At 31.8% G+C, this 57,671-nt stretch carries 57 protein-coding genes (2 of these 57 running past the window's edge); 37 read left to right on the top strand and 20 right to left on the bottom strand.

Annotation, left to right across the window (positions count from 1 at the left end; genetic code table 11):
- Together ACXQH5_RS03320 and ACXQH5_RS03315 are read left to right on the top strand one after the other, a co-directional pair.
- On the top strand, positions 1-1,049 hold the 3' portion of the coding sequence (locus tag ACXQH5_RS03320; RefSeq protein ID WP_001288103.1) for an SLC13 family permease. Its footprint begins 505 nt before the window's first position; only the last 1,049 of its 1,554 coding nucleotides appear in the window; its start codon lies off the left edge, out of view; its stop codon occupies positions 1,047-1,049.
- 85 nt (positions 1,050-1,134) lie between these two features.
- On the top strand, positions 1,135-2,508 hold the full coding sequence (locus ACXQH5_RS03315; protein WP_000952025.1) for a cryptochrome/photolyase family protein: 1,374 nt from the start codon (positions 1,135-1,137) through the stop codon (positions 2,506-2,508).
- A 71-nt stretch (positions 2,509-2,579) separates the two neighbouring features.
- Here ACXQH5_RS03315 and ACXQH5_RS03310 read toward each other — a convergent pair whose 3' ends face one another.
- The 3 genes from ACXQH5_RS03310 to ACXQH5_RS03300 form a co-directional block, all read right to left on the bottom strand.
- A complete protein-coding gene (locus tag ACXQH5_RS03310; RefSeq protein ID WP_162852426.1) occupies positions 2,580-2,840 on the bottom strand; it encodes a hypothetical protein in 261 nt (86 codons plus the stop codon).
- A gap of 20 nt (positions 2,841-2,860) precedes the next feature.
- A complete protein-coding gene (locus tag ACXQH5_RS03305) occupies positions 2,861-3,478 on the bottom strand; it encodes a DUF1361 domain-containing protein (RefSeq protein ID WP_001088755.1) in 618 nt (205 codons plus the stop codon).
- 186 nt (positions 3,479-3,664) lie between these two features.
- Positions 3,665-4,087 carry a PPC domain-containing DNA-binding protein gene (locus tag ACXQH5_RS03300; protein ID WP_000776011.1) on the bottom strand — a complete coding sequence of 141 codons (423 nt, stop codon included), beginning with the start codon at positions 4,085-4,087 and terminating at the stop codon, positions 3,665-3,667.
- Between the two features lie 209 nt (positions 4,088-4,296).
- Here ACXQH5_RS03300 and norA point away from each other — a divergent pair, with 209 nt between their 5' ends.
- The 10 genes from norA (at position 4,297) to csbB (ending at position 16,005) form a co-directional block, all read left to right on the top strand.
- A complete protein-coding gene (gene norA, locus ACXQH5_RS03295) occupies positions 4,297-5,463 on the top strand; it encodes a multidrug efflux MFS transporter NorA (protein ID WP_001041332.1) in 1,167 nt (388 codons plus the stop codon).
- 292 nt (positions 5,464-5,755) lie between these two features.
- Positions 5,756-6,208 carry a hypothetical protein gene (locus ACXQH5_RS03290; protein WP_000216726.1) on the top strand — a complete coding sequence of 151 codons (453 nt, stop codon included), beginning with the start codon at positions 5,756-5,758 and terminating at the stop codon, positions 6,206-6,208.
- Between the two features lie 173 nt (positions 6,209-6,381).
- On the top strand, positions 6,382-6,864 hold the full coding sequence (gene ybaK, locus ACXQH5_RS03285) for a Cys-tRNA(Pro) deacylase (protein ID WP_001107241.1): 483 nt from the start codon (positions 6,382-6,384) through the stop codon (positions 6,862-6,864).
- 248 nt (positions 6,865-7,112) lie between these two features.
- On the top strand, positions 7,113-7,877 hold the full coding sequence (locus ACXQH5_RS03280) for a DeoR/GlpR family DNA-binding transcription regulator (RefSeq protein WP_000972699.1): 765 nt from the start codon (positions 7,113-7,115) through the stop codon (positions 7,875-7,877).
- Positions 7,874-8,794: a 1-phosphofructokinase gene (gene pfkB, locus ACXQH5_RS03275; protein WP_000640740.1), complete on the top strand. Its 921-nt coding sequence runs from the start codon at positions 7,874-7,876 to the stop codon at positions 8,792-8,794. The genes ACXQH5_RS03280 and pfkB overlap by 4 nt, the downstream gene beginning before the upstream one ends.
- A 5-nt stretch (positions 8,795-8,799) precedes the next feature.
- Complete coding sequence (locus ACXQH5_RS03270) at positions 8,800-10,770, top strand: PTS fructose transporter subunit IIABC (protein WP_001266557.1); 1,971 nt, start codon at positions 8,800-8,802, stop codon at positions 10,768-10,770.
- A gap of 307 nt (positions 10,771-11,077) precedes the next feature.
- Entirely contained in the window at positions 11,078-12,259 is a 1,182-nt protein-coding gene (gene nagA, locus ACXQH5_RS03265) for an N-acetylglucosamine-6-phosphate deacetylase (RefSeq protein ID WP_001292256.1), read from the top strand.
- 220 nt (positions 12,260-12,479) lie between these two features.
- On the top strand, positions 12,480-13,829 hold the full coding sequence (locus tag ACXQH5_RS03260; RefSeq protein WP_000450258.1) for a hemolysin family protein: 1,350 nt from the start codon (positions 12,480-12,482) through the stop codon (positions 13,827-13,829).
- A gap of 221 nt (positions 13,830-14,050) precedes the next feature.
- On the top strand, positions 14,051-14,890 hold the full coding sequence (locus ACXQH5_RS03255; protein WP_000931233.1) for an aldo/keto reductase: 840 nt from the start codon (positions 14,051-14,053) through the stop codon (positions 14,888-14,890).
- A 131-nt stretch (positions 14,891-15,021) separates the two neighbouring features.
- Positions 15,022-16,005 (top strand): lipoteichoic acid-specific glycosylation protein CsbB, encoded by a 984-nt coding sequence (csbB, locus tag ACXQH5_RS03250; RefSeq protein WP_000702774.1) that lies wholly within the window; start codon positions 15,022-15,024, stop codon positions 16,003-16,005.
- Between the two features lie 72 nt (positions 16,006-16,077).
- On the opposite strand, the gene saeS is transcribed toward csbB, so the two are convergent.
- The 8 genes from saeS to queC all read right to left on the bottom strand — a co-directional run bounded on the left by saeS (position 16,078) and on the right by queC (position 21,818).
- Positions 16,078-17,133 carry a two-component system sensor histidine kinase SaeS gene (gene saeS / locus ACXQH5_RS03245; RefSeq protein ID WP_000244415.1) on the bottom strand — a complete coding sequence of 352 codons (1,056 nt, stop codon included), beginning with the start codon at positions 17,131-17,133 and terminating at the stop codon, positions 16,078-16,080.
- Entirely contained in the window at positions 17,133-17,819 is a 687-nt protein-coding gene (saeR, locus tag ACXQH5_RS03240) for a response regulator transcription factor SaeR (protein WP_000149344.1), read from the bottom strand. Before saeR ends, saeS begins: the two co-directional genes overlap by 1 nt.
- Entirely contained in the window at positions 17,794-18,267 is a 474-nt protein-coding gene (locus ACXQH5_RS03235) for a DoxX family membrane protein (RefSeq protein WP_057504528.1), read from the bottom strand. Before ACXQH5_RS03235 ends, saeR begins: the two co-directional genes overlap by 26 nt.
- A gap of 341 nt (positions 18,268-18,608) precedes the next feature.
- Entirely contained in the window at positions 18,609-19,049 is a 441-nt protein-coding gene (locus ACXQH5_RS03230; protein WP_001093553.1) for a DM13 domain-containing protein, read from the bottom strand.
- Positions 19,050-19,328: 279 nt separating this feature from the next.
- A complete protein-coding gene (locus ACXQH5_RS03225) occupies positions 19,329-19,913 on the bottom strand; it encodes a hypothetical protein (RefSeq protein WP_000637683.1) in 585 nt (194 codons plus the stop codon).
- Positions 19,914-20,011: 98 nt separating this feature from the next.
- On the bottom strand, positions 20,012-20,725 hold the full coding sequence (gene queE / locus ACXQH5_RS03220) for a 7-carboxy-7-deazaguanine synthase QueE (protein WP_001062976.1): 714 nt from the start codon (positions 20,723-20,725) through the stop codon (positions 20,012-20,014).
- A gap of 3 nt (positions 20,726-20,728) precedes the next feature.
- Positions 20,729-21,148, bottom strand: coding sequence for a 6-carboxytetrahydropterin synthase QueD (gene queD / locus ACXQH5_RS03215; protein WP_000941336.1), 420 nt, complete (start codon positions 21,146-21,148; stop codon positions 20,729-20,731).
- Position 21,149: 1 nt separating this feature from the next.
- Positions 21,150-21,818: a 7-cyano-7-deazaguanine synthase QueC gene (gene queC / locus ACXQH5_RS03210; protein WP_000446724.1), complete on the bottom strand. Its 669-nt coding sequence runs from the start codon at positions 21,816-21,818 to the stop codon at positions 21,150-21,152.
- A 350-nt stretch (positions 21,819-22,168) separates the two neighbouring features.
- Between queC and ACXQH5_RS03205 the strand changes: the two genes are divergently transcribed.
- The 13 genes from ACXQH5_RS03205 (at position 22,169) to ACXQH5_RS03145 (ending at position 37,638) form a co-directional block, all read left to right on the top strand.
- Entirely contained in the window at positions 22,169-22,762 is a 594-nt protein-coding gene (locus ACXQH5_RS03205) for an anthranilate synthase component II (protein WP_000604508.1), read from the top strand.
- The gene (locus ACXQH5_RS03200; RefSeq protein ID WP_001217800.1) at positions 22,746-23,897 is read left to right on the top strand and encodes a chorismate-binding protein; all 1,152 of its coding nucleotides are present in this window, start codon (positions 22,746-22,748) and stop codon (positions 23,895-23,897) included. The genes ACXQH5_RS03205 and ACXQH5_RS03200 overlap by 17 nt, the downstream gene beginning before the upstream one ends.
- A complete protein-coding gene (locus tag ACXQH5_RS03195; RefSeq protein ID WP_001175779.1) occupies positions 23,897-24,505 on the top strand; it encodes an aminotransferase class IV in 609 nt (202 codons plus the stop codon). The genes ACXQH5_RS03200 and ACXQH5_RS03195 overlap by 1 nt, the downstream gene beginning before the upstream one ends.
- A gap of 65 nt (positions 24,506-24,570) precedes the next feature.
- A complete protein-coding gene (locus ACXQH5_RS03190; RefSeq protein WP_014363392.1) occupies positions 24,571-24,777 on the top strand; it encodes a hypothetical protein in 207 nt (68 codons plus the stop codon).
- 96 nt (positions 24,778-24,873) lie between these two features.
- On the top strand, positions 24,874-25,584 hold the full coding sequence (locus ACXQH5_RS03185; protein WP_000708692.1) for a 5-oxoprolinase subunit B family protein: 711 nt from the start codon (positions 24,874-24,876) through the stop codon (positions 25,582-25,584).
- The gene (locus tag ACXQH5_RS03180; RefSeq protein WP_000022323.1) at positions 25,568-26,572 is read left to right on the top strand and encodes a 5-oxoprolinase subunit C family protein; all 1,005 of its coding nucleotides are present in this window, start codon (positions 25,568-25,570) and stop codon (positions 26,570-26,572) included. The genes ACXQH5_RS03185 and ACXQH5_RS03180 overlap by 17 nt, the downstream gene beginning before the upstream one ends.
- Before the next feature lie 473 nt (positions 26,573-27,045).
- A complete protein-coding gene (gene ltaS, locus ACXQH5_RS03175; protein ID WP_000098285.1) occupies positions 27,046-28,986 on the top strand; it encodes a polyglycerol-phosphate lipoteichoic acid synthase LtaS in 1,941 nt (646 codons plus the stop codon).
- Between the two features lie 270 nt (positions 28,987-29,256).
- Complete coding sequence (locus ACXQH5_RS03170; RefSeq protein WP_000525113.1) at positions 29,257-31,140, top strand: ABC-F family ATP-binding cassette domain-containing protein; 1,884 nt, start codon at positions 29,257-29,259, stop codon at positions 31,138-31,140.
- 11 nt (positions 31,141-31,151) lie between these two features.
- Positions 31,152-32,933: a DNA helicase RecQ gene (gene recQ, locus ACXQH5_RS03165; RefSeq protein WP_000983680.1), complete on the top strand. Its 1,782-nt coding sequence runs from the start codon at positions 31,152-31,154 to the stop codon at positions 32,931-32,933.
- A 221-nt stretch (positions 32,934-33,154) separates the two neighbouring features.
- Positions 33,155-34,132 (top strand): ABC transporter ATP-binding protein, encoded by a 978-nt coding sequence (locus ACXQH5_RS03160; protein ID WP_458066464.1) that lies wholly within the window; start codon positions 33,155-33,157, stop codon positions 34,130-34,132.
- Positions 34,125-35,639: an ABC transporter permease/substrate-binding protein gene (locus ACXQH5_RS03155; RefSeq protein WP_000180997.1), complete on the top strand. Its 1,515-nt coding sequence runs from the start codon at positions 34,125-34,127 to the stop codon at positions 35,637-35,639. The genes ACXQH5_RS03160 and ACXQH5_RS03155 overlap by 8 nt, the downstream gene beginning before the upstream one ends.
- A 239-nt stretch (positions 35,640-35,878) precedes the next feature.
- Positions 35,879-36,937, top strand: a complete 1,059-nt coding sequence (gene hisC / locus ACXQH5_RS03150) for a histidinol-phosphate transaminase (RefSeq protein WP_000663039.1) — start codon at positions 35,879-35,881, stop codon at positions 36,935-36,937.
- Between the two features lie 158 nt (positions 36,938-37,095).
- Positions 37,096-37,638 (top strand): 5' nucleotidase, NT5C type, encoded by a 543-nt coding sequence (locus tag ACXQH5_RS03145; RefSeq protein ID WP_000197262.1) that lies wholly within the window; start codon positions 37,096-37,098, stop codon positions 37,636-37,638.
- Between the two features lie 607 nt (positions 37,639-38,245).
- Here ACXQH5_RS03145 and ACXQH5_RS03140 read toward each other — a convergent pair.
- Positions 38,246-39,163 carry a diacylglycerol/lipid kinase family protein gene (locus ACXQH5_RS03140; RefSeq protein WP_000429011.1) on the bottom strand — a complete coding sequence of 306 codons (918 nt, stop codon included), beginning with the start codon at positions 39,161-39,163 and terminating at the stop codon, positions 38,246-38,248.
- Between the two features lie 92 nt (positions 39,164-39,255).
- Between ACXQH5_RS03140 and ACXQH5_RS03135 the strand changes: the two genes are divergently transcribed.
- Positions 39,256-39,357: a hypothetical protein gene (locus ACXQH5_RS03135; RefSeq protein ID WP_031760357.1), complete on the top strand. Its 102-nt coding sequence runs from the start codon at positions 39,256-39,258 to the stop codon at positions 39,355-39,357.
- A 77-nt stretch (positions 39,358-39,434) separates the two neighbouring features.
- Here ACXQH5_RS03135 and ACXQH5_RS03130 read toward each other — a convergent pair whose 3' ends face one another.
- The 4 genes from ACXQH5_RS03130 to ACXQH5_RS03115 form a co-directional block, all read right to left on the bottom strand.
- Positions 39,435-40,940: a peptide MFS transporter gene (locus tag ACXQH5_RS03130; RefSeq protein ID WP_000193751.1), complete on the bottom strand. Its 1,506-nt coding sequence runs from the start codon at positions 40,938-40,940 to the stop codon at positions 39,435-39,437.
- A 61-nt stretch (positions 40,941-41,001) separates the two neighbouring features.
- On the bottom strand, positions 41,002-41,250 hold the full coding sequence (locus ACXQH5_RS03125; RefSeq protein WP_071665613.1) for a hypothetical protein: 249 nt from the start codon (positions 41,248-41,250) through the stop codon (positions 41,002-41,004).
- A gap of 29 nt (positions 41,251-41,279) precedes the next feature.
- Positions 41,280-41,780 (bottom strand): preQ(1) synthase, encoded by a 501-nt coding sequence (gene queF, locus ACXQH5_RS03120; RefSeq protein ID WP_000930014.1) that lies wholly within the window; start codon positions 41,778-41,780, stop codon positions 41,280-41,282.
- Positions 41,781-41,799: 19 nt separating this feature from the next.
- On the bottom strand, positions 41,800-42,666 hold the full coding sequence (locus ACXQH5_RS03115; protein WP_001068497.1) for a DMT family transporter: 867 nt from the start codon (positions 42,664-42,666) through the stop codon (positions 41,800-41,802).
- Positions 42,667-43,466: 800 nt separating this feature from the next.
- Between ACXQH5_RS03115 and nrdI the strand changes: the two genes are divergently transcribed.
- From nrdI to ACXQH5_RS03075, 8 genes are all read left to right on the top strand, one after another.
- A complete protein-coding gene (nrdI, locus tag ACXQH5_RS03110; RefSeq protein ID WP_000692521.1) occupies positions 43,467-43,865 on the top strand; it encodes a class Ib ribonucleoside-diphosphate reductase assembly flavoprotein NrdI in 399 nt (132 codons plus the stop codon).
- Positions 43,828-45,933 (top strand): class 1b ribonucleoside-diphosphate reductase subunit alpha, encoded by a 2,106-nt coding sequence (gene nrdE, locus ACXQH5_RS03105; protein WP_000855509.1) that lies wholly within the window; start codon positions 43,828-43,830, stop codon positions 45,931-45,933. The genes nrdI and nrdE overlap by 38 nt, the downstream gene beginning before the upstream one ends.
- A 117-nt stretch (positions 45,934-46,050) precedes the next feature.
- A complete protein-coding gene (gene nrdF, locus ACXQH5_RS03100) occupies positions 46,051-47,022 on the top strand; it encodes a class 1b ribonucleoside-diphosphate reductase subunit beta (RefSeq protein ID WP_000562498.1) in 972 nt (323 codons plus the stop codon).
- Positions 47,023-47,521: 499 nt separating this feature from the next.
- Complete coding sequence (locus ACXQH5_RS03095; protein ID WP_000499195.1) at positions 47,522-47,677, top strand: hypothetical protein; 156 nt, start codon at positions 47,522-47,524, stop codon at positions 47,675-47,677.
- Between the two features lie 38 nt (positions 47,678-47,715).
- Positions 47,716-48,687, top strand: coding sequence for an ABC transporter permease (locus ACXQH5_RS03090; protein WP_000876317.1), 972 nt, complete (start codon positions 47,716-47,718; stop codon positions 48,685-48,687).
- Positions 48,674-49,630, top strand: a complete 957-nt coding sequence (locus ACXQH5_RS03085) for an iron chelate uptake ABC transporter family permease subunit (RefSeq protein WP_001245572.1) — start codon at positions 48,674-48,676, stop codon at positions 49,628-49,630. The genes ACXQH5_RS03090 and ACXQH5_RS03085 overlap by 14 nt, the downstream gene beginning before the upstream one ends.
- Positions 49,627-50,388, top strand: a complete 762-nt coding sequence (locus ACXQH5_RS03080; protein WP_000616873.1) for an iron ABC transporter ATP-binding protein — start codon at positions 49,627-49,629, stop codon at positions 50,386-50,388. Before ACXQH5_RS03085 ends, ACXQH5_RS03080 begins: the two co-directional genes overlap by 4 nt.
- Positions 50,389-50,506: 118 nt before the next feature.
- Positions 50,507-51,535 (top strand): ferrated catecholamine ABC transporter substrate-binding lipoprotein SstD, encoded by a 1,029-nt coding sequence (locus ACXQH5_RS03075; RefSeq protein ID WP_000754461.1) that lies wholly within the window; start codon positions 50,507-50,509, stop codon positions 51,533-51,535.
- A 316-nt stretch (positions 51,536-51,851) separates the two neighbouring features.
- On the opposite strand, the gene ACXQH5_RS03070 is transcribed toward ACXQH5_RS03075, so the two are convergent.
- From ACXQH5_RS03070 to ACXQH5_RS03060, 3 genes are all read right to left on the bottom strand, one after another.
- Positions 51,852-52,166: a CHY zinc finger protein gene (locus tag ACXQH5_RS03070; RefSeq protein WP_001127269.1), complete on the bottom strand. Its 315-nt coding sequence runs from the start codon at positions 52,164-52,166 to the stop codon at positions 51,852-51,854.
- A gap of 17 nt (positions 52,167-52,183) precedes the next feature.
- Positions 52,184-53,107: a UDP-N-acetylmuramate dehydrogenase gene (gene murB / locus ACXQH5_RS03065; RefSeq protein ID WP_000608440.1), complete on the bottom strand. Its 924-nt coding sequence runs from the start codon at positions 53,105-53,107 to the stop codon at positions 52,184-52,186.
- A gap of 126 nt (positions 53,108-53,233) precedes the next feature.
- Positions 53,234-53,752: a GrpB family protein gene (locus tag ACXQH5_RS03060; protein WP_000287196.1), complete on the bottom strand. Its 519-nt coding sequence runs from the start codon at positions 53,750-53,752 to the stop codon at positions 53,234-53,236.
- Between the two features lie 119 nt (positions 53,753-53,871).
- On the opposite strand from ACXQH5_RS03060, the gene ACXQH5_RS03055 reads away from it, so the two are divergent.
- From ACXQH5_RS03055 to ACXQH5_RS03045, 3 genes are all read left to right on the top strand, one after another.
- Entirely contained in the window at positions 53,872-54,750 is an 879-nt protein-coding gene (locus tag ACXQH5_RS03055; protein WP_057504522.1) for an EMYY motif lipoprotein, read from the top strand.
- Positions 54,751-54,903: 153 nt separating this feature from the next.
- Positions 54,904-55,224 carry a bacillithiol system redox-active protein YtxJ gene (gene ytxJ, locus ACXQH5_RS03050; RefSeq protein WP_000985614.1) on the top strand — a complete coding sequence of 107 codons (321 nt, stop codon included), beginning with the start codon at positions 54,904-54,906 and terminating at the stop codon, positions 55,222-55,224.
- 424 nt (positions 55,225-55,648) lie between these two features.
- The gene (locus tag ACXQH5_RS03045) at positions 55,649-56,773 is read left to right on the top strand and encodes a glycerate kinase (protein ID WP_000866749.1); all 1,125 of its coding nucleotides are present in this window, start codon (positions 55,649-55,651) and stop codon (positions 56,771-56,773) included.
- 188 nt (positions 56,774-56,961) lie between these two features.
- Here ACXQH5_RS03045 and pepT read toward each other — a convergent pair whose 3' ends face one another.
- Positions 56,962-57,671 carry the 3' portion of a peptidase T gene (gene pepT / locus ACXQH5_RS03040; RefSeq protein WP_000795812.1) on the bottom strand. Its footprint extends 517 nt past the window's final position, so only the last 710 of its 1,227 coding nucleotides appear in the window; the start codon falls outside the window, past its right edge; it ends in the stop codon at positions 56,962-56,964.

Here is a 57,671-nt window from a genome sequence, read left to right as displayed (position 1 = left end):
TAGTTATTGGAGCAATTATTGTTTCAATTGTACTTGCATTTTTCGTTCCTTCTGCAACAGCTAGAGCAGGGGCAGTTGTACCAATCTTGCTGGGTATGATTGCAGCATTTAAAGTTTCTAAAGATAGCAAGTTAGCGTCTTTATTAATAATTACTTCAGTACAAGCTGTGTCAATTTGGAATATTGGTATCAAAACGGCGGCAGCACAAAATATCGTAGCGATTAATTTTATAAACCATCAATTAGGATTTGATGTTTCATGGGGCGAGTGGTTCTTATATGCAGCGCCTTGGTCCATAGTTATGTCTATAGCTTTATATTTCATCATGATTAAAGTGATGCCTCCAGAAATTAATACTATAGAGGGTGGCAAAGATTTAATAAAAGAAGAATTGCATAAACTTGGCCCCGTTAGCGCGCGTGAATGGCGATTAATTGTTATATCGATGTTATTATTACTGTTTTGGTCAACTGAAAAAGTATTACATCCGATTGACTCTGCATCTATTACTATTATTGCTTTAGGTGTTATGTTAATGCCGAAACTTGGTGTCATGACATGGAAACATGTTGAAAATAAAATACCATGGGGAACAATTATCGTGTTTGGTGTAGGTATTTCACTAGGTAACGTTCTTTTGAAAACAGGTGCAGCTCAATGGTTAAGTGATCAAACTTTTGGTGTTTTAGGTTTAAAACATTTACCTATTATCGCGACAATTGCACTTATCACGCTTTTTAATATATTGATTCATTTGGGCTTTGCGAGTGCAACAAGTTTATCATCAGCGTTAATACCTGTTTTTATTTCGCTAACCTCTACGTTACACTTAGGAGACCAGTCTATAGGATTTGTTTTAATTCAACAATTTGTTATTAGTTTTGGTTTCTTATTACCTGTTAGTGCACCTCAAAATATGTTGGCTTATGGCACTGGTACTTTTACAGTTAAAGATTTCTTGAAGGCAGGTATACCATTGACAATTGTAGGGTATATTCTAGTGATAGTTTTTAGTATGACTTATTGGAAATGGTTAGGTTTGCTTTAATTTAAAATATAAATAAGAATCTAGGTTATTTTAAAGTGACAAAAAGCTTAATAAAATAAAAAGATAATTGAAGGGTGTTTTGTTTATGGCAATTGCTGTGTTATTAAATCGAATGTTTCGAATAGAACACAATCCATTATTTGAATATATTTATCAACAAAAAGAAGACATTGATGCATGTTATTTTATCATTCCGGAAGAGGACATGTCTTCAGCTTCTGATTTGAAAGCACAGTTTTATCGCGGTACTTTGCAGCGCTTTTACCAATCGTTGCACGCAGAAAAGCTCACACCTTATGTCATGTCTTATGACGATATCATTTCATTTTGTAAAGAAAACAATATCTCTGAAGTAGTGATTGCAGGTGATATTATGAGTTATCACCTTGAAGAATATGATATTTTACATCAACGCTCTTTATTCAATGATGCACGTATTGCCGTTACTTTGATACGTGGGAATCATTACTTTAAAGCGAGTAAAACAATGAATCAACAAGGGGAGCCATACAAAGTTTTTACTAGTTTTTATAAAAAATGGCGACCTTACTTGAGGCATAGAGACGTATATCACTATGATTTAAAATCATTCGAAGACTTCGTCATTGCATCACCTGATGATTTAGTGTTTGATGACATAGCATTTGGATCCTCACAAATAATTGAACAGAATAAATGGCAACATTTTTTAGATCAAGATATACAGAATTACGAAAGCGGAAGAGACTATTTACCTGAAGTGTTAACAAGTCAGCTAAGTGTTGCTTTAGCATATGGCTTATTAGATATTATTGAAATTTTCAATGATTTGTTATCACGATATGAAGAAGATGAGGCAAACTATGAAGCATTTATACGTGAACTCATTTTTAGAGAATTTTATTATGTGTTAATGACACAGTATCCAGAAACCTCATACCAAGCTTTCAAACCTAAATATCGACAGATAAAATGGTCGCAAAATGAAGCGGATTTTAATGCATGGTGCGAAGGGCAAACAGGATTTCCAATCATTGATGCAGCAATAATGGAATTGACACAAACTGGTTTTATGCATAATCGAATGAGAATGGTTGTGTCGCAATTTTTAACTAAAGATTTATTTATAGATTGGACTTGGGGAGAGGATTTCTTCAGAAAGTATCTTATAGATTATGATGCAGCATCAAATATTCATGGATGGCAATGGTCTGCTTCTACAGGTACGGATGCAGTGCCGTATTTTAGAATGTTTAATCCAATAAGACAGAGTGAACGCTTTGATGTTAAAGCTTTGTATATCAAAACATATATTCCGATTTTTAATCAAATTGATGCTAAATATTTGCATGATACACATCGAAATGAATCTGAATTATTTAAACAAGGGATTGAGTTAGGTCGTCATTATCCAAGACAAATGGTAGATCATCAAGAAAAGAGATCTCAAGTTTTAGCGACATTTAAAGCATTAGACTAATTGATGTTCCAACTAAAATAAAACAAGCTAACTAAGACATGTTTTGCCATAGTTAGCTTGTTTAAATTGTTCTATCTGAATATGTCAGTAAACATAGTGAAATATAGCAAGACATATTCCAAAAATGTAATGATATAAATATACTTTAGTCTTATTTTTATATGTTGAGGAACATCCCATTTAGGATATTGTCGTTCGAAATAAATCATTTGTTGAACAAAAACGCCTATACCTAGCGGAAATAACATCAGCAGAATACTTCTTATGTAACTTAAACCAATATCATGCCATAGGTGTCCAATAATCATTTGAAGAACGATGATTGATATCATAAAAACGGTTATATCTAAAGTCACTTTTTCAATCTAACTCCTTTTCCGAATAATAAAATAGCTGCTTGCATCATAACCATAAAGCATACAAATATTGCTGTGTCGATTGTTAAACTTTTTAGAATGTGATTTAAGACGCGTATAGGTTCATTAAAGAAGTATACGGAATGTAAGCGTAAGAAACGCCCGATATAAATGCCGAAGCCATTTAAAAACATAAGAATTACAACAATTATTCTATTAAGCCATGGATGAGAAGTAAGCGTTAAAATTTCAAAATAGATTAAAATCATTACATAAATTGCTAAAAAGACACCTAACAGTAAATAAGTAAAGTACTTCCATTCAAATAAGTTAAGCCCTGCATAAAAGTTAAATTGAAATTGGTTTAGATGAATTAAATCAGTTACCATATAAAATGTGTTAGGTAAAAGTAATACAAATATAAAGCTATATATGACGAAGAGCGGCCATTCATATTTTTTATTGGGTTTAAATAAACGCAAAAGTAGGCTTAGCTCAAAAGGTATATATGCTAAAAATAAATTTAATGTCATAAATTGATATATTTTATTCTCAAATAGTGACGCAATAAATAATACTAAAAAGTAAATTCTAGCGATGTATCGTGAATTCATAAATGATATACACTACTTTCTAATGAAAAAAGTTATTCATATTAATGTGGTAATTATAATTACATTCAAAACTTTATTTAAAGGTTTATTTACTATAGAAATGTCTAAACCAAAGTGCGAATGCATTTATAATTAAACACTTATGATAACGTTTGAGTTGATGTGTTTCAACTAAAAAGTAATGTGTTATTGTGGATCAAGTAAATTTAAACCAACTGCATCGTTGAATGAACGTTGAATGTCCAAATCAGTTACAGTAAGCACAATTTCAGCTGTAGCAGAAACAATAGCTTTTGATAAATGTCCGCTATATGTTTGATATGATTGCGTACCAAATGTTGCATGTAAATGTGCAAAATGTCCATTATCTAGACGAGAAATATTGCCTAATAAGCTCGTCAATTCCAGTGGCTCAGTAATATGTTTTTCTTCATATTGTTTCGTTGTTAAATTGAAAAATTTTAAAACGACATCATCACATGCACCAATGCCGCTGACAGATGTAAATGTTAAGTCTTGGTCATCTGCAAAGTTTGTTATACATTCAACGATATCTTCTCCTTTTTCTAACACTAGTAGTATAGTATGATTACTTTTTTGCAATTTCATATGATCAATCCCCTTTATTTTAATATGTCATTAATTATACAATTAAATGGAAAATAGTGATAATTACAAAGAAAAAAATATTGTCAAATGTAGCAATATTGTAATACAATATAGAAACTTTTTACGAATATTTAGCATGAATTGCAATCTGTCGTGGAAAAGAAAAATAACAGCTTTAAGAGTGACAAGTAGAAAAAAGAGGTGAGCAAATGAATAAACAGATTTTGGTTTTATATTTTAATATTTTCTTAATTTTTTTAGGTATCGGTCTAGTGATACCAGTCTTACCTGTTTATTTAAAAGATTTGGGGTTAACTGGTAGTGATTTAGGATTATTAGTTGCTGCTTTCGCCTTATCTCAAATGATTATATCGCCATTCGGTGGTACGTTAGCTGATAAATTAGGAAAGAAATTAATTATATGTATAGGATTAATTTTGTTTTCAGTGTCAGAATTTATGTTTGCAGTTGGCCACAATTTTTCGGTATTGATGTTATCGAGAGTGATTGGTGGTATGAGTGCTGGTATGGTAATGCCTGGTGTGACAGGTTTGATTGCAGATGTTTCACCAAGCCATCAAAAAGCAAAAAACTTTGGCTACATGTCAGCGATTATCAATTCTGGATTCATTTTAGGACCAGGGATTGGTGGATTTATGGCAGAAGTTTCACATCGTATGCCATTTTACTTTGCAGGAGCATTAGGTGTTCTAGCATTTATAATGTCAATTGTATTGATTCATGACCCTAAAAAAGTTTCGACAAATGGATTCCAAAAGTTGGAGCCCCAATTATTAACAAAAATTAATTGGAAAGTCTTTATTACGCCAGCAATTTTAACGCTCGTCTTAGCGTTCGGTTTATCTGCATTTGAAACATTGTATTCACTATACACAGCTGACAAGGTAAATTATTCACCTAAAGATATTTCGATTGCTATTACAGGTGGCGGTATATTTGGGGCACTTTTCCAAATCTATTTCTTCGATAAATTTATGAAGTATTTCTCAGAGTTAACATTTATAGCTTGGTCATTATTATATTCAGTTGTTGTCTTAATATTATTAGTTTTTGCTAATGGCTATTGGTCAATAATGTTAATCAGTTTTGTTGTCTTCATAGGTTTCGATATGATACGACCAGCCATTACAAATTATTTTTCTAATATTGCTGGAGAAAGGCAAGGCTTTGCAGGCGGATTGAACTCGACATTCACTAGTATGGGTAATTTCATAGGTCCTTTAATCGCAGGTGCGTTATTTGATGTACACATTGAAGCACCAATTTATATGGCTATAGGTGTTTCATTAGCAGGTGTTGTTATTGTTTTAATTGAAAAGCAACATAGAGCAAAATTGAAAGAACAAAATATGTAGCATAAGTATTTTGGTGTATATTGATATAAAGTAAAGCGTAATATTATGAATGATTAGCATCGTTTTTCTTATGAATTTTATTAAGAAAATTCGATGCTTTACATTTAAAAAGATTCGATTGACTAAATGTTTTACTCTTTATATTTAAATGTTATATGTAACAAAAAATGATTTTGAGTAATAAACATGTTACAAATATTACATTCTTTTTAAATTGCAATCCACATACCTAATTCATTAACGTTAATGTGTTAAGATGATAAAAAATGAGTAAGGAAATGTGGGTAAGGGGATGACAGTAAAAAATTTATTTTTAGGCTTTGTTGCTGTAATATTAACCGTTTGTTTAATTGGTTTATTAATATTAGCAACAAATGAAGATGCGCTTGCTAAGGTACATAAAACGATTAATACGCTTAACGCGATAAATGTATCAACTGAAGATACTTATAAAAAGAAAATGGATATTCTCAATATTCATACTGCTAAAGCATCTGAAGTGAATGAAAATGTGAAAAAGCAAAATCATTTTAAGCATCGTGTGAATGCAAATAAATCAAATTCTTTTAACGAACAAGAGTGCCAAGTTATTGCTGATCGTTATGCAGATAAGCATATCAACGATAATTATGCTTTAGAAAGAATTTCTAAGACAAATCATGGATATAATTATGTTTATTCCAATGATAATTCAACTAGTAAGCAACATGTAAGTATTTCAAATAAAGGCATAATAACGAAATAATAGATGGAACAGTGTATTCTAATTGGATATACTGTTTTTATTTTGCAATATTTTAATTTAAAAAGCTGAAATCAACTTATAAAATGATGTAAATGTTATGTCAAAATCAACCAATCTGTAATGTATTTTAAAATGTTAATATAGTTCTGAAGAAGTATAAATGAGGTGTTGAAATGGCTAAAAATAAGAAAACTAACGCGATGCGTATGCTTGATCGTGCAAAAATTAAATACGAAGTTCATAGCTTTGAGGTACCAGAAGAACATTTATCTGGCCAAGAAGTCGCAGAACTCATACAAGCAAATGTTAAAACAGTATTTAAAACACTTGTTCTAGAAAATACAAAACATGAACATTTTGTATTTGTTATCCCAGTAAGTGAAACTTTAGATATGAAAAAGGCAGCTGCTTTAGTTGGAGAGAAGAAATTGCAACTTATGCCTTTAGATAATTTAAAAAATGTAACGGGATACATTCGTGGTGGGTGTTCACCTGTTGGTATGAAAACATTGTTTCCAACAGTCGTTGACAAATCCTGTGAAAATTATAGTCATATCAGTGTGAGTGGTGGGCTTCGAACAATGCAAATCACGATAGCTGTTGAGGATTTGATTACAATAACTAAAGGCAAAATTGGAGCAGTTATCCATGAATGATTAATAACAACAAAAAGTATGGGGCAAGATTAGGAGTGTGACAGAGATGAAATTTTTATAAAATTCATTTCTGCCACACTCTTTTTGATTGAATTAGCATTTTACGATCATAAACAATCATGATAATTGAGTATTTGAACATAAAAATGTAATTTTATCGTCACAATTTGATTGTTTGTGATTGTTTTTGGTAATTTATGATTGAAAAGTGAAAGCGTACTCATTATAATACAAAGTGAGATGGGGTGATGATGATAATTACAGAAAAAAGACACGAGTTAATATTAGAAGAACTTTCGCACAAAGATTTTTTGACTTTACAAGAATTAATAGATCGAACTGGATGCAGTGCTTCAACAATACGAAGAGATTTATCTAAACTACAACAATTAGGGAAATTACAACGTGTGCATGGTGGTGCAATGTTAAAAGAAAATCGTATGGTTGAGGCGAATTTAACTGAAAAATTAGCAACTAATCTCGATGAAAAGAAAATGATTGCTAAAATAGCAGCTAATCAAATCAACGATAATGAATGCTTGTTTATCGATGCTGGTTCATCTACATTGGAGCTAATTAAATATATTCAAGCGAAAGATATCATTGTGGTAACCAATGGTTTAACACATGTAGAAGCTTTACTTAAAAAAGGTATTAAAACAATTATGCTAGGTGGTCAAGTTAAAGAAAATACACTTGCTACGATTGGTTCAAGTGCCATGGAGATATTAAGACGATATTGTTTCGATAAAGCTTTTATCGGGATGAATGGATTAGATATTGAACTTGGATTAACTACTCCCGATGAGCAAGAGGCATTAGTTAAACAAACAGCAATGTCATTAGCCAATCAATCATTTGTACTTATAGATCATTCTAAGTTTAATAAAGTATATTTTGCTCGTGTACCTTTGCTAGAAAGTACGACAATCATCACATCTGAAAAAGCATTAAATCAAGAATCGTTAAAAGAATACCAACAAAAGTATCACTTTATAGGAGGGACTTTATGATTTATACAGTGACTTTCAATCCTTCAATTGACTATGTCATTTTTACGAATGATTTTAAAATTGATGGTTTGAACAGAGCAACAGCAACATATAAATTCGCTGGGGGAAAAGGTATTAATGTCTCACGTGTTTTAAAGACATTGGATGTTGAGTCAACTGCTTTGGGATTTGCAGGTGGATTTCCTGGGAAATTCATTATAGATACATTAAATAATAGTGCAATTCAATCGAATTTTATTGAAGTTGATGAAGATACACGTATTAATGTGAAATTAAAAACAGGACAAGAAACAGAAATCAATGCACCGGGTCCTCATATAACGTCAACACAATTTGAACAACTGTTACAACAAATTAAAAATACAACAAGCGAAGATATAGTTATTGTTGCTGGAAGTGTACCAAGTAGTATTCCAAGTGATGCATATGCGCAAATTGCACAAATTACAGCACAGACAGGTGCTAAATTAGTAGTCGACGCTGAAAAAGAATTGGCTGAAAGCGTTTTACCATATCATCCACTATTTATTAAACCTAATAAAGATGAATTAGAAGTGATGTTTAATACAACAGTGAACTCAGACGCAGATGTTATTAAATATGGTCGTTTGTTAGTTGATAAAGGTGCGCAATCTGTTATTGTCTCACTTGGCGGTGATGGTGCTATTTATATTGATAAAGAAATCAGTATTAAAGCAGTTAATCCACAAGGGAAAGTGGTTAATACAGTTGGCTCTGGTGATAGTACAGTTGCAGGCATGGTGGCTGGAATTGCTTCAGGTTTAACGATTGAAAAAGCATTCCAACAAGCAGTCGCATGCGGTACTGCCACGGCATTTGATGAGGACTTAGCAACACGGGACGCTATAGAAAAAATAAAATCACAAGTTACGATTAGCGTACTTGATGGGGAGTGAAAATAATGAGAGTAACAGAGTTATTAACAAAAGATACAATAGCAATGGATTTAATGGCAAATGACAAAAATGGTGTTATTGATGAGTTAGTAAATCAATTAGACAAAGCAGGTAAATTAAGTGATGTCGCGTCATTTAAAGAAGCGATTCACAATCGAGAATCACAAAGTACGACTGGTATCGGCGAAGGTATTGCTATTCCACATGCGAAAGTAGCCGCAGTTAAGTCTCCAGCTATCGCATTCGGTAAATCTAAAGAAGGTGTCGATTACCAAAGTTTAGATATGCAACCAGCTCATTTATTCTTTATGATTGCAGCGCCAGAAGGTGGTGCCCAAACACATTTAGATGCTTTAGCTAAACTATCTGGTATTTTAATGGATGAAAATGTACGTGAAAAATTATTACATGCATCGTCTCCAGAAGAAGTGTTAGCAATTATCGATCATGCTGATGATGAAGCGACAAAAGAAGAAGAGGCAGAAGCTGAAGCTGAAGCACAACAAGTTGCTGCTGTAGAAGCAAATCAAGACACTAATGGATCAAACGAGCCATATGTATTAGCTGTAACTGCTTGTCCAACAGGTATTGCACACACATATATGGCGCGTGATGCATTGAAAAAGCAAGCGGATAAAATGGGCATTAAAATTAAAGTTGAAACGAACGGTTCAAGTGGTATTAAAAACCATTTAACGGAACAAGATATTAAAAATGCAACAGGTATCATTGTTGCTGCTGATGTTCATGTTGAGACGGATCGCTTCGATGGTAAAAATGTCGTAGAAGTACCAGTAGCAGATGGTATTAAACGCCCAGAAGAATTAATTAATAAAGCATTAGATACAAGTCGTAAACCTTTTGTTGCCCGTGATGGTCAAAGAAAAGGTAACTCAAATGACAGTCAAGAAAAATTAAGCCCAGGTAAAGCTTTCTATAAACACTTAATGAACGGTGTTTCTAACATGTTACCACTTGTAATATCTGGTGGTATTTTAATGGCAATTGTATTTTTATTTGGAGCAAATTCATTTAATCCAAAAAGCTCAGAGTACAATGCGTTTGCAGAGCAGCTTTGGAACATTGGTAGTAAAAGTGCATTCGCGTTAATCATTCCAATTTTATCTGGATTTATTGCACGTAGTATTGCGGATAAACCTGGATTCGCTTCAGGTCTTGTAGGTGGTATGTTAGCAATTTCAGGTGGTTCAGGATTTATTGGTGGTATTATTGCAGGTTTCTTAGCAGGTTACTTAACACAAGGTGTTAAAGCGATGACACGTAAGTTACCACAAGCATTAGAGGGATTAAAGCCGACATTAATTTATCCACTATTAACAGTGACAGCTACAGGCTTATTGATGATTTATGTCTTTAATCCACCAGCATCTTGGTTAAATCATTTGTTATTAGATGGATTAAACAATTTATCAGGTTCTAATATTGTATTATTAGGTTTAGTTATTGGCGCTATGATGGCGATTGATATGGGCGGTCCATTCAACAAAGCGGCATATGTTTTTGCAACAGGTGCGTTGATTGAAGGTAATGCAGCACCAATTACAGCTGCAATGATTGGTGGTATGATTCCACCGTTAGCAATTGCGACAGCGATGTTAATTTTCAGACGTAAATTTACAAAAGAACAACGTGGTTCAATTATCCCTAACTATGTGATGGGTATGTCGTTTATTACAGAAGGTGCGATTCCATTTGCAGCTGCCGATCCATTACGTGTTATTCCTTCAATGATGATTGGTTCAGGTATAGGTGGCGCAATTGCTTTAGGCTTAGGTTCTCGAATTACTGCGCCACACGGTGGTATTATTGTAATTGTTGGTACTGATGGTGCACACTTACTTCAAACTCTTATTGCACTTCTAGTTGGTACCTTAGTTTCAGCATTAATTTATGGACTTATTAAACCAAAGTTAACTGAAACAGAAATCGAAGCTTCAAAATCAATGGACGAATAGTTTTAATGATTTAAAGTGATTGTTAGCAAAGAGCTTCATATTAAGTTGTAAGTTCAATGAATATATGTTAGTTTTATATATCGTGTTAACGGTAGCTTATACAAAGCTGTAAAAACACTTTCTATTAATTCAGTTTTTATGAATTGATATGAAGGTGTTTTTATTTTTAGATAAATGAATGAAGAAATAGACACCACAAATGTAAAGACTTTTTTAATATTTTGCAAAAAGTTATGCCAAACGAAGCAGATATAGTAAAATATGAGTGTCTTAAAGTGAAAATTTATAAATAAAGAAGGGTTTATACGTGTCAGAATTAATTATATATAACGGCAAAGTTTATACTGAAGATGGCAAAATCGATAATGGTTACATTCATGTGAAAGATGGGCAGATTGTTGCAATTGGAGAAGTAAATGATAAAGCAGCGATTGATAATGATACGACAAATAAAATTCAAGTGATTGATGCAAAAGGTCATCATGTAGTGCCAGGTTTTATCGATATACATATTCATGGTGGTTATGGACAGGATGCAATGGATGGGTCATACGATGGCTTAAAATATCTATCCGAAAATTTGTTGTCTGAAGGGACGACATCATACTTGGCCACTACAATGACGCAATCGACTGATAAAATAGATAAAGCACTTATAAATATTGCTAAATATGAAGTGGAGCAAGATGTTCACAATGCAGCGGAAATTGTAGGTATACATTTGGAAGGGCCATTTATATCTGAAAATAAAGTTGGTGCTCAACATCCGCAATACGTTGTACGTCCATTTATCGATAAAATTAAACATTTTCAAGAGACTGCTAACGGATTAATAAAGATTATGACGTTTGCACCTGAAGTTGAAGGTGCAAAAGAAGCGCTTGAAACGTATAAAGATGACATTATTTTTTCAATTGGTCATACAGTGGCAACATACGAAGAAGCAGTTGAAGCTGTTGAGCGAGGAGCTAAACATGTCACGCATTTATATAATGCAGCGACGCCATTCCAACATAGAGAACCAGGTGTTTTTGGAGCAGCATGGTTGAATGATGCTTTACATACCGAAATGATTGTTGATGGCACACATTCTCATCCGGCATCGGTTGCAATTGCTTACCGTATGAAAGGTAATAAACGTTTTTATTTAATTACCGATGCAATGCGTGCAAAAGGTATGCCTGAAGGAGAATATGATTTGGGTGGTCAAAAAGTAACTGTTCAATCGCAACAAGCACGTCTTGCAAATGGTGCGCTTGCTGGTAGTATTTTAAAAATGAATCATGGGTTACGTAACTTAATATCATTTACAGGTGATACATTAGATCATTTATGGCGTGTAACAAGTTTAAATCAAGCCATTGCATTAGGTATCGATGATAGAAAAGGTAGTATTAAAGTAAATAAGGATGCAGATCTTGTTATTCTAGATGATGACATGAATGTAAAATCTACAATAAAACAAGGTAAGGTTCACACATTTAGCTAATAAATAATCATAATTAAATGTATGCAATAGATTTAATCTGTTAACATAAGCACTTTATATTATGATAAAATAGAGGCAATAACATTTTTTTCTGGGGGTGTCTAAATGGGAAGGCGATAACATGTAGTTGTAATTTAAGTCATAGTGATAAATTTGAATACGTGTTACCCATGAGTGACACATATAACATGGAGGTGAATCCCTAGAAATAGGGAATTAATTGGAAACTTCGACCATAATTAGTTTGATTATATTTATTCTATTAATTGCATTAACCACTGTATTTGTTGGTTCAGAATTTGCATTAGTAAAAATTAGAGCAACAAGAATTGAACAGCTAGCAGATGAAGGAAATAAACCTGCTAAAATAGTAAAAAAGATGATTGCTAATCTAGATTATTATCTTTCTGCTTGTCAGTTAGGTATAACAGTAACATCTTTAGGGTTAGGTTGGCTTGGTGAACCAACGTTTGAAAAGCTATTACACCCGATATTTGAAGCAATCAATTTACCAACTGCATTAACAACGACGATTTCGTTTGCAGTATCATTTATAATCGTTACGTATTTGCATGTAGTACTTGGTGAATTAGCGCCTAAATCTATAGCGATTCAACATACTGAAAAGCTTGCTTTAGTATATGCAAGACCATTGTTCTATTTCGGTAACATTATGAAACCATTGATTTGGCTGATGAATGGTTCTGCACGTGTTATTATTAGAATGTTTGGTGTAAATCCTGATGCCCAAACCGATGCAATGTCAGAAGAAGAAATCAAAATTATTATTAACAATAGTTATAATGGTGGAGAAATCAACCAAACTGAATTGGCATATATGCAAAATATCTTTTCATTCGATGAAAGACATGCAAAAGATATAATGGTACCTAGAACTCAAATGATTACACTAAATGAACCTTTTAATGTAGACGAATTACTAGAAACAATAAAAGAACATCAATTTACGCGTTATCCAATTACTGATGATGGTGATAAAGACCACATTAAAGGATTTATTAACGTCAAAGAATTTTTAACTGAATATGCTTCTGGAAAAACGATTAAAATAGCAAACTATATACATGAGTTACCAATGATTTCAGAGACAACACGTATAAGTGATGCATTAATTAGAATGCAACGTGAACATGTTCATATGAGTCTTATTATAGATGAATATGGTGGAACGGCAGGTATTTTAACGATGGAAGATATTTTAGAAGAAATCGTTGGGGAAATTCGTGATGAATTTGATGATGATGAAGTGAATGATATCGTTAAAATTGATAATAAGACATTCCAAGTAAATGGTAGAGTACTATTGGATGATTTAACTGAAGAGTTCGGTATAGAATTTGATGACTCTGAGGATATTGATACGATAGGTGGATGGTTACAATCTCGTAATACCAACTTACAAAAAGATGATTACGTGGATACAACTTATGATCGCTGGGTTGTTTCAGAAATCGATAACCACCAAATTATTTGGGTGATGTTAAACTATGAATTTAATGAAGCGAGACCTACTATCGGACAGTCTGATGAAGATGAAAAATCAGAATAGATATTAATATATAAACCAACTAAGAATGATTTAATTCATTTTTGGTTGGTTATTTTTTTGACTAAAATTAATGAAAAGTGATAATAGTATTGGAACTCAATATCTTTAATGATTTAATGAATGTTTTTTATTGAAAGCGATAATTCGTATTAATTGAGTTTGTTGAAAAATTTAGGGTAATGTAAAGATATAAAAGATACATAGATTGGAGAGATATAAAGATGTTGAATGAGATACAAATATTAAATAATGGATACCCGATGCCTTCAGTTGGGTTAGGTGTTTATAAAATCTCTGACGAAGATATGACTAAAGTTGTAAATGCTGCAATTGACGCAGGCTATAGAGCGTTTGATACAGCATACTTTTATGATAATGAGGCTTCACTAGGGCGAGCATTAAAGGATAATGGCGTCGATAGAGAAGATTTGTTTATAACAACGAAGTTATGGAATGACTATCAAGGTTATGAGAAAACATTCGAATATTTCAACAAATCGATTGAAAATTTACAAACTGATTATCTCGATTTATTTCTAATACATTGGCCTTGTGAAGCAGATGGTCTATTTTTAGAAACGTATAAAGCTATGGAAGAACTTTACGAGCAAGGTAAGATAAAAGCAATAGGTGTATGTAATTTTAATGTTCATCATCTAGAAAAATTAATGGCTCAATCAAGTATCAAACCAATGGTGAATCAAATTGAGGTACATCCATATTTTAACCAACAAGAATTACAAGAATTTTGTGATCGTCACGATATTAAAGTGACTGCATGGATGCCTTTGATGAGAAATAGAGGACTACTAGACGACCCTGTCATTGTTAAAATTGCTGAAAAATATCATAAAACACCAGCACAAGTTGTATTGCGTTGGCATTTAGCACACAATAGAATTATTATTCCAAAATCTCAGACACCTAAACGCATTCAAGAAAATATAGATATTTTAGATTTTAATTTAGAATTAACAGAAGTAGCTGAAATTGATGCTTTAAATAGAAATGCAAGACAAGGTAAAAATCCAGATGATGTGAAAATTGGGGATTTAAAATAACTGGATGTTAAATTTTACGTTTATGAATGCCTTTTAATGTGTACATTAAAATAAATGAGTTGGTTTTTACTATTTGATAAAACAATACTCAGGTACATTCAAAATCTTTTAAATAAAAAGGATGGACATAGATGAAAATTAGAGTCGTCATTCCTTGTTTTAATGAAGGGGAAGTCATTACACAAACACATCAACAATTAACTGAAATACTTTCACAAGATAGTAGTGTGAAAGGCTATGATTATAATATGCTTTTCATAGATGATGGTAGTACGGATACCACTATAGATGAAATGCAACATCTTGCCACAATAGATAGGCATGTCAGCTTTATTTCTTTTAGTAGAAATTTTGGAAAAGAAGCAGCTATGATTGCAGGTTACCAGCATAGTACTGAATTTGATGCAGTCATCATGATAGATTGTGATTTGCAACATCCACCTGAATATATTCCGAAAATGATTGAAGGTTTTATGGAAGGCTATGATCAAGTGATTGCAAAGCGTGATAGAAGTGGTGAAAATTTTAGTCGCAAAACATTAAGCCATTTGTACTATAAGTTAGTTAATTGCTTTGTAGAAGAAGTACAATTTGATGATGGTGTTGGTGATTTTAGACTTTTAAGCCAAAGAGCTGTTAAATCCATTGCATCACTTGAAGAATATAATCGATTTTCAAAAGGGTTATTTGAATGGATAGGATATAATACTAAAGTGTTTACGTATCAAAATGTTGCGAGACAAAAAGGAGAATCTAAGTGGTCCTTTAAAAAGTTATTTAATTATGGTATTGATGGATTGATTTCCTTTAATAGTAAACCTTTGAGGATGATGATATATCTTGGATTATTTATTTTTTCAATAAGCGTGTTATATATTATATATTTATTCATCAATATTATGATTTCTGGTGTTAATATCCCAGGATATTTTTCAACGATTGCAGCTATTTTATTATTAGGCGGCATACAGTTAATTTCAATTGGTGTTGTAGGTGAATATATTGGCAGGATATATTATGAAGTTAAGGCACGTCCTAAATATATTATTCAAGCTACAAATCTTTCAAGTATTGAAAATGATGAGAAGGATACCCATAAAGTTTACTCTAAATAAACAAATAAAAGAAGCCCTCATCAATGAGAGCTTCTTTTTAGTCTTTGCATTTTATTTTATAAATAAATCGGATTATGACGTAATGTCTAATTTGTGTAATGTCACAGTCATCGTAGTTCCTACATCTATATCACTGCTTACACTGATTTTTGCGTTATTTTGTTGCGCGAGTTCATTAGCTATATATAAGCCTAATCCAGAACCACCCGTTTTTGTATTACGAGAGTTTTCTACTCTGAATGTACGTTCGAATATACGTTCTTGTAGTTCTGGTATAATGCCAATACCTTCATCGCTAATAGCAATGTCGATAGTATCTTGATCTTTATTTTCACTAATATTAATATCAATGCGACTACCAACATTTGAAAATTTTAGCGCATTATCAAGTAAGTTTGTTAAAATACGCTCAAGTGGCGTTCGATATTGATAAAATGCATCAATTTCGCTACAGAAATTCACTTCTAATGTGCGGTTTTCATGTTTGATACGTTGCTCATATGGTTGCAATATTGATACAAGTAATTGGTCTAGTTGTATTAATTCTGGGGGATATGTTTTACCTGTATTTAAAGTGATAATATGAGTCATATCATCAAATAATGTTGATAATCTGTTTGCTTGTTTAATTAATATGTCGTATGACTCTTTAATCTCATGATCCTTTGTGATTATACCATCACGTAGTCCTTCAGAATATGAAATAATGCTTGCTAAAGGTGTTTTTAAATCATGGGCTAAGTTTTGAATCAGTTCTGTTTTTTCTTGTTGTTCGGATTTAATTTGATTCATTTGTTGCGTAATTTCAGAAGCCATTTTATTAAAAGATTGATTTAATTCATAAATTTCTTTTGGTGAATTAAACGTTTTATCATTGCTTGCGTAATTTCCGTTAGCAAATTGCTTAGTTTTTATATTAAACTGCTTAATTTTTTGTATAAGTGGATTAATAAAAATACTACATATTAATAAGGTTAAACAGCTTGTAATTATTGTCGTTAAGGTCAAAGTTAGTGTCATATGGCCGTTAAACCACATTAAAATATATGCAATTGCTAAAATAGTTGAAGTTAATAGTATACTCGATACGACGCCAATAATGATTTGACTTCTAATTGATAACACCATTATCGGCTCCTTTCAAATTTATATCCTAATCCCCATACAGTTGTGATGGTATATGTTGTAAAGCTCTCTTTTTCTAATTTTTCTCTAATACGGTGTATATGGACATTCACGGTATTAGCATCTTCGTAATAGTCATATCCCCAAACTTTTTCAAGTAATTCTGATTTAGAAATAACTTCATTTTCTCTAGAAGCTAAATACCACAATAACTCAAATTCCTTAATACGCATAGGGACTTCGTGACCATTTACAGTCACAACTTTACTTAAGTTAATAAGTGTTAATTCATCAAACGACAGTTGTTCAACTGGTTGATGATGGTATTTCTTCATTCTTGTAAGTAAATTATTAATACGTAAAACGAGTTCCCTTGGACTAAATGGTTTTTTGACATAGTCATCTGCACCTAAAGTTAAGGCGTAAATGGTATCATGTTCTTGTGTTTTGGCAGTTAAATAGATAAAGGGGATATCTAATTTTTGCCTTTTCATTTCTTTGACAATGTCGTAACCATTAACTTCTGGCATCATGATATCAAGTACCATGATATCAATATCATTTGATAGTAAAGAAATTGCTTCTTTACCGCTAGTTGTCGTTGTTACTTTGTAACCTTCATATTCAAAATAGGTTTGACAAATGTCTACAATGTCTTGTTCATCATCCACGATCAGTAAGTGGGTCATCTATTTTTTCACCTCTGTTCTTACGACCTCTAAAGTAATTAATGATTTCTTTAAGTGAAATCTGTTTTAACAATGAGTGACTCATTAGTAAAAGGATAAAGAAAGTTAATTGAAGAGGATACGTAAATATCATATCTGCTAAGATATAATTTATCATAACAAAGGCTCCAAAGAAACTAGCAGCATATGCAAAAACTCCAAAAATTAAACCTAATCCAATTGCAATCTCTCCGAGTGGGACAACAATATCAAATAATGACGTCGTATGTGCAACTATATTTGCGAAAAACCACTTATACCACTCTGGTGAATCAGTATTGTTAGCGATGACTGGTACTAAACCTTTCAGCGTAAATCCGCCCGTTAATTTTTCGTAACCTTGCATTAACATAAAAATACCTGAACCCACACGAATGATAAATGTAACGAGTAGCAATAATTTATTCATGATGTTCACATTCTTTCTATTTATTGTGTGTAATTTATATAAACATAAGATTAAGCAACATAATGCGATTTGTAGTGTTATGTGAACAGGAAGTGTTTGAGCTCATGGGTTGCTTAAGCTAAACAAACCTCAAGCTCTAAAAAAATTTACTTATGTGCTCTACAATCTTATGGGATTTAATAGTTATATATATATTGAAAAAAGGAAAGTATGATTTCTACAAGCTAGGGGGGCTGTGAAATCATACGCTTTCCATTGAGTAATGAGTGTAATGTATATTTTTAAAATTTGTAATGTATAGTAATAGTATGTTGTAAATAAAAGTTTAACTCAGAAATTGATTATTTTAATTTAGCGCCGCCGAAGATGACGTGAGCTTTTTTACAATAGATTGTTACTTCATCATATTTGCTTAAATCTACATTTTTAAGATCAAATGTTTGTTTTTCTTTATCGTAGTCAACCATTGCGATTTCTTTACCGTTTTTAATGTCGCCATTTTTTGTTAGATAGACGTATAAATCTGGACCTTTTGATGATTTGTAGTTAGTAAGCATTAATTTACCATTTTTAATCTCAGCTTTACCTTCAACAGTTTCACCGTTTTTAGAACTGAATGTACCTGTTAGGTGTTTTGTTTTATCAGTTTTAACATTGCTATCTTCTGACTTTGTTTTTTGTTCAGTTTTGTTACCTTGATCTTGTGAATTAGAATTACCACAAGCACCTAAAGCTAATGTTGTGATAACAGCACCAGCTGCTAAAAAATATTTTGTATTCATGCTAACTCCTCATTTCTTCAATTTGATAAGTTAAGTTTAAAATGAAGGCAAATAATATGCCATTAACTAATTCTTAACTTCGTTTAAATATCGCTTAACTAATATTGAAGAAAGAATAATTTGAAAATGAAAATAATTGTCTGATTTAAATAAATAGGAGTCAAAATAAGAGGAGGGCGGTTTTTTTAGTAAGAAAATATTTATCTAAACTAGTTATCACTATAAAACACTTCTGATATATCGAACTAAGAATATCAGAAGTGTTTTATAGTATTGGTATTAAAATTTATAAACCTTTTGCCACAATAAAAACAACAAGAAAATAAGATAGACGATTAAATACAAGTACCAATATGGTGTTAAAACCATCATAACGATAAATGAAATGTTAATAATGATAAGTCCTTTAATCATTAGTTTCTTTATTTTGTTATTATTTTCAGCAGTTTCATCTAAGTTATTAAATGTTGAAATAAACAACATAATACCACCAATGATAAAAATGGCAGGGGCTAAAAATGGAATAGACATATATATTGATTGTGTACTTGAAAAGTCGGTAACACGTTGCGTTAAACTGACAACAATCGTTAATATGATAGCAATAAATTTTTGGTCTGTAATGTATACAGGTTTTAATTTTTTATCAATGTAAAACTGTAGTATCGTCCAAATGATAAACATCGTTATAGTACACAGAGTAATAAAGTTATATTTATCAATTATGAATGTATTTATAAAGGCGTTTATAGTAATAGATAACAACATTGCACTTAATGATAAATGTTGCATTTGATGCCTATATAAATTGAATCCAGTTATAAGTACGACGATAGCAATATTAATTAATATATATACAATCATGATGGACTCCTGTTCGTTATACTTCAATCAACTATTATATCAATTTATATATTGTTATTCATTAGATATGACTTGTAAAAAGTAAAATAAGTTATCCTTTATACACCTTTTTTATTACTCCAAAGTAATGTATGAAGTTGTGGTAACACATAAACGTGATTCATATCATTACTTTGCATAACTAAATCTACCAACTGCTCGTAGCGTTCTAACAACTTTTCGGTATGATTATCTACGCTGTCTGATAAATATGGGTTACCAACTTGTAAATAGAACGGAATATCTGGATAACGGTGGTGTATCATTTTGGCAAAATCATAATCTTTATCGTCGAATACAACTACTTTTAAGTTTAATGAGGAAGGTACGCATTGTGCAATCACTTCATCTAACTTTTTTAAATCAGGTGTCATAGTTGAACTTGGTGGTTTTGGACTAATCGTTAAATCATCAATTTGTGTCATCCAAGGTTGGAATTTACTGCCTTGTGTCTCCAGTGCGCTGAAAATACCTTTATCTTGAAATAAGTCAACTAACTCTTGGATACCTTTAATTAATGCTGGGTTACCACCAGAAATTGTAACGTGGTTAAATAAATCGCCACCAATTCGTTTTAATTCATCATAAATTTCTTCAGCAGTCATGAGTTTTATATCGCTTTTAGCACTACCATCCCAAGTAAATGCAGAATCACACCAGCTACAGCGATAATCACATCCAGCTGTTCTCACAAACATCGTTTTTCTACCGATTACTCGACCTTCACCCTGAATGGTTGGACCGAATATTTCGAGTACAGGAATTTTAGCCATTAGTTACACCTGTTCCTTTGGTCTAAATACGACATAACTTGTTGGTGTTTCTCTTACAAATACTTGAATACATTTTGGTTGGTGTTCGAGCGATGCCAAATTTTCTTTAACAATTTGATAAATTGTTTCCGCTACGATTTCAGTTGAAGGGATTTTGTTTTTAAAAGCAGGTAAGTTATTTAACAGTTGATGGTCAAATTTACCGTGTATCATCTTTTTCAAATGGCTAAAGTTCACTAAAAAGCCAGTGTCATCTAGTTTATCACCGACAATTGTTAAATTAACAAAGTAAGTATGACCATGGACATTTTGACAAATACCTGCTTCTTCACACGGAATGTGATGTGCAGCTGAAAAATTAAAATCTTTATTTAATTCGAATTGATATGGATGCGTTGTACTAGGATAGATTTGTTGTAACATTTTAAAGCGCTCCTTTACTTTCAAGATATTGATTTAGTCCACGTTGACGTAAATGACAAGCTGGACATTCACCACAGCCATCCCCGATGATACCGTTATAGCATGTTAATGTTTTTGTACGAATATAATCTAAAACTTCGAGTTCATCACTTAATTTCCACGTTTCTGCTTTGTTTAACCACATTAAAGGAGTATGAATAACAAAATCTTTGTCCATAGCTAGGCTTAATGTTACGTTCATTGATTTTATAAAACTATCGCGACAGTCTGGGTAGCCTGAAAAGTCTGTTTCACATACGCCTGTAATAATATGCTTAGCCCCAATTTGATAAGCTAGAGCGCCTGCAAACGACAAGAAAAGTAAATTTCTAGCTGGAACAAATGTATTAGGTATACCATCTTCATTATTAGTAATTTCCATATCATGTTGTGTTAATGCGTTTGGAGTAAGTTGTGATAATAATGACATATCTAAAACGTGATGTTTCATTCCTTGATCTTGTGCAATTTGTTTTGCGACTTCAATTTCAGTATCATGTCTTTGGCCATAATTAAACGTTACGAGTTCAACTTCTTTGAAATGTTTTTTTGCATAAAAGAGACATGTTGTACTGTCTTGACCACCACTAAAGACAACGATGGCTTTTTCATTATTTAATACACTTTCCATTTTGTAATTGCTCCTATCATTAATAATATTAATAAAGAGGTTAATGGCATTGATAAGCCCGTTTTTAATTTATAAAATAAAAAAAGCCTATCTCCATAAAAGATAGACGAAAGAAATGGGTTGCTCCTATAATATATATTAAAGGTTTACCAAGGAATGTTTGAAATTTCAATGTCTAGTTTTTTATAGAGGGTTTCAGCTAGGAACCTCTGATATTCATTTATGTACGATGAATAGAATATACCATATATTAGTTAAAATCAAGGTCAGGATAATGACAATGCTTTTAAAGTTTTAGCTACATCCAATACATATTATAAAAATAAAACACATTTAGAACGGAGTATACAATGATTCTAGTCATAGATAATAATGATTCATTTACATATAATTTAATAGACTATATTAAGACTCAAACGAAACTAACAGTTCAAGTTGTTGGTATTGATAATCTGCTGATAGAAGACATCATTAATATGAAGCCAAAAGCAATTGTTATTTCACCTGGGCCGGGTAATCCGGATGATTATCCTATCTTGAATGAAGTGTTAGAACAATTTTATCAGCGTGTACCTATCCTAGGTGTATGTTTAGGATTTCAATGTATCGTGTCTTATTTTGGTGGAAATATCATTCACGGCTATCATCCTGTACACGGACATACTACACAGTTACGTCATACCAATGAAGGTATTTTTCAAGGACTGCCTCAAAATTTCAATGTAATGCGTTATCATTCATTAATTGCTGACGGAGCGACTTTTCCAAATTGCTTAAAGATTACAGCAAAAAACGATGAAGCGATTATTATGGCATTTGAGCATATTACATTTCCGGTTTTTGGTGTGCAATATCATCCTGAATCTATTTTGAGTGAATACGGTTATCGACAAGTTGAATTATTTTTATCGAAGGTAGGTGATTACTGTGAGAATAGAATATAATTATCGCTACTATTTAACTGAAAATGAATATAAGCAATACCATATTCAATTAAAGGGATTTATAAAGAAGTATGTTGCCACTAAGTTGGCTGATGTGGGAGAAGTGATACACTTTGCACAAGCGCAGCAACGACAAGGTAGATATGTCTCGTTATATTTAAGTTACGAAGCGGCAAAGTATTTTAATCATGTTATGTGTACACATTCATTAGCTAAAGATGATATTTATGCAGTAGCTTATAGTTTTGAAAAAGCGGAAAGCATAAATTCAACATATGAACATCAAACTTCTTATGTATCAAAGCATCATTTTTCATTTGTTGAATCTTCTGAGGTTATGATGACTAATATTAAACGTGTCCAACAAGCAATTGTTGAAGGGGAAACGTATCAAGTGAACTATACGGCGCGCTTAACGGATAACATTTATTATCCTATTAGTACTTTATATGAACGATTAACTCAATTTAGTAATGGTAATTATACTGCGTTATTACAAACAGATGAAATCCAAGTAGCGTCTATCTCACCAGAATTATTTTTTCAAAAAGGACAGTTTAACAATGTCGATAACGTTATCATAAGCAAACCGATGAAAGGGACAATGCCTAGAGGTAAAACGGAAGCTGAAGATCAACAGTATTATAAAACATTGCAAACTTCTTCGAAAGATCGTGCAGAAAATGTCATGATTGTTGATTTACTAAGAAACGATATAGTGAGAATATCACAGAGTGGCTCAATTAAGGTATATAAACTATTTTTCATTGAGGCATATAAAACTGTATTTCAAATGACTTCGATGGTGAGTGGAACTTTAAAAACTAATACAGACTTAACTCAAATTTTAACATCGTTATTTCCTTGTGGTTCGATTACAGGTGCACCGAAACTGAATACAATGAAATATATTAAACAATTAGAAAGTTCACCTCGTGGTATATACTGCGGAGCAATTGGACTATTACTTCCAACTGAAGATGATAAAATGATTTTTAATATTCCGATTCGTACTATTGAGTATAAATATGGACAAGCGATTTATGGAGTCGGAGCAGGTATTACAATTGATTCTAAGCCAAAAGATGAAGTAAATGAATTTTACGCAAAAACCAAGATTTTGGAGATGTTATAATGCAATTATTTGAAACAATGAAAATTGATAATGGACATATCCCTAGACTTACTTATCATACTAATCGCATAAAATGTTCTTCTGAGCGATTAAACTTTAAATTTGATGAACATGCATGGCGAAATGAATTAAATGATGTAACAACAAAGTATCACAGTGGCCAATATAGACTTAAAATCGTATTAAATGCTGAAAGCGAATTTGAAACGATAGTGTCATCTTTACCTGAGAAAAGTAGTTTTACAGCAAAATTTCAAGTGTTGCCCAAAACAGTTAATCCAACTTTTATAAATAATAAAACGACAGAACGAAAGCATTTAGCACACAATCATGAAACAGATTTAATATTGCTAACTTCAGAGGACGGCAAGGTCCTTGAATTTGATATTGGCAACATTGTCATTGAAGAGGATGGAAAATGGTACACACCAAGTTATAAAGATGATTTCTTAAAAGGATGCATGCGTGATTATTTAATAGATAGTGACAAACTTGTTGAAAAAGATTTTAATAAAACCGAATTGATTTATAAATATCATAACAATGAGATACGTTTATTTTTGATAAATAGTTTACGAGAGGTTGCCGATGTCCACCTTTGCCTTTAAAATTAGTATGATAATAATGTAGAAAATGAAGTGAAAACAAATTTAAAAATTAAATGGGGCCAAATATGATTATTGTTTATATTGCGCTGTTGTTAATTCTTGTATACGTGAATTATCGATTAGTGAATCGATTGCTATCTGAAAATAGAATATATGTTGTTCGTTTGATAGCAACAATTACTACTGTTATAAGCTTTATCCTTGTATACGCATTAATTCACGAACTTATGCCTTTTGTTGTGCGAGCAATGGATTTAATGTATCACCAGTAAATTTAGTAGTAGGTAAAATGAACGTAAATGAACTATTCAATCGATTCTATAATTAAAAGTCAAAGTAAAGTAACCAAATATTGAAGAGGTGTACAAATGAAAATATATAGTCAAGGTGACCAAGCCATTGTAGTCGCAATTGAAAAAGAAGTATCTAAAAGTTTAACCGAAGATTTATTAACACTTCGCTCATATTTAATTGAACAAAATTATCCATTTATTATAGAAATTGTGCCATCAGAATCAGACATGATGATTGTCTATGACGCAAGGGATATGATTAAACACCATAATATACAATCACCTTTTTTATACATGAAAGCACTAATTGAATCGATTCATTTAAACATAAAACATGATTTTAACCAGCAAGATTTGATTGAAATACCAATTGTGTATGGTTCGAAATATGGTCCGGATTTAGAATCACTTTTAAAACATTACAAAATCAAGCTAGAAACATTTATTGAATTACACTCTAAGGCGCAATATTTTGTTTCGATGATGGGATATTCACCTGGGTTTCCTTATTTAACTGGATTAAATAAGAAATTGTATATTAATCACACGAGTAAACAGAAAAAATTCATTCCAGCTGGTTCTGTAGTACTTGAAGGGAAAAAATGCGGTATTGTAACAACGGATACAATTAATGATTGGTTAGTTATTGGTTATACACCATTATCACTTTTTAATCCGAAAGAATCAGATTTCGCACGCTTAAAGTTAGGCGATAATATTAAATTTAGACCTATCAATGAAAATGAATTAGAAGTAGGAGCGTTTAAAGATGTCAATCATAATTGAAAAAAGTGGCTTATTCAGTAGCTTTCAGGACTTTGGTAGAAGGGGATATGAACATGATGGTGTAATTCCATGTGGTGCACTTGATACTTTAGCACATGAAATTGCTAATCGATTAGTTGCAAATGACAAGAATGAAGCAACTTTGGAAATGACTAATAAAATGGCAACGATTCGTTTTACAGAACCTACGCTGATTGCATTAGCAGGGGGTAATGTCAAAGCTTACACTGAGCATATGACTATATCTCCATATAAATTGTATTTGTTAGATAAAGGCGATGTTTTAAAGTTTAGAGAAACAAGTTATACATCGCGAGTGTATTTAGCTGTGGGAGGCGGATTTGAATTAGATGCATGGTTAGGATCTAATTCAACCGACTTTAATGTAAAAATTGGTGGTTTTAAAGGTAGAACATTACAAGATGGCGATGAAATAAAGCTTAAGAGAGATTATACAGCTCGTCATCATAAGTTATTTGAAAACCTTGCTCACACGAAACAAACAGATTGGGGTATTGATGGATACGCCTTGTCATTTAATTATATGTCTGATGTATTTCATGTCGTTAAAAATAAAGGTACGGAAGATTTTAAAGAAGATGCCATTCAAAGATTTGTGAAACATGATTATAAAGTAACGAGCAAAGCAAATCGCATGGGGATGATGCTTGAAGGTGAAAAAATCAAAGCTTTTTATGAAGATATGCCACCGTATCAGACTGTCAAAAAAGGAACGATACAAATTAAGCGTGATGGCACACCTATTATCTTATTAAATGATCATTATACACTAGGTAGCTACCCGCAAATCGGTACAATCGCAAGTTATCATTTAACGAAATTAGCACAAAAACCGCAAGGATCACGTTTGAAATTTCAATTTATAGATATTTTAACGGCTGAAAAGAACCTTGTTAAGTATAGTAACTGGTTAAACCAATTATTTCATGGAATAGAATATAGAATGCAATTAGAAATGATGAAATAATATTTGGTACGTAGCTCATACTAGAGTCCGATGCAAATAATTTCCTCCTAATGTATAATGAAATAATACTGTGTTTTATCTGCGAAATGTATCATATTCTAATTCGTTTCACAGTAAAATGAAAAGATAAAGTGTGTTTTTACTTGAATTTTGACTAAAATTACTCTATATTTATTAATTGAGCTATGCTTATTATTACAATTTGATTACAAATTTTAAATTTGTTAATTGAATGATAATATTAAATAAAGAAACTTACACAAGCAAATATGAGTTGTAGCCCAAAATACTTGTTAAATCAAAGTTGAAAGCTACAAATAATGAAAATTATAAACTTGAATCTGAAAGTAATTACTATAATTATGACAATGTTAACTTTTAAACGCACTTATTAATTAACTACATAATGTTAATATCTAATTTATTCAAGTACTTTCGCAAGATTTATTATCTAAATAACGGGGGAAAGAATCATGAGTTCACAAAAAAAGAAAATTAGTCTTTTTGCGTTCTTCTTATTAACCGTAATAACGATTACCTTGAAGACGTATTTTTCTTATTATGTTGATTTTTCTTTAGGTGTTAAAGGTTTAGTACAAAACTTAATATTATTGATGAATCCTTATAGTTTAGTAGCACTGGTTTTAAGTGTGTTCCTATTCTTTAAAGGCAAAAAAGCATTTTGGTTCATGTTCATAGGCGGCTTCTTATTGACGTTCCTATTATATGCCAATGTTGTGTACTTTAGATTCTTCTCGGATTTTTTAACGTTTAGTACTTTAAACCAAGTAGGTAACGTAGAATCTATGGGTGGTGCGGTTAGTGCATCATTCAAATGGTATGACTTTGTTTATTTCATTGATACGTTAGTTTACTTATTCATTTTAATATTTAAAACAAAATGGTTAGACACAAAAGCATTTAGTAAGAAATTTGTTCCTGTCGTAATGGCGGCTTCAGTAGCATTATTCTTCTTAAACTTAGCTTTTGCTGAAACTGACAGACCAGAATTATTAACACGTACATTTGACCATAAATATTTAGTGAAATATTTAGGACCGTATAACTTTACAGTATACGATGGTGTTAAAACTATCGAAAATAATCAACAAAAAGCGTTAGCATCTGAAGATGACTTAACAAAAGTATTAAATTACACGAAACAACGTCAAACAGAGCCTAACCCAGAATATTATGGGGTGGCAAAGAAGAAAAATATTATTAAGATTCATTTAGAAAGTTTCCAAACCTTCTTAATTAATAAAAAGGTTAATGGTAAAGAAGTAACACCGTTTTTAAACAAATTATCAAGTGGGAAAGAGCAATTCACATACTTCCCTAACTTTTTCCATCAAACAGGTCAAGGTAAAACATCTGACTCTGAATTTACAATGGATAACAGTTTATACGGTTTACCGCAAGGTTCTGCCTTTTCATTAAAAGGAGATAATACGTATCAGTCATTACCAGCAATTTTAGATCAAAAGCAAGGCTACAAATCTGATGTCATGCACGGTGACTATAAAACATTCTGGAACAGAGACCAAGTATATAAACACTTTGGTATCGATAAATTCTATGATGCAACATACTATGACATGTCAGATAAAAACGTTGTAAACTTAGGCTTGAAAGACAAAATTTTCTTTAAAGATTCTGCTAATTATCAAGCTAAGATGAAATCACCATTCTATTCTCATTTAATTACATTGACTAACCACTATCCATTCACATTAGATGAAAAGGATGCAACTATTGAGAAGTCAAACACAGGTGATGCAACAGTTGATGGTTATATTCAAACAGCGCGTTATTTAGACGAAGCATTAGAAGAATATATTAATGACTTGAAGAAAAAAGGATTATATGACAATTCAGTGATTATGATTTATGGTGACCACTATGGTATCTCTGAAAACCATAACAATGCCATGGAAAAACTATTAGGTGAAAAAATCACACCAGCTAAATTTACAGATTTAAACAGAACTGGTTTCTGGATTAAAATCCCTGGTAAATCTGGTGGTATCAATAATGAATATGCTGGTCAAGTCGATGTAATGCCAACAATTTTACATTTGGCTGGTATAGATACGAAGAACTATTTAATGTTCGGTACTGATTTATTCTCTAAAGGTCATAATCAAGTAGTTCCATTCAGAAATGGTGACTTTATAACAAAAGATTATAAATATGTTAATGGTAAGATTTATTCTAATAAAAATAATGAACTCATAACTACTCAACCAGCTGATTTCGAAAAGAATAAAAAGCAAGTTGAAAAGGATCTCGAAATGAGTGACAACGTGCTTAATGGTGATTTGTTTAGATTCTACAAAAATCCAGACTTCAAAAAGGTAAATCCTTCGAAGTATAAATATGAAACAGGACCTAAAGCAAACTCTAAAAAATAATATTTAAACACGAACTCGGATTGATAAAATATCAATCCGGGTTTTTATTATGTTCTTTTTTATTATGTTCTACATTATATGTGTTGATAAAAAGGTATATTATAAAGATCATTAGCATAGTCATCAAAGCCTTATCAAGTTTTATTTATAGTTGAAGCAACAATATATTAAATTATGACACTTAACGGTATCGATTTCTTTTGATTTCAAAAAGGTGTATAATGTATAGAACTGATTTAAGTACGTAGAGATTTCAACAGAAGAAGGAAGATGGGTATGGAAGCATATAAAATTGAACATTTAAATAAATCTTATGCCGATAAGACTATATTCGATAACCTAGATTTATCAATTTCAGAAGGTGAAAAAATAGGTTTGGTAGGCATAAATGGTACAGGGAAAAGTACGTTGTTAAAAGTAATTGGTGGTATTGATGATGATTTTACAGCCAATGTTATGCATCCAAATCAATATCGAATTCGATATTCGTCTCAGAAACAGGACCTGAATGAAGATATGACAGTTTTTGATGCAGTATTAAGTTCTGATACAACAACTTTACGCATCATCAAGCAATATGAGCAGGCAGTACAAGCTTATGCGGATGACCAAAGTGATAAATTGTTCAAGCGAATGATGGATGCGCAAGAAGCTATGGATCAACATGATGCTTGGGACTATAACGCTGAAATTAAAACAATCCTCTCAAAACTAGGTATACATGATACTACTAAATACATTAAAGAATTATCCGGCGGACAACAAAAACGTGTTGTACTTGCTAAAACATTAATAGAACAACCAGATTTATTGTTATTAGATGAACCTACGAACCATTTAGACTTCGAATCAATCAGCTGGTTGATCAATTATGTGAAGCAATATCCTCATACAGTTTTATTCGTAACCCATGATCGATATTTTTTAAATGAAGTTTCCACTAGAATTATTGAACTAAACAGAGGGAAGCTAGCGTCATATCCTGGTAACTATGAATCTTATATTGAAATGCGCGCTGAAAGAGAAGTAACACTTCAAAAGCAACAACAAAAGCAACGAGCTTTATATAAGGAAGAACTTGCTTGGATGAGGGCTGGAGCTAAGGCTCGTACTACAAAGCAACAAGCTAGAATTAATCGATTTAATGACCTAGAAAATGAAGTTAACCAGCAATATAAAGACGATAAAGGTGAATTGAATCTTGCTTATTCAAGATTAGGTAAGCAAGTGTTCGAATTAGAAGACTTATCAAAGGCTATTAATGATAAAGTATTATTTGAACATCTGACGGAAATTATTCAAAAAGGTGAGCGTATTGGTGTTGTTGGGCCAAATGGAGCTGGTAAAACAACACTCTTAAATGTTTTAAGTGGAGAAGACCAACAATTCGAAGGTAAATTGAAGACTGGGCAGACGGTTAAAGTAGCTTATTTTAAGCAAACAGATGAGACCCTGGATAGAGATATTCGTATGATTGATTATTTAAGAGAAGAAAGTGAGATCGCAAAAGAAAAAGATGGAACATCAGTATCTATTACACAACTTCTTGAACGATTTTTATTTCCAAGTGCAACTCATGGTAAAAAAGTTTATAAATTATCTGGTGGAGAGCAAAAGCGTTTGTATTTATTACGTCTACTCGTACACCAGCCAAATGTTCTGTTGTTAGATGAACCGACAAATGATTTAGATACTGAGACTTTAACAATACTTGAAGATTATATTCATACTTTCGGTGGTACAGTGATTACCGTAAGTCATGATCGTTACTTCTTAAATAAAGTTGCACAGTCATATTGGTTTATTCATGATGGTCAGATGGAAAAGATTATAGGAACTTTTGAAGATTATGAAAGTTATAAAAAATCATTAGATAAAAATAAATCCACATTGAAGCAACAATCTAAATCTTCTACAACTGTACGTAAGAAAAATGGGTTATCATATAAAGAAAAATTAGAATATGAACAATTGATGAAACGCATAGAACAAGCGGAAGTAAGAATGGAAGAAATTGATGTGCTCATGATTGAGGCAAGTGCAGATTATGGGAAAATTAAAGAATTAAACGAAGAAAAAGAACAACTTGAAATTCAATATGATTTAGACATCACAAGATGGAGTGAGTTAGAAGAAATTAAAGAACAACAATAAGGGGTCAATTTATGATGCAACAAACATTATCGCATTACTTTGGGTATGAAACGTTTCGACCAGGACAAGAAGAAATTATTAGCAAAGTATTAGACCATCGTAATGTGCTTGGTGTCTTACCAACTGGTGGAGGTAAGTCTATATGCTATCAAGTACCAGGTTTATTGTTAGGTGGTACAACAATTGTAATAAGTCCACTTATATCATTAATGAAAGATCAAGTGGATCAGTTAAAAGCGATGGGAATTCAGGCTGCTTTTTTAAATAGTAGTTTGACTCAAAAAGAGCAACAACGTATTGAAAAAGCATTATCAAATGGAGAAATTCAATTTTTGTATGTTGCACCAGAACGATTTGAAAACCGATATTTTTTAAACATGCTTCAGCGTATAAAGATTCACTTAGTCGCGTTTGATGAAGCGCATTGTATATCTAAATGGGGACATGATTTCAGACCGAGTTATCAAAACGTCATTTCTAAAGTATTTACGTTACCTCAAGATTTTACAATAATAGCGTTGACAGCAACTGCCACGGTTGAAGTACAGCAAGATATTAGAGAAAAGTTAAATATCGCTCAAACTGATCAAATTAAAACGAGTACTAAGCGTAGAAACTTAATTTTTAAAGTAAATCCTACTTACCAACGTCAAAAATTTGTATTAGATTATATTAAAACACACGATGAAGATGCAGGTATTATTTATTGTTCTACACGTAAGCAAGTTGAAGAGCTTCAAGAAGCCTTAGAAAGCCAGAAAATTGAAAGTGTTATATATCATGCAGGTTTGAGCAATAAAGAAAGGGAAGAAGCGCAAAATGACTTCTTATTTGATCGTGTTAAAGTAGTCGTTGCTACAAATGCTTTTGGTATGGGTATTGATAAATCCAATGTACGTTTTGTTATTCATTATAATATGCCTGGAGATTTAGAATCTTATTATCAAGAAGCGGGTCGTGCAGGTCGTGATGGGTTGAAAAGTGAATGTATTTTGTTATTTAGTGAACGCGATATCAATTTACACGAGTATTTTATAACAGTCTCTCAAGCTGATGATGACTATAAAGATAAAATGGGCGAAAAGTTAACTAAAATGATTCAATATACAAAAACAAAAAAATGTTTAGAAGCAACAATTGTCCATTATTTTGAACCGAATGAAAAATTAGAAGAATGTGAACAATGTAGTAATTGTGTTCAACAAGATAAATCATATAATATGACACAAGAAGCTAAGATGATTATTAGTTGCATCGCTCGTATGAAACAACAAGAGAGTTATAGTGTTATCATTCAAGTGCTAAGAGGAGAGTCAACAGATTATATTAAGTATAAAGGTTATGATCAAATTTCAACCCATGGTTTAATGAAAGGTTACACAACATCAGAATTAAGTCACTTAATAGATGAATTAAGATTCAAAGGGTTCTTAAATGAAAATGATGAAATATTAATGTGTGATACTTCAATTAAAAAATTACTCAGTAATGAAGTAGAAGTATTCACAACACCATTTAAGCAAAAAGCGACTGAAAAAGTATTTATAAATACGGTTGAAGGGGTTGACCGAGTATTATTCAGTCAGTTGGTAGAAGTTCGTAAAAAGTTAAGTGACAAATTAACGATAGCACCTGTAAGTATATTTTCTGATTACACGTTGGAGGAATTTGCTAAACGTAAGCCTGCTTCGAAACAAGATATGATTAATATTGATGGCGTAGGTAGTTACAAATTAAAACATTATTGTCCAGCATTTTTAGAAACGATTCAAAATTATAAAGCCAAAGTATAGTGAAGGCACCTAGTAAGCATTCCTTGTTTTACTGGGTGTTTTTTTGAATTTAAGGTAAAATATCACTATTTCTTAACTGGAGATTACCTATTATTCATTATTTTGTTAAAAAAGTTCAAGGATAAATCATTTAAATTTGAAAATTGTAATAAACGTGGTTAAATAGGGAATACATACATATAATCTCGGTTTTATGCTATGAGAAAAAAAGAGGTGGCAAAGTGATTAAGTTTAAAAATGTAACTAAGCTTTATGGCAAACATGTCGCTGTCGATAACATTAGTTTCAATATTAATGAGGGTGAATTTTTTGTACTAATTGGACCTTCAGGTTGTGGAAAAACTACGACATTAAAAATGATTAATCGACTCATTCACTTAAGTGAAGGTTATATTTATTTTAAAGATAAACCAATAAGTGATTATCCAGTATACGAAATGCGTTGGGATATTGGATACGTATTGCAGCAGATTGCATTATTCCCACATATGACAATTAAAGAAAATATTGCACAAGTGCCACAAATGAAAAAGTGGAAAGAAAAAGATATAGATAAAAGAGTAGATGAATTACTTGAAATGGTTGGATTAGAACCTGAAAAATATAAAAACAGAAAACCTGATGAATTGTCAGGGGGACAACGACAACGTGTAGGAGTTATACGTGCGTTAGCAGCTGATCCACCAGTTATTTTAATGGATGAACCGTTTAGTGCATTAGACCCAATCAGCCGAGAAAAACTTCAAGATGATTTAATTGAATTACAAACTAAAATTAAGAAGACAATCATATTTGTTACACATGATATTCAAGAGGCGATGAAACTTGGTGATAAGATTTGTCTTTTGAATGAAGGTCATATTGAACAAATTGACACACCAGAAGGATTTAAAAATAATCCTCAAAGTGAATTTGTTAAACAATTTATGGGTAGTCATTTAGAAGATGATGCGCCATGTGTTGAAGAGAACGCAATTATCCGTGACTTGGATATTATGAAACCAATCGATGAGGTTACAACTATGAGCGCTTATCCAATTGTTTATGACAATCAACAAATTGAAGTATTGTATCAACATTTATCAGAGAGCGAGCGTGTCATTGTCATGCAAGAAGATAGCGTAGGTCAATATGTTATTGATAGGAAAGATATCTTCAAATATTTGTCCCAGAAAAAGGAGGTAGCTCAACATGACTAACTTTTTCGACATATTGAGTGAACGTAAGGGGCAACTATTTTCGACAATGATAGAACATATTCAAATATCATTTATCGCATTATTGATTGCAACTGCTATTGCGGTACCATTAGGTATTTTATTGACGAAGACTAAAACGATATCTGAAATCGTAATGAATATTGCGGCAATTCTTCAAACCATACCATCGTTGGCATTATTAGGTTTAATGATTCCTTTATTTGGTATCGGTCGTGTGCCAGCAATTATTGCTCTTGTAGTGTATGCGTTGTTACCAATTTTAAGGAATACGTATACTGGAATTAAAGAAGTTGATCCATCACTCATTGAAGCGGCTAAAGGTATAGGTATGAAGCCATTTAGGCGTTTAACTAAAGTTGAACTTCCAATAGCAATGCCTGTTATAATGGCTGGTGTAAGAACGGCTATGGTATTAATTATAGGTACAGCAACACTAGCAGCATTAATTGGTGCAGGCGGACTAGGAGATTTAATTTTATTAGGTATAGACCGTAACAATGCATCATTGATATTATTAGGTGCAATTCCAGCAGCCTTATTGGCAATTATATTTGATTTAATTTTAAGATTAATGGCTAAATTATCTTATAAAAAGTTATTGATGACGTTAGGTGTTATAGTGATGATTATTATACTGGCCATTGCTATTCCTATGTTTGCACAAAAAGGTGATAAAATTACGTTAGCTGGAAAGCTTGGCTCCGAGCCTTCGATTATTACAAATATGTATAAAATTTTAATAGAAGAAGAGACCAAAAATACTGTAGAAGTGAAAGATGGTATGGGCAAAACAGCATTTTTATTTAATGCTTTAAAATCTGACGATATAGATGGGTATTTAGAGTTTACTGGAACAGTTTTAGGTGAATTAACAAAAGAACCATTGAAGTCAAAAGAAGAGAAAAAAGTATATGAACAAGCTAAGCAAAGTCTTGAAAAGAAATATCAAATGACAATGTTAAAACCAATGAAGTATAACAATACGTATGCTTTAGCTGTAAAACGTGATTTTGCTAAACAACATAATATACGTACAATTGGTGATTTAAATAAAGTTAAAGATCAACTTAAACCAGGATTTACTTTGGAATTTAATGATCGTCCAGATGGTTACAAAGCTGTTCAAAAGGCTTATAATTTAAATTTAGATAACATACGTACAATGGAACCTAAGTTGAGATATCAAGCGATCAATAAAGGTAATATTAATTTAATAGATGCATATTCAACTGACGCTGAATTAAAACAATATGATATGGTTGTGTTAAAAGATGATAAGCACGTATTTCCACCATATCAAGGAGCACCATTATTTAAAGAAAGCTTTTTAAAGAAACATCCAGAAATTAAGAAACCGTTAAACAAACTAGAAAACAAAATATCTGATGAAGATATGCAAATGATGAACTATAAAGTAACAGTTAAAAATGAAGACCCATATACAGTTGCGAAAGATTATTTAAAAGCAAAAGGGTTAATCAAATAACGACCAACGCCACATAAGATGCGTAACACCAAATTATATCTTATGTGGCGTTGTTATATTTAAATCTATAATTATGTTCAATTTAAACATGCAATAATGATTAAAAAATATGACATGTTAAACACAATGTAAGTTATTATGATGTGAAAATAGTAGCATTGCATTTTAGAAACATAGAGCGATATAATGAATATAAGTTTTTTAAAATTTCAGTTAATTCTAAGGAGGTTGTTTTTATTATGAAAGAACAACTTAATCAACTATCAGCATATCAGCCTGGTTTATCTCCAAGGGCATTGAAAGAAAAGTATGGCATTGAAGGAGATTTATATAAACTTGCATCAAATGAAAATTTGTATGGACCATCGCCTAAAGTTAAAGAAGCGATATCATCACACTTAGATGAGTTATATTATTATCCTGAAACAGGATCACCGACATTAAAAGCGGCGATTAGTAAACATTTAAATGTAGATCAATCACGCATTTTATTTGGTGCGGGATTAGATGAAGTTATATTAATGATTTCTAGAGCAGTATTAACGCCAGGGGATACTATTGTTACAAGTGAAGCGACATTCGGTCAATATTATCACAATGCGATTGTTGAATCAGCTAATGTGATACAAGTACCTTTAAAAGATGGTGGCTTCGATTTAGAAGGTATTTTAAAAGAAGTTAATGAAGATACGTCATTGGTATGGTTATGTAATCCAAATAATCCTACAGGTACATATTTTAATCATGAGAGCTTAGATTCGTTTTTATCTCAAGTACCTCCACATGTACCAGTAATTATAGATGAAGCTTATTTTGAATTTGTGACAGCAGAGGACTACCCGGATACACTTGCTTTGCAACAAAAATATGACAATGCATTCTTATTACGTACATTTTCAAAGGCGTATGGATTAGCGGGTTTACGTGTAGGATATGTGGTAGCAAGTGAACATGCAATTGAAAAATGGAACATTATTAGACCACCATTTAATGTGACACGTATATCTGAATACGCAGCAGTTGCAGCACTTGAAGATCAACAATATTTAAAAGAGGTAACTCATAAAAATAGTGTTGAACGTGAAAGATTTTATCAATTACCTCAAAGTGAGCATTTCTTACCAAGTCAAACGAATTTTATATTTGTAAAAACAAAGCGGGTAAATGAACTTTATGAAGCACTTTTAAATGTAGGGTGTATTACGCGACCATTTCCAACCGGTGTTAGAATTACAATTGGTTTTAAAGAACAAAATGATAAAATGTTAGAAGTTTTATCAAACTTTAAATACGAATAGTAAGTGTCGTCACATTGTATAAAAATGTGCTAAAATGCAGTGTGAATTAAGAGGCGAGAGTATTCAGTGGTAAAATGTGACAATAGATGATATTGTTTTGTATCAATTGCTTTTTTGCTATACTGAATCAATACTGATATTTTGAGGAGAAGATTAAAATGACCCGTAAATCAATCGCGATTGATATGGATGAAGTATTGGCAGATACATTAGGAGAAATCATTGATGCTGTCAATTTTAGAGCGGATTTAGGTATTAAAATGGAAGCTTTGAATGGTCAAAAACTTAAACATGTTATTCCCGAACATGATGGATTAATTACAGAAGTATTGAGAGAACCAGGCTTCTTCAGACATCTTAAAGTGATGCCGCATGCACAAGAAGTTGTGAAAAAATTAACTGAACATTATGATGTATATATTGCTACAGCAGCAATGGATGTACCAACATCATTTAGTGATAAATATGAATGGTTACTAGAGTTCTTTCCATTTTTAGATCCTCAGCATTTTGTTTTTTGTGGTAGAAAAAACATCGTTAAAGCTGATTATTTAATAGATGACAATCCTAGACAGCTTGAAATTTTTACTGGTACACCGATTATGTTTACAGCAGTGCATAATATTAATGATGATCGATTTGAACGCGTAAATAGCTGGAAAGATGTTGAACAGTATTTTTTAGATAATATTGAGAAATAAAAATATATCACTTGAAGCATTTCATGTAGCAAATAAAATCATATACTGGGGCCCCAACAAAGAGAATTTCGAAAAGAAATTCTACAAACAATGCGAGTTGGGGTGGGGCCCCAACACAGAGAAATTGGAACGCCAATTTCTACAGGCAATGCGAGTTGGGGTGGGCCCCAACATAAAGAAATACTTTTTCTTTAGAAATTAGTATTTCTTATGCATGAGTTGCACTCATGCATTCCTATTTTTAAGTACACATTAGCTGTGACTAATGATAAAGAATCGCTACATAATCAACCATTAGTCGTTCTTTATCATTTCCGTCTCACTCTCAATAAATGTAAGTCTATCTCATTATTATAAATCGGATGAATGTGTTAATCTATGTCAGATTACACGTCATCCGATTTTTTATAGAATTTGAAAAAGACGCATAAACCACTATGATTTAAAATACAATATCAATCATTTTAGTGGCATGCGCCAAAATTATATGTCTGTTTTTGAAACAGGGTAATAGCTTAAAGCTAATAACAACGAATATAATGTACGTTGAATCTTATGATTACACTTTAAACCTAATATAATATCCCGTTAAGATCATTCCGGATGCTTACAAATCATTGACAGTAAGTAACTGAATGGCATTTGGTATAACCTCAATATCAATAGGTGTTTCTAATGAAATTTCGCCATCAATATCAACTTTCATTGCTGGATCTGTTGTAAGTGAAATCTTTTTACCAGGTATATGCTCAATACCTTGAGTAATTTCATTCCAATTCATGCTATCACGCTTTTTAAAAATATCATTTAAAATACTGAAACTTTGTTCATTAAAAATGAAAGTGTTCAGTTCACCATCTTGAGGAGACAAATCAGTCAATGGTATACGACTACCACCAATAAATGGACCATTTGCTGATAGTATCATGGTCGTTTCGCCAGAATATGTCTTATCATCAATTGATAATTGATAATTAAATTGTGTTGGATTTAGCAGTGTTTTGACAGTTGATCCAATATAACTCAATTTACCAAATATATCTTTTGAACCATCTTGTACGTTTTCAGCGTTTTGAACAATTAGACCTAAGCCAACAAAGTTGAGTGCATATTGATTATTTATTTTAATTACATCGTATGTACCAACTTGTGCAGAAATCATTTGTTCACTAGCTTGTTTATGATTAGGTGCTATATTTAGCGTTTTTGTAAAATCATTAAAAGTACCGCCTGGTAAAATGCCAATAGGGAGTTGAAGGTCATGTGTCATAACACCATTTATAAGTTCGTTAACCGTGCCATCACCGCCAAGAATAAATAATATATCTACATCTTTTGCATAGTTTTTAGTTTTGATTTCTTGGCAATATTTAATAATGTCACCTTCGTTTTCACTCAATTGAATAGAAAGATGCTTACAAATTGAACTTAATGCTGTTGTAACTTCCCCAATACCTTGATTAATATTTTTTAATCCACTATGTTCATGGTAAAAGAGGACACCATGTGTATATTTATTTTCCATAGTTTAGCCTACTTTCTAAAAATTGGTTCATTAAATATATATATACCCACTTTTAATTGTTAATACCAAAAATATGTTTTTAAATAGAGAAAATGGTAATAACTGACATTGATGTCTATAGAGTGGGACGAGAAAATATAGTTATAGCTGTCTATAACGAGCATATTAAGCTTTTATTTATACTGATATCTTGAATTTAATTAATAGAAACCTATAAAAAAACAGTAAGCCATTTAAATGACTTACTGTTTTTTAAATTAGGCCAACAATATTAACGTATACCTTTCATCGCTTTGATGATTAAAGGTGAGAATGCTAATACAATTGTTGTAACAATAATTGCAACAACACCTAGGAAAATAAAGTAATTTGTTTGACCTAGTGGTTCTATTAACTTAACTAAAGTACCATTGATTGCTTGTGCAGAAGCGTTAGTTAAGTACCAAATACTCATCATTTGGGCATTAAATGCTTTAGGTGCTAACTTAACAGCAGCACTATTACCCGTTGGTGATAAGCAAAGCTCACCGATAACACAAATAATGTACGATAGAATAACCCAGTTAACTGAGAAGTTTGATGAACCTGATGCATAACCTACAATACCAATTAGTATGTATGACGCACCTGCTAAGAACGTACCAATTGCAAATTTTACTGGCAGGCTAGGTTGTTTAGTTCCAAGCTTTTGCCATAAAAGTGAAATAATTGGAGCTAATAATAAAATAAATAATGGGTTAATTGATTGGAAGATCGCTTCACCAAAGTTTGTTTTCCAACCAAATAGGTTTAATTTCATATCTGAATGTTCAATTCCATAAATGTTTAATACATTAGACCCTTGTTCTTGAATAGCCCAGAACACCATTCCAAGAATAAATAATGGAATAAATGCTTTAACACGAGAACGTTCAGTATCAGTGACATCTTTGCTTCTAATAATTAAAGTGAAGTAAATGATTGGTAATGCAATACCTAATACTAAAACAGTATTACTAACTAAGTTAAATGATAATGAGTTAGTTAATGCACCAATAACGATAATTAATACAATTGCTAAGACAACACTTCCGATAATAAGACCATACTTTTTCTTTTCAGCTGGTGTCAATGGGTTAGTAGGTTTCATACCAACGCTACCTAAGTTTTTGCGGTTGAAAAGTACATACCATACTAAACCTAATGCCATACCAACTGCTGCAATCAAGAATCCGCCGTGGAAGTTTTTAACATTAACAAAGTGTTGCAAAATAATAGGTGATAATAATGCACCCATATTAACTGACATATAGAAAATAACAAAACCTGCATCCATACGTCTATCATTTTCAGGATATAAACGGCCAACGATATTTGAAATGTTTGGCTTCATTAAACCTGAACCAATAATGATGAAGAACATTGATGTGAATAAGCCGATTAATGCAAATGGTAAGCTTAAACAAATATGTCCGATAATAATAAATACGGCACCTAATAAAGTAGCGCCTCTAGTGCCCGTAATTCTGTCAGCAATCCATCCGCCTGGTATTGATGTCATATAGATTAATGAACCATAAACTGACATAATTGACATAGCTGTTGTTTTATCAATTCCAAGGCCATTATCTGTTACGGCAAAGTACATGTAGAAAATGAGTAGGGCACGCATGCCATAATAACTAAACCTTTCCCAGAACTCTACAAAGAAGAGTACGCCTAGTCCTCGAGGATGCCCGAAAAATCCTGTTTGAGGTATGTCTTGAATTTGATTTCCATGGGAGTTTTGTTGTGTCATTTATACATCCCATCCTTTCTTCCCCTAATACAATAGTTTAAGTAAATTTGATTGTGCCTTATCAACTAAATATTCCACAAATCACAAAAAAATAAAAATATTGAGAATATTCTGCTATTAAGCGCGCACAATTAATTAGAGATAATATAAAAATATACTTATTGACGTTAAAGTGCAATAGGTTTCTATAAAAATGTTGTTTAATTCGTGTACTAATATTCTTTTGGTGTACTTTGGTATAAAATGTTATTTTAATGTAACCTATTATGTATGCTAAATGAAAAACACACCAATAAGTTAGGAAAATCAACTTATTGGTGTGTTTATTAAATGATTCATTTAACGATTATCTATTTTTTCGGGATATAAATCATGATTCATTAAACGATGCTCAGCCATTTTTTCATATTTAGAATTTGGACGTCCATAGTTTGTATAAGGATCAATAGAAATTCCACCACGTGGTGTGAACTTGCCCCAGACTTCAATATAATGTGGGTCCATAAGCTCTATCAAATCATTCATAATAATATTCATACAATCTTCGTGGAAATCACCGTGATTTCTGAAACTAAATAAGTATAATTTCAAAGATTTTGATTCGACCATTTTAACGTTTGGAATATATGAAATATAGATAGTTGCAAAATCTGGTTGCCCAGTAATCGGACATAATGATGTGAATTCTGGACAGTTGAATTTTACGAAATAGTCACGACCTTGATGCTTATTATCAAACGATTCTAATACATCGGGACGATAGTCAAAATTGTAAGTATTGTCTTGATTTCCTAATAAAGTTATATCTTGTAATTCATCTTGTTGACGGCCATGTGCCATATAAAGCGCTCCTTTAAATTTATTTTTTTATTATTTTGGCGTCTCGGCGTGCTTTTTCAAACATGTAATAACTTGCACCAATAATAACGACGTAACCTAATGTTGCATAGAAATCTGGAGATTCTCCGAATAGAATAAATCCAAGTATTGCTGTGAAAATTATAGATGCATACGTGAAAATAGAAATATCTTTTGCTGCTGCAAAACTATATGCTAATGTAACACCAATTTGACCCACAGCGGCAGCTAAGCCAGCCCCTAATAGATAAAGTATTTGCATCTGACTCATTGGTTCATAAGTATATGCAGTGAAAGGTATTAAAACGATGACAGAAAATAAGGAGAAGTAAAATACTATAGTATATGGTGCTTCTCTTGTACTAAGTGCTCGAACACATGTATATGCTGATGCTGCAAAAATACCTGAGAATAAGCCAGCTAATGATGGAATCATAGATGATGAAAATTCAGGTTTCACTATTAAAAGCATACCTAAAATAGCAATTATCATTGCTGTTATTTGATACTTCCTTACCTTTTCATGTAAGAAAACAATGCTTAATAAAATCGTCCAGAAAGGATTAAGTTTCATTAATGAATCGGCATCACTAAGCACCATATGATCAATGGCATAAATATTTAACAATACACCAATAAGTCCAAGTGTTGATCGTGTTATTAATAAGGGTTGACTTGAAAGTCTGCCAAACATTGGCTGATGGTATTTATATATAAAAAATAATGGAATAAACATTGCTACTAAGTTTCGTGCTAATGATTTTTGAAAAACAGGAAGGTCACCTGCAAGTCTGAAAAACACTGACATAAAACTGAAACCAATAGCCGAAATTAAAATGGCAATGATACCTTTTACTTTAGGATTCAATTTTATCGCCTCTTTTATATAAAATTAACGTATTTATATTAGCATAAAACAACATGTTGTGCATAAATAGTTGAAAATTACTATAAAAAGACTATAATAGACTTTACCGAACAAACGTTCTGTGTTTATTTGTCGGAATAATAGGGCATTACACTTTTATGAATGTTTGTGTTATTACATAAAACAAATATCAATTCAGTATCAAGCTAATAAGCTTTTTCTTGATTTCTGTTGATACAATTGAGATTGACACAGATTTAAAAAAATCAAGTGATATCTACTAAAAATTTTTTTTAAATTTGTTCAAGTTTTTCTAATTTAGTATTGGTGCCTAGTTGGAACGTTTTACGAACATTCGATTAGAAAATGGCACTTTAAATCATAGTGTGTCTTATGTATAATGAAACACATAATATAGTGTTGGTAAAACGAAAAAGACACAATATCTTGTGTTTTGTATGCAAATGCTTTATTTATGAAGAAATTACATTTAAAAGTAATTTAACACAGAAATTTAATAGTTATTATCAATTAATAGTCATATTTTTAGAAAATGTACTGAGCAAATGGAAGATATCCAATGATGTAAACACTACATATAGTGATTTTTATACATTCAACCCATATAAGCTACTATTTTCTCAAATATAAATCTATGCAATTGGTTTACATTTGAGAAAATAAGTAGCTTCATTATAGTTAATACAATGCTGAGATAACCATAGTAACCATGTTGTTAAAGCATTTTTTAATTGTAATGACTACTTTATTTAAAAGGGTTGAAGAAAGAAGGTGATCCAATGAAAATAATATATTTTTCATTTACTGGAAATGTCCGTCGTTTTATTAAGAGAACAGAACTTGAAAATACGCTTGAGATTACAGCAGAAAATTGTATGGAACCAGTTCATGAACCGTTTATTATCGTTACTGGCACTATTGGATTTGGAGAAGTACCAGAACCCGTTCAATCTTTTTTAGAAGTTAATCATCAATACATCAGAGGTGTGGCAGCTAGCGGTAATCGAAATTGGGGACTAAATTTCGCAAAAGCGGGTCGCACGATATCAGAAGAGTATAATGTCCCTTTATTAATGAAGTTTGAGTTACATGGAAAAAACAAAGACGTTATTGAATTTAAGAACAAGGTGGGTAATTTTAATGAAAACCATGGAAGAGAAAAAGTACAATCATATTGAATTAAATAATGAGGTCACTAAACGAAGAGAAGATGGATTCTTTAGTTTAGAAAAAGACCAAGAAGCTTTAGTAGCTTATTTAGAAGAAGTAAAAGACAAAACAATCTTCTTCGACACTGAAATCGAGCGTTTGCGTTATTTAGTAGACAACGATTTTTATTTCAATGTGTTTGATATTTATAGTGAAGCGGATTTAATTGAAATCACTGATTATGCAAAATCAATCCCGTTTAATTTTGCAAGTTATATGTCAGCTAGTAAATTTTTCAAAGATTACGCTTTGAAAACAAATGATAAAAGTCAATATTTAGAAGACTATAATCAACACGTTGCCATTGTTGCTTTATACCTAGCAAATGGTAATAAAGCACAAGCTAAACAATTTATTTCTGCTATGGTTGAACAAAGATATCAACCAGCGACACCAACATTTTTAAACGCAGGCCGTGCGCGTCGTGGTGAGCTAGTGTCATGTTTCTTATTAGAAGTGGATGACAGCTTAAATTCAATTAACTTTATTGATTCAACTGCAAAACAATTAAGTAAAATTGGGGGCGGCGTTGCAATTAACTTATCTAAATTGCGTGCACGTGGTGAAGCAATTAAAGGAATTAAAGGCGTAGCGAAAGGCGTTTTACCTATTGCTAAGTCACTTGAAGGTGGCTTTAGCTATGCAGATCAACTTGGTCAACGCCCTGGTGCTGGTGCAGTGTACTTAAATATCTTCCATTATGATGTAGAAGAATTTTTAGATACTAAAAAAGTAAATGCGGATGAAGATTTACGTTTATCTACAATATCAACTGGTTTAATTGTTCCATCTAAATTCTTCGATTTAGCTAAAGAAGGTAAGGACTTTTATATGTTTGCACCTCATACAGTTAAAGAAGAATATAGTGTGACATTAGACGATATCGATTTAGAAAAATATTATGATGACATGGTTGCAAACCCAAATGTTGAGAAAAAGAAAAAGAATGCGCGTGAAATGTTGAATTTAATTGCGCAAACACAATTACAATCAGGTTATCCATACTTAATGTTTAAAGATAATGCTAACAGAGTGCATCCGAATTCAAACATTGGACAAATTAAAATGAGTAACTTATGTACGGAAATTTTCCAACTACAAGAAACTTCAATTATTAACGACTATGGTATTGAAGACGAAATCAAACGTGATATTTCTTGTAACTTAGGCTCATTAAATATTGTTAATGTAATGGAAAGCGGAAAATTCAGAGATTCAGTTCACTCTGGTATGGACGCATTAACTGTTGTAAGTGATGTAGCAAATATTCAAAATGCACCAGGAGTTAGAAAAGCTAACAGTGAATTACATTCAGTTGGTCTTGGTGTGATGAATTTACACGGTTACCTAGCAAAAAATAAAATTGGTTATGAGTCAGAAGAAGCAAAAGATTTTGCAAATATCTTCTTTATGATGATGAATTTCTACTCAATCGAACGTTCAATGGAAATCGCTAAAGAGCGTGGTATCAAATATCAAGACTTTGAAAAGTCTGATTATGCTAATGGCAAATATTTCGAGTTCTATACAACTCAAGAATTTGAACCTCAATTCGAAAAAGTACGTGAATTATTCGACGGTATGGCTATTCCTACTTCTGAGGATTGGAAGAAACTACAACAAGATGTTGAACAATATGGTTTATATCATGCATATAGATTAGCAATTGCTCCAACACAAAGTATTTCTTATGTTCAAAATGCAACAAGCTCTGTAATGCCAATCGTTGACCAAATTGAACGTCGTACTTATGGTAATGCGGAAACATTTTACCCTATGCCATTCTTATCACCACAAACAATGTGGTACTACAAATCAGCATTCAATACTGATCAGATGAAATTAATCGATTTAATAGCGACAATTCAAACGCATATTGACCAAGGTATCTCAACGATACTTTATGTTAATTCTGAAATTTCTACACGTGAGTTAGCAAGATTATATGTATATGCGCACTATAAAGGATTAAAATCTCTTTACTATACTAGAAATAAATTATTAAGTGTAGAAGAATGTACAAGTTGTTCTATCTAACAATTAAATGTTGAAAATGACAAACAGCTAATCATCTGGTCTGAATTAGCAGATGATTAGACTGCTATGTCTGTATTTGTCAATTATTGAGTAACATTACAGGAGGAAATTATATTCATGATAGCTGTTAATTGGAACACACAAGAAGATATGACGAATATGTTTTGGAGACAAAATATATCTCAAATGTGGGTTGAAACAGAATTTAAAGTATCAAAAGACATTGCAAGTTGGAAGACTTTATCTGAAGCTGAACAAGACACATTTAAAAAAGCATTAGCTGGTTTAACAGGCTTAGATACACATCAAGCAGATGATGGTATGCCTTTAGTTATGCTACATACGACTGACTTAAGGAAAAAAGCAGTTTATTCATTTATGGCGATGATGGAGCAAATACACGCGAAAAGCTATTCACATATTTTCACAACACTATTACCATCTAGTGAAACAAACTACTTATTAGATGAATGGGTTTTAGAGGAACCTCATTTAAAATATAAATCTGATAAAATTGTTGCTAATTATCACAAACTTTGGGGTAAAGAAGCTTCGATATACGACCAATATATGGCCAGAGTTACGAGTGTATTTTTAGAAACATTCTTATTCTTCTCAGGTTTCTATTATCCACTATATCTAGCTGGTCAAGGAAAAATGACGACATCAGGTGAAATCATTCGTAAAATTCTTTTAGATGAATCTATTCATGGTGTATTTACCGGTTTAGATGCACAGCATTTACGAAATGAACTATCTGAAAGTGAGAAACAAAAAGCAGACCAAGAAATGTATAAATTGCTAAATGACTTGTATTTAAATGAAGAGTCATACACAAAAATGTTATACGATGATCTTGGAATCACTGAAGATGTGCTAAACTATGTTAAATATAATGGAAACAAAGCACTTTCAAACTTAGGCTTTGAACCTTATTTTGAGGAACGTGAATTTAACCCAATCATTGAGAATGCCTTAGATACAACAACTAAAAACCATGACTTCTTCTCAGTAAAAGGTGATGGTTATGTATTAGCATTAAACGTAGAAGCATTACAAGATGATGACTTTGTATTTGACAACAAATAACAATTAAATTAAAAGACCTTCACATGTAAAGGGAAATAGCGATTCGTTTCGTCTTGACTCCTACATGTTGAAGGTCTTTTTTTATGTGTATTTAAATCATTATGAGACTGAGTCAGAAATCAATGTTCTAAGATATACAATGTTATTTATATTGGCAGTAGTTGGCGGGGCCCCAACACAGAAGCTGGCGGAAAGTCAGCTTACAATAACGTGCAAGTTGGCGGGGCCCCAACACAGAAGCTGGCGGAAAGTCAGCTTACAATAATGTGCAAGTTGGTGGGGCCCCAACACTGAGAATTTCGAAATGAAATTCTACAGACAATGCAAGTTGGGGTGTGGGTCTCAACATAAAGAAAAACTTTTTCTTTAGAAATTATCATTTCCACTCATGTATTCCTTTTTAAGTACACATTAGCTGAGGCTAATGTTAAGAATCACTACATAATCAATCATTAGTAGTTTACATCATTTCCTCTATTCCCAGATATCAAAATCTTAAGTGTTCTATTTTACTTTAAGTAAACAAAATACACATTCTGAAAAATTAAATTTCAGTTTAATTGCAAATATCAATAAAATTGACACTAAATTATTTGAAAGGCTATTGAAATTATGGTCAAAAAACGCTACTATTAATGAGAAATATTATCAATGATAATGGTTATCATTAATTTAAAGGGAGAAAAATTTGTAATGAAGTATTTATTAAAGGGAAATATTTTGCTTCTATTACTAATATTGTTGACAATTATTTCGTTGTTTATAGGTGTGAGTGAACTATCAATTAAAGATTTACTACATTTAACTGAGTCACAGCGGAATATTTTATTCTCAAGCCGAATACCAAGGACGATGAGTATTTTAATTGCTGGAAGTTCGTTGGCTTTAGCAGGCTTGATAATGCAACAAATGATGCAAAATAAGTTTGTTAGTCCGACTACAGCTGGAACGATGGAATGGGCTAAACTAGGTATTTTAATTGCTTTATTGTTCTTTCCAACCGGTCATATTTTATTAAAACTAGTATTTGCTGTTATTTGCAGTATTTGCGGTACGTTTTTATTTGTTAAAATCATTGATTTTATAAAAGTGAAAGATGTCATTTTTGTGCCGCTTTTAGGAATTATGATGGAGGGGATTGTTGCAAGTTTCACAACCTTCATCTCATTGCGCACGAATGCTGTTCAAAGCATTGGTAACTGGCTTAACGGGAACTTTGCCATTATCACAAGTGGACGCTATGAAATTTTATATTTAAGTATTCCTCTTTTAGCATTGACATATCTTTTTGCTAATCATTTCACGATTGTAGGAATGGGTAAAGACTTTACTAATAATTTAGGTTTGAGTTACGAAAAATTAATTAACATCGCATTGTTTATTACTGCAACTATTACAGCATTAGTAGTAGTGACTGTTGGAACATTACCGTTCTTAGGACTAGTAATACCAAATATTATTTCAATTTATCGAGGTGATCATTTGAAAAATGCTATCCCTCATACGATGATGTTAGGTGCCATCTTTGTATTATTTTCTGATATAGTTGGCAGAATTGTTGTTTATCCATATGAAATAAATATTGGTTTAACAATAGGTGTATTTGGAACAATCATTTTCCTTATCTTGCTTATGAAAGGTAGGAAAAATTATGCGCAACAATAATAAAAAAATAATGCTTTTAATTGCAGTAACGTTATTAATTAGTATGCTGTACTTATTTGTAGGTATTGATTTTGAAATATTTGAATATCAATTTTCAAGTCGTTTAAGAAAGTTCATATTAATTATTTTAGTAGGTGCTGCCATTGCAACTTCAGTGGTGATTTTTCAAGCGATTACAAACAACCGTCTATTGACACCATCAATAATGGGCTTAGATGCAGTTTATTTATTTATCAAAGTATTGCCAGTCTTTTTATTTGGAATTCAATCGGTATGGGTTACTAATGTATATTTGAACTTTATAATAACACTTATAACGATGGTGTTATTCGCACTAATCCTATTCCAAGGTATCTTTAAAATTGGACATTTTTCAATTTATTTTATCTTACTTATTGGTGTCCTTTTAGGAACATTTTTTAGAAGTATTACAGGTTTTATTCAATTGATTATGGATCCTGAGTCATTTTTAGCAATACAAAGTAGTATGTTTGCAAATTTTAATGCTTCTAATTCGAATTTAGTTACTTTCTCAGCAGTGCTATTAGTAATCTTATTAGTCATTACAATTTTTCTATTGCCTTATTTAGATGTATTGCTTTTAGGTCGTGCTGAAGCAATTAATCTTGGGATATCGTATGAAAAATTAACGCGAATTCTACTTGTAATAGTCTCAGTTTTAGTTTCTGTGTCAACTGCATTAGTAGGACCAATTACATTTTTAGGTTTATTAACTGTAAATCTAGCGCATGAACTAATGAAGACGTATGAACATAAGTATATTTTAATTGCGACAATTTGCTTGAGTTGGATTAGTTTATTTAGTGCGCAATGGGTAGTTGAAAATGTGTTTGAAGCTACGACAGAAATGAGTATACTTATTGATTTGATTGGTGGAAGTTATTTCATTTATCTATTAGTTAGAAGGAGAAATGCGCAATGATTCAAGTTGGAAATTTAACTAAAACTATAAATAATCAAACGATATTGGAAGATATTAGCATAGATATCGAAAAAGGTAAATTGACTTCTTTAATTGGACCTAATGGTGCGGGTAAGAGTACGTTACTTTCAGCGATATGTAGGTTAATTCGTTTTGATAACGGTGAAGTGAAAATAGATGGACAGCTCATGTCTGATTATAAAAATAATGACTTGTCGAAAAAAATATCTATATTAAAACAAACAAACCATACAGAAATGAATATTACGGTAGAGCAGTTGGTAAACTTTGGACGATTCCCTTATTCTAAAGGTCGTTTGACGAAAGAGGATCATGATATTGTCAATGATGCGCTAGATTTGTTGCAACTACAAGATATCAGAAATCGTAATATTAAGTCATTATCTGGTGGGCAACGTCAGCGTGCATACATTGCAATGACAATAGCACAAGATACTGAATATATTTTGCTAGATGAACCATTAAATAATTTAGATATGAAGCATGCTGTTCAAATTATGCAAACGTTAAAAATGTTAGCACATAAAATGAATAAAGCGATTGTCATTGTATTACATGATATTAACTTTGCGTCCTGTTATTCAGATCAGATTGTAGCATTGAAAAACGGACAACTAGTTAAATCTGATTTGAAAGACAATGTCATTCAAAGCAGTGTTTTAAGTGATTTATATGACATGGATATTCAAATTGAACATATAAGAAATCAAAGGATTTGTTTATACTTCAAGGATTGATAATTAGGAAACACTTTAAAGGGGTGATGCACCAATTAAAGAAAGTTTAACTATAAAGCATTTATTTATTTTTCACATCAAGCACACAGATTAAGCCAAAAGAGGAGAAAATTATATTATGAAGAAAACAGTCTTATATTTAGTAGTAGCAGTAATGTTTTTATTAGCGGCATGCGGTAACAATTCTGATAAAGAACAATCAAAATCAGAAACTAAAGGTTCTAAAGATACAGTAAAAATTGAAAATAACTATAAAATGCGTGGCGAGAAAAAAGATGGTAGCGATGCTAAAAAAGTTAAAGAAACTGTTGAAGTACCAAAGAACCCTAAAAATGCAGTTGTGTTAGACTATGGCGCATTAGATGTAATGAAAGAAATGGGCTTATCAGACAAAGTAAAAGCATTACCTAAAGGGGAAGGCGGTAAGTCATTACCGAATTTCTTAGAATCATTTAAAGATGATAAATATACAAACGTTGGTAATTTAAAAGAAGTGAATTTTGATAAAATTGCTGCGACGAAACCCGAAGTAATCTTTATCTCTGGACGTACAGCTAATCAAAAGAATTTAGATGAATTCAAAAAAGCTGCACCTAAAGCGAAAATTGTTTACGTTGGTGCAGATGAAAAGAACTTAATTAGTTCAATGAAACAAAATACTGAAAATATCGGTAAAATATACGATAAAGAAGATAAAGCTAAAGAATTAAATAAAGATTTAGATAATAAAATTGCTTCAATGAAAGATAAAACGAAAAACTTCAATAAAACTGTTATGTATTTACTAGTTAACGAAGGTGAATTATCAACATTTGGACCTAAAGGTCGTTTTGGTGGATTAGTTTACGATACATTAGGATTCAATGCAGTTGATAAAAAAGTAAGTAATAGCAATCATGGACAAAATGTTTCTAACGAATATGTTAATAAAGAAAATCCAGATGTTATTTTAGCGATGGATAGAGGTCAAGCGGTAAGTGGTAAATCAACTGCGAAACAAGCATTAAATAATCCTGTATTAAAAAATGTTAAAGCAATTAAAGAAGACAAAGTTTATAATTTAGATCCTAAATTATGGTACTTTGCAGCTGGATCAACTACAACTACAATTAAACAAATTGAGGAACTTGATAAAGTTGTAAAATAATTTTAAAAGAGGGGAACAATGGTTAAAGGTCTTAATCATTGTTTCCCTCTTTTCTTTAAAAAAGGAAATCTGGGACGTTAATCAATGTCCTAGACTCTAAAATGTTCTGTTGTCAGTCGTTGGTTGAATGAACATGTTCTTGTAACAAGCTCATTTCAATACCAGTGGGCTCCAAACATAGAGAAATTGGATTTCCAATTTCTACAGACAATACAAGTTGGCGGGCCCCAAATATAGAGAATTTCAAAAAGGAATTCTCCAGAAGTGGTGCTTTATCGTGTCTGTCCCACTCCTTATAATGTTTTGGCTATGTTGTTTAAATTTCAAAATAAATATGATAGTGATATTTGCAGCGATTGTTAAACCGAGATTGGCAATTTGGACAACGCTCAACCATCATATATTCATTGATTGTTAATTCGTGTTTGCATACACCGCATAAGATTGCTTTTTCGTTAAATGAAGGCTCAGACCAACGCTTAATGGCGTGCTTTTCAAACTCATTATGGCACTTATAGCATGGATAGTATTTATTACAACATTTAAATTTAATAGCAATAATATCTTCTTCGGTAAAATAATGGCGACAGCGTGTTTCAGTATCGATTAATGAACCATAAACTTTAGGCATAGACAAAGCTCCTTAACTTATGATTCCTTTGGATGTTCACCAATAATGCGAACTTCACGATTTAATTCAATGCCAAATTTTTCTTTGACGGTCTTTTGTACATAATGAATAAGGTTTTCATAATCTGTAGCAGTTCCATTGTCTACATTTACCATAAAACCAGCGTGTTTAGTTGAAACTTCAACGCCTCCAATACGGTGACCTTGCAAATTAGAATCTTGTATCAATTTACCTGCAAAATGGCCAGGCGGTCTTTGGAATACACTACCACATGAAGGATACTCTAAAGGTTGTTTAGATTCTCTACGTTCTGTTAAATCATCCATTTTAGCTTGTATTTCAGTCATTTTACCAGGAGCTAAAGTAAATGCAGCTTCTAATACAACTAAGTGTTCTTTTTGAATAATGCTATTACGATAATCTAATTCTAATTCTTTTGTTGTAAGTTTAATTAACGAGCCTTGTTCGTTTACGCAAAGCGCATAGTCTATACAATCTTTAACTTCGCCACCATAAGCGCCAGCATTCATATACACAGCACCACCAATTGAACCTGGAATACCACATGCAAATTCAAGGCCAGTAAGTGCGTAATCACGAGCAACACGTGAGACATCAATAATTGCAGCGCCGCTACCGGCTATTATCGCATCATCAGATACTTCGATATGATCTAGTGATAATAAACTAATTACAATGCCACGAATACCACCTTCACGGATAATAATATTTGAGCCATTTCCTAAATATGTAACAGGAATCTCATTTTGATAGGCATATTTAACAACTGCTTGTACTTCTTCATTTTTAGTAGGGGTAATATAAAAGTCCGCATTACCACCTGTTTTAGTATAAGTGTATCGTTTTAAAGGTTCATCAACTTTAATTTTTTCATTTGGGATAAGTTGTTGTAAAGCTTGATAGATGTCTTTATTTATCACTTCTCAGTACATCCTTTCTCATGTCTTTAATATCATATAGTATTATACCAATTTTAAAATTCATTTGCGAAAATTGAAAAGAAAGTATTAGAATTAGTATAATTATAAAATACGGCATTATTGTCGTTATAAGTATTTTTTACATAGTTTTTCAAAGTATTGTTGCTTTTGCATCTCATATTGTCTAATTGTTAAGCTATGTTGCAATATTTGGTGCTTTTTTGTATTGAATTGCAAAGCAATATCATCATTAGTTGATAAGAGATTATCAAGTGCAAGATAAGATTCAAATGTTTGGGTATTCATTTGAATGATATGCAGACGCACCTGTTGTTTTAGTTCATGAAAATTGTTAAACTTCGCCATCATAACCTTTTTATTATATTTATGATGCAAACGATAAAACCCTACATAATTTAAGCGTTTTTCATCTAAGGATGTAATATCATGCAAATTTTCTACACCTACTAAAATATCTAAAATTGGCTCTGTTGAATATTTAAAATGATGCGTACCGCCAATATGTTTTGTATATTTTACTGGGCTGTCTAAGAGGTTGAATAATAATGATTCAATTTCAGTGTATTGTGATTGAAAACAATTAGTTAAATCACTATTAATGAATGGTTGAACATTTGAATACATGATAAACTCCTTTGATATTGAAAATTAATTTAATCACGATAAAGTCTGGAATACTATAACATAATTCATTTTCATAATAAACATGTTTTTGTATAATGAATCTGTTAAGGAGTGCAATCATGAAAAAAATTGTTATTATCGCTGTTTTAGCGATTTTATTTGTAGTAATAAGTGCTTGTGGTAATAAAGAAAAAGAGGTACAACATCAATTTACTAAGCAATTTAAAGATGTTGAGCAAAAACAAAAAGAATTACAACATGTCATGGATAATATACATTTGAAAGAAATTGATCATCTAAGTAAAACTGATACAACTGATAAAAATAGTAAAGAATTTAAGGCACTACAAGAAGATGTTAAAAACCATCTCATACCTAAATTTGAAGCATATTATAAGTCAGCAAAAAATTTGCCTGATGATACAATGAAAGTTAAGAAATTAAAAAAAGAATATATGACGCTTGCAAATGAGAAGAAGGATGCGATATATCAATTAAAAAAATTCATAGGTTTATGTAATCAATCTATCAAGTATAACGAAGACATTTTAGATTATACGAAACAATTTGAAAAAAACAGATACAAAGTTGAATCAGAAATTAAATTAGCTGATAATAAAAGTGAAGCAGCTAATCTTACGACAAAATTAGAACATAATAATAAAGCGTTAAGAGATACTGCGAAAAAGAACCTAGATGATAGTAAAGAAAATGAAGTAAAAGGCGCGATTAAAAATCACATTATGCCAATGATTGAAAAACAAATTACCGATATTAACCAAACTAATATTAGTGATAAGCATGTTAATAATGCAAGGAAAAACGCAATAGAAATGTATTACAGTCTGCAGAACTATTATAATACACGTATTGAAACAATAAAGGTTAGTGAGAAGTTATCAAAAGTCGATGTAGATAAGTTGCCGAAAAAGGGTATAGATATAACTCACGGCGATAAAGCCTTTGAAAAAAAGCTTGAAAAATTAGAAGAAAAATAACTATAATCATTTTTCAAAGTTAAAAATTTTGAATTTATGGTTAACATGTCAACTTACTATGTGTATAATGGTAAACATTGATATTAACTATATGTATAAAAATGTCACGCAGATGCTATTTAAATGTGATAAATATTTTTAGAGGTGAATAGAGTGGCTATAAAGCTAAGTTCAATTGACCAATTTGAACAGGTTATTGAGGAAAATAAATATGTTTTTATATTAAAACATAGTGAAACTTGTCCAATATCGGCAAATGCGTACGATCAATTTAATAAATTTTTATATGAACGCGATATGGACGGTTATTATTTGATTGTCCAACAAGAACGCGATTTGTCAGATTATATTGCTAAAAAAACGAACGTTAAACATGAATCACCTCAAGCATTTTATTTTGTAAATGGTGAAATGGTTTGGAATAGAGACCACGGTGATATTAATGTGTCGTCATTAGCACAAGCAGAAGAATAATGAAACTATAGGGTTGGAACATTTTGCCTTACACTACTAGACGTGAATAGCACAACTTAAATTCGTGTGAATCATAGTAGTTTGGCTATAATGATGTTCTGACCTTTTATTTTATATAACCTTTAGAAGCAGTTAAGTTAGTACTTTTTTACAAACATATGTATAATGTATTCGAGTATTTTTATTGAAAATATTTTGGAAAACGACGAATCCAATAAGAAAATTTAAACATGATTTGTAAGTTAGTTTAATAGGAAATATATGCTAAACCAGAAGAAGTATACTGTTATTTACTGGAATAATTAATAATCATGTCATGTTAAATGTTCGCATATAATCACGAGATAAAATCTGAAATTTAAGATTAATCTTTTATGAATAAAAAACGTATCACAACAAATAATAAAGTAAGGTGGTCAAGGTTATGAAAGTATTAGTAGCCATGGATGAGTTTCATGGAATTATTTCGAGTTATCAAGCTAATAGATATGTTGAAGAGGCAGTTGCAAGCCAAATTGAAACTGCAGATGTAGTTCAAGTACCATTGTTTAATGGAAGACATGAATTATTAGATTCTGTATTTTTATGGCAATCTGGGCAAAAATATCGTATACCAGTACATGATGCAGATATGAATGAAGTTGAAGGTGTTTACGGACAAACTGATACAGGGATGACCGTTATCGAGGGGAATTTATTTTTAAAAGGTAAAAAACCAATTGTTGAACGAACAAGTTATGGTTTAGGAGAAATGATTAACCATGCATTAGATAACGACGCAAAACATGTTGTAATTTCATTAGGTGGGATTGATAGTTTTGATGCTGGTGCAGGTATGTTACAAGCATTAGGTGCTCAATTCTATGATGACGAAGGACGTGTCGTAGATATGAGACAAGGTGCTGGTGTAATTAAATATATTCGTCGTATGGATATGTCGAACTTACACCCTAAAATGGAAACAGCAAGAATTCAAGTAATGTCGGATTTTTCAAGTCGATTATATGGTAAGCAAAGTGAAATCATGCAAACTTATGATGCGCATCAGTTGAATCATAATCAAGCAGCAGAAATCGATAATTTAATTTGGTATTTTAGCGAGTTATTTAAAAGTGAATTGAAAATTGCAATTGGTCCAGTTGAACGTGGTGGTGCTGGTGGTGGAATTGCAGCAGTCTTGAATGGACTGTATCAAGCTGAAATATTAACCAGTCATGCATTAGTAGACCAACTAACACATTTAGAAAATTTAGTTGAACAAGCGGATTTAATTATTTTTGGAGAAGGATTAAATGAAAATGATCAGTTGCTAGAAACGACAACATTGCGTATTGCAGAACTTTGTCATAAACATCAAAAGGTAGCCATTGCAATTTGTGCAACTGCTGAAAAGTTTGATTTATTTGAATCACAAGGGGTTACAGCAATGTTTAATACCTTTATCGATATGCCGGAAACTTATACTGACTTTAAAATGGGATTACAAATTAGGCATTATACTGTTCAGTCTTTAAAACTGTTGAAAACACATTTTAATGTTGAGGTTTAGTAAAGAAGGACTAAATTGGTGATGCTGTCATGATGGTTAATAACAATTATGATGGTTAGCAAAACGAATTAGAAGATTGAAAGTATACGTAAAAAATATGAAAAATCACGCTATCATTGCACTGAATGTTAGCGTGATTTTTTTATATTAATTAAGCCTGAGTTGAACTAGTATATAATCGTTGGTTTTTAGTTATTTTCAGCGATATCTTCTACAATTCCAATGATTACTTGTACTGCCTTTTCCATGACATCAATGGATGCATATTCATATGGGCCGTGGAAGTTACCGCAACCTGTAAAGATGTTTGGAGTTGGTAACCCCATAAATGACAATTGTGAACCATCTGTACCACCACGAATAGGTTCAGTGTTTGCTGGAATATCTAATTTAGCAAAGACACGTTTAGGTATATCAATAATATGAGGCAATGGTAATATTTTTTCTGCCATATTGAAATATTGATCCGATATATCAACTTTAACTGGATAATTTTCAAAATGGGCATTGATATCGTCACGTATTTCTAAAATACGTTTCTTACGCAATTCGAATTGTTTTTTATCATGATCACGAATAATGTATTGCAAAGTTGCTTTTTCAACAGTTCCTTCAAAGTTCATTAAGTGATAAAAGCCTTCGTATCCTTCAGTGCGCTCCGGAACTTCACTATCAGGTAGCAAACTATCGAATTGTTCACCTAAACGTATTGCGTTTACCATTGCATTTTTAGCTGAACCAGGGTGAACATTCACACCGTGGCATGTAATAACCGCTTCAGCAGCGTTAAAGCTTTCATATTGTAATTCTCCATATTGACTACCATCCATAGTATAAGCAAAATCAGCATTGAAGCGGTCAACATCAAATTTATGTGGACCACGACCGATTTCTTCGT

This window comes from Staphylococcus sp. SA22 (assembly GCF_054165785.1).
The sequence above is the reverse complement of the archived record's forward strand: the minus strand, read 5'-3'. Positions and strand labels throughout refer to the sequence as shown.

Coding starts and splice junctions, on each gene's coding strand:
- ACXQH5_RS03315 (WP_000952025.1), top strand. CDS start 1,135: ATGGCAATTGCTGTGTTATTAAATCGAATGTTTCGAATAGAACACAAT.
- ACXQH5_RS03310 (WP_162852426.1), bottom strand. CDS start 2,840: ATGATATCAATCATCGTTCTTCAAATGATTATTGGACACCTATGGCAT.
- ACXQH5_RS03305 (WP_001088755.1), bottom strand. CDS start 3,478: ATGAATTCACGATACATCGCTAGAATTTACTTTTTAGTATTATTTATT.
- ACXQH5_RS03300 (WP_000776011.1), bottom strand. CDS start 4,087: ATGAAATTGCAAAAAAGTAATCATACTATACTACTAGTGTTAGAAAAA.
- norA (WP_001041332.1), top strand. CDS start 4,297: ATGAATAAACAGATTTTGGTTTTATATTTTAATATTTTCTTAATTTTT.
- ACXQH5_RS03290 (WP_000216726.1), top strand. CDS start 5,756: ATGACAGTAAAAAATTTATTTTTAGGCTTTGTTGCTGTAATATTAACC.
- ybaK (WP_001107241.1), top strand. CDS start 6,382: ATGGCTAAAAATAAGAAAACTAACGCGATGCGTATGCTTGATCGTGCA.
- ACXQH5_RS03280 (WP_000972699.1), top strand. CDS start 7,113: ATGATGATAATTACAGAAAAAAGACACGAGTTAATATTAGAAGAACTT.
- pfkB (WP_000640740.1), top strand. CDS start 7,874: ATGATTTATACAGTGACTTTCAATCCTTCAATTGACTATGTCATTTTT.
- ACXQH5_RS03270 (WP_001266557.1), top strand. CDS start 8,800: ATGAGAGTAACAGAGTTATTAACAAAAGATACAATAGCAATGGATTTA.
- ACXQH5_RS03255 (WP_000931233.1), top strand. CDS start 14,051: ATGTTGAATGAGATACAAATATTAAATAATGGATACCCGATGCCTTCA.
- csbB (WP_000702774.1), top strand. CDS start 15,022: ATGAAAATTAGAGTCGTCATTCCTTGTTTTAATGAAGGGGAAGTCATT.
- saeS (WP_000244415.1), bottom strand. CDS start 17,133: ATGGTGTTATCAATTAGAAGTCAAATCATTATTGGCGTCGTATCGAGT.
- saeR (WP_000149344.1), bottom strand. CDS start 17,819: ATGACCCACTTACTGATCGTGGATGATGAACAAGACATTGTAGACATT.
- ACXQH5_RS03235 (WP_057504528.1), bottom strand. CDS start 18,267: ATGAATAAATTATTGCTACTCGTTACATTTATCATTCGTGTGGGTTCA.
- ACXQH5_RS03230 (WP_001093553.1), bottom strand. CDS start 19,049: ATGAATACAAAATATTTTTTAGCAGCTGGTGCTGTTATCACAACATTA.
- ACXQH5_RS03225 (WP_000637683.1), bottom strand. CDS start 19,913: ATGATTGTATATATATTAATTAATATTGCTATCGTCGTACTTATAACT.
- queE (WP_001062976.1), bottom strand. CDS start 20,725: ATGGCTAAAATTCCTGTACTCGAAATATTCGGTCCAACCATTCAGGGT.
- queD (WP_000941336.1), bottom strand. CDS start 21,148: ATGTTACAACAAATCTATCCTAGTACAACGCATCCATATCAATTCGAA.
- queC (WP_000446724.1), bottom strand. CDS start 21,818: ATGGAAAGTGTATTAAATAATGAAAAAGCCATCGTTGTCTTTAGTGGT.
- ACXQH5_RS03205 (WP_000604508.1), top strand. CDS start 22,169: ATGATTCTAGTCATAGATAATAATGATTCATTTACATATAATTTAATA.
- ACXQH5_RS03195 (WP_001175779.1), top strand. CDS start 23,897: ATGCAATTATTTGAAACAATGAAAATTGATAATGGACATATCCCTAGA.
- ACXQH5_RS03190 (WP_014363392.1), top strand. CDS start 24,571: ATGATTATTGTTTATATTGCGCTGTTGTTAATTCTTGTATACGTGAAT.
- ACXQH5_RS03185 (WP_000708692.1), top strand. CDS start 24,874: ATGAAAATATATAGTCAAGGTGACCAAGCCATTGTAGTCGCAATTGAA.
- ACXQH5_RS03180 (WP_000022323.1), top strand. CDS start 25,568: ATGTCAATCATAATTGAAAAAAGTGGCTTATTCAGTAGCTTTCAGGAC.
- ltaS (WP_000098285.1), top strand. CDS start 27,046: ATGAGTTCACAAAAAAAGAAAATTAGTCTTTTTGCGTTCTTCTTATTA.
- ACXQH5_RS03170 (WP_000525113.1), top strand. CDS start 29,257: ATGGGTATGGAAGCATATAAAATTGAACATTTAAATAAATCTTATGCC.
- recQ (WP_000983680.1), top strand. CDS start 31,152: ATGATGCAACAAACATTATCGCATTACTTTGGGTATGAAACGTTTCGA.
- ACXQH5_RS03155 (WP_000180997.1), top strand. CDS start 34,125: ATGACTAACTTTTTCGACATATTGAGTGAACGTAAGGGGCAACTATTT.
- hisC (WP_000663039.1), top strand. CDS start 35,879: ATGAAAGAACAACTTAATCAACTATCAGCATATCAGCCTGGTTTATCT.
- ACXQH5_RS03145 (WP_000197262.1), top strand. CDS start 37,096: ATGACCCGTAAATCAATCGCGATTGATATGGATGAAGTATTGGCAGAT.
- ACXQH5_RS03140 (WP_000429011.1), bottom strand. CDS start 39,163: ATGGAAAATAAATATACACATGGTGTCCTCTTTTACCATGAACATAGT.
- ACXQH5_RS03135 (WP_031760357.1), top strand. CDS start 39,256: ATGGTAATAACTGACATTGATGTCTATAGAGTGGGACGAGAAAATATA.
- ACXQH5_RS03130 (WP_000193751.1), bottom strand. CDS start 40,940: ATGACACAACAAAACTCCCATGGAAATCAAATTCAAGACATACCTCAA.
- queF (WP_000930014.1), bottom strand. CDS start 41,780: ATGGCACATGGCCGTCAACAAGATGAATTACAAGATATAACTTTATTA.
- nrdI (WP_000692521.1), top strand. CDS start 43,467: ATGAAAATAATATATTTTTCATTTACTGGAAATGTCCGTCGTTTTATT.
- nrdE (WP_000855509.1), top strand. CDS start 43,828: ATGAAAACCATGGAAGAGAAAAAGTACAATCATATTGAATTAAATAAT.
- nrdF (WP_000562498.1), top strand. CDS start 46,051: ATGATAGCTGTTAATTGGAACACACAAGAAGATATGACGAATATGTTT.
- ACXQH5_RS03090 (WP_000876317.1), top strand. CDS start 47,716: ATGAAGTATTTATTAAAGGGAAATATTTTGCTTCTATTACTAATATTG.
- ACXQH5_RS03085 (WP_001245572.1), top strand. CDS start 48,674: ATGCGCAACAATAATAAAAAAATAATGCTTTTAATTGCAGTAACGTTA.
- ACXQH5_RS03080 (WP_000616873.1), top strand. CDS start 49,627: ATGATTCAAGTTGGAAATTTAACTAAAACTATAAATAATCAAACGATA.
- ACXQH5_RS03075 (WP_000754461.1), top strand. CDS start 50,507: ATGAAGAAAACAGTCTTATATTTAGTAGTAGCAGTAATGTTTTTATTA.
- ACXQH5_RS03070 (WP_001127269.1), bottom strand. CDS start 52,166: ATGCCTAAAGTTTATGGTTCATTAATCGATACTGAAACACGCTGTCGC.
- ACXQH5_RS03060 (WP_000287196.1), bottom strand. CDS start 53,752: ATGTATTCAAATGTTCAACCATTCATTAATAGTGATTTAACTAATTGT.
- ACXQH5_RS03055 (WP_057504522.1), top strand. CDS start 53,872: ATGAAAAAAATTGTTATTATCGCTGTTTTAGCGATTTTATTTGTAGTA.
- ACXQH5_RS03045 (WP_000866749.1), top strand. CDS start 55,649: ATGAAAGTATTAGTAGCCATGGATGAGTTTCATGGAATTATTTCGAGT.